At 54.4% G+C, this 47394-nt stretch carries 48 protein-coding genes (1 of these 48 cut by a window edge); 1 reads left to right on the plus strand and 47 read right to left on the minus strand.

The genetic code is table 11. The features are described from left to right. The 42 genes from atpA to BM322_RS06910 all read right to left on the minus strand — a co-directional run. Nucleotides 1-58 carry the 5' end (the start) of a F0F1 ATP synthase subunit alpha gene (gene atpA / locus BM322_RS06705; RefSeq protein WP_075429128.1) on the minus strand. The gene continues 1460 nt to the left of window position 1, outside the view, so the window shows 58 of its 1518 coding nt (coding positions 1-58); the start codon lies at nucleotides 56-58; the stop codon falls past the left edge of the window. 24 nt (nucleotides 59-82) lie between these two features. Continuing rightward, a complete protein-coding gene (locus BM322_RS06710; protein ID WP_075429129.1) occupies nucleotides 83-625 on the minus strand; it encodes a F0F1 ATP synthase subunit delta in 543 nt (180 codons plus the stop codon). Continuing rightward, a complete protein-coding gene (gene atpF / locus BM322_RS06715; RefSeq protein WP_075429130.1) occupies nucleotides 619-1122 on the minus strand; it encodes a F0F1 ATP synthase subunit B in 504 nt (167 codons plus the stop codon). The genes BM322_RS06710 and atpF overlap by 7 nt, the downstream gene beginning before the upstream one ends. A gap of 40 nt (nucleotides 1123-1162) precedes the next feature. Further along, nucleotides 1163-1414 (minus strand): F0F1 ATP synthase subunit C, encoded by a 252-nt coding sequence (gene atpE / locus BM322_RS06720; RefSeq protein ID WP_075429131.1) that lies wholly within the window; start codon nucleotides 1412-1414, stop codon nucleotides 1163-1165. Between the two features lie 45 nt (nucleotides 1415-1459). Further along, nucleotides 1460-2140 (minus strand): F0F1 ATP synthase subunit A, encoded by a 681-nt coding sequence (atpB, locus tag BM322_RS06725; RefSeq protein ID WP_075429132.1) that lies wholly within the window; start codon nucleotides 2138-2140, stop codon nucleotides 1460-1462. Nucleotides 2141-2173: 33 nt separating this feature from the next. After that, nucleotides 2174-2548 (minus strand): hypothetical protein, encoded by a 375-nt coding sequence (locus tag BM322_RS06730; RefSeq protein ID WP_075429133.1) that lies wholly within the window; start codon nucleotides 2546-2548, stop codon nucleotides 2174-2176. A gap of 323 nt (nucleotides 2549-2871) precedes the next feature. Then, nucleotides 2872-3126 (minus strand): AtpZ/AtpI family protein, encoded by a 255-nt coding sequence (locus BM322_RS06735; protein WP_075429134.1) that lies wholly within the window; start codon nucleotides 3124-3126, stop codon nucleotides 2872-2874. A 52-nt stretch (nucleotides 3127-3178) separates the two neighbouring features. Next, a complete protein-coding gene (wecB, locus tag BM322_RS06740) occupies nucleotides 3179-4342 on the minus strand; it encodes a non-hydrolyzing UDP-N-acetylglucosamine 2-epimerase (protein ID WP_075429135.1) in 1164 nt (387 codons plus the stop codon). Between the two features lie 77 nt (nucleotides 4343-4419). Then, the gene (locus BM322_RS06745; protein ID WP_075429136.1) at nucleotides 4420-5472 is read right to left on the minus strand and encodes an MraY family glycosyltransferase; all 1053 of its coding nucleotides are present in this window, start codon (nucleotides 5470-5472) and stop codon (nucleotides 4420-4422) included. Between the two features lie 112 nt (nucleotides 5473-5584). Further along, the gene (locus BM322_RS06750; RefSeq protein WP_075429137.1) at nucleotides 5585-6049 is read right to left on the minus strand and encodes a dCMP deaminase family protein; all 465 of its coding nucleotides are present in this window, start codon (nucleotides 6047-6049) and stop codon (nucleotides 5585-5587) included. Further along, entirely contained in the window at nucleotides 6039-6455 is a 417-nt protein-coding gene (locus tag BM322_RS06755; protein ID WP_075429138.1) for a resolvase, read from the minus strand. Before BM322_RS06755 ends, BM322_RS06750 begins: the two co-directional genes overlap by 11 nt. Nucleotides 6456-6507: 52 nt before the next feature. After that, nucleotides 6508-7731, minus strand: coding sequence for a DUF3084 domain-containing protein (locus BM322_RS06760; protein WP_075429139.1), 1224 nt, complete (start codon nucleotides 7729-7731; stop codon nucleotides 6508-6510). A 38-nt stretch (nucleotides 7732-7769) separates the two neighbouring features. Then, on the minus strand, nucleotides 7770-8870 hold the full coding sequence (locus tag BM322_RS06765; protein WP_075429140.1) for an LptF/LptG family permease: 1101 nt from the start codon (nucleotides 8868-8870) through the stop codon (nucleotides 7770-7772). Between the two features lie 14 nt (nucleotides 8871-8884). After that, a complete protein-coding gene (lptB, locus tag BM322_RS06770) occupies nucleotides 8885-9604 on the minus strand; it encodes an LPS export ABC transporter ATP-binding protein (protein WP_075429141.1) in 720 nt (239 codons plus the stop codon). Nucleotides 9605-9644: 40 nt separating this feature from the next. Continuing rightward, nucleotides 9645-10325 carry an LptA/OstA family protein gene (locus BM322_RS06775; RefSeq protein WP_075429142.1) on the minus strand — a complete coding sequence of 227 codons (681 nt, stop codon included), beginning with the start codon at nucleotides 10323-10325 and terminating at the stop codon, nucleotides 9645-9647. Next, on the minus strand, nucleotides 10322-10873 hold the full coding sequence (lptC, locus tag BM322_RS06780) for an LPS export ABC transporter periplasmic protein LptC (RefSeq protein ID WP_075429143.1): 552 nt from the start codon (nucleotides 10871-10873) through the stop codon (nucleotides 10322-10324). The genes BM322_RS06775 and lptC overlap by 4 nt, the downstream gene beginning before the upstream one ends. Continuing rightward, the gene (locus BM322_RS06785) at nucleotides 10873-11784 is read right to left on the minus strand and encodes a lysophospholipid acyltransferase family protein (protein WP_075429144.1); all 912 of its coding nucleotides are present in this window, start codon (nucleotides 11782-11784) and stop codon (nucleotides 10873-10875) included. Before BM322_RS06785 ends, lptC begins: the two co-directional genes overlap by 1 nt. Before the next feature lie 33 nt (nucleotides 11785-11817). Further along, nucleotides 11818-12378: an HAD family hydrolase gene (locus tag BM322_RS06790; RefSeq protein ID WP_075429145.1), complete on the minus strand. Its 561-nt coding sequence runs from the start codon at nucleotides 12376-12378 to the stop codon at nucleotides 11818-11820. 1 nt (nucleotide 12379) lies between these two features. Further along, nucleotides 12380-13351 carry an SIS domain-containing protein gene (locus tag BM322_RS06795; RefSeq protein WP_075429146.1) on the minus strand — a complete coding sequence of 324 codons (972 nt, stop codon included), beginning with the start codon at nucleotides 13349-13351 and terminating at the stop codon, nucleotides 12380-12382. Between the two features lie 49 nt (nucleotides 13352-13400). Then, nucleotides 13401-14228: a 3-deoxy-8-phosphooctulonate synthase gene (kdsA, locus tag BM322_RS06800; protein ID WP_075429147.1), complete on the minus strand. Its 828-nt coding sequence runs from the start codon at nucleotides 14226-14228 to the stop codon at nucleotides 13401-13403. Between the two features lie 35 nt (nucleotides 14229-14263). Then, entirely contained in the window at nucleotides 14264-14995 is a 732-nt protein-coding gene (gene kdsB, locus BM322_RS06805) for a 3-deoxy-manno-octulosonate cytidylyltransferase (protein ID WP_075429148.1), read from the minus strand. Nucleotides 14996-15035: 40 nt separating this feature from the next. After that, nucleotides 15036-17534, minus strand: a complete 2499-nt coding sequence (gene lpxK / locus BM322_RS06810) for a tetraacyldisaccharide 4'-kinase (RefSeq protein ID WP_075429149.1) — start codon at nucleotides 17532-17534, stop codon at nucleotides 15036-15038. An 18-nt stretch (nucleotides 17535-17552) separates the two neighbouring features. Next, on the minus strand, nucleotides 17553-19283 hold the full coding sequence (gene msbA, locus BM322_RS06815; protein ID WP_075429150.1) for a lipid A export permease/ATP-binding protein MsbA: 1731 nt from the start codon (nucleotides 19281-19283) through the stop codon (nucleotides 17553-17555). 16 nt (nucleotides 19284-19299) lie between these two features. Then, nucleotides 19300-20445 carry a lipid-A-disaccharide synthase gene (gene lpxB, locus BM322_RS06820; protein ID WP_075429151.1) on the minus strand — a complete coding sequence of 382 codons (1146 nt, stop codon included), beginning with the start codon at nucleotides 20443-20445 and terminating at the stop codon, nucleotides 19300-19302. Between the two features lie 100 nt (nucleotides 20446-20545). Next, the gene (locus BM322_RS06825) at nucleotides 20546-21352 is read right to left on the minus strand and encodes an LpxI family protein (protein WP_075429152.1); all 807 of its coding nucleotides are present in this window, start codon (nucleotides 21350-21352) and stop codon (nucleotides 20546-20548) included. Nucleotides 21353-21375: 23 nt separating this feature from the next. Then, nucleotides 21376-22191 carry an acyl-ACP--UDP-N-acetylglucosamine O-acyltransferase gene (gene lpxA, locus BM322_RS06830; protein WP_075429153.1) on the minus strand — a complete coding sequence of 272 codons (816 nt, stop codon included), beginning with the start codon at nucleotides 22189-22191 and terminating at the stop codon, nucleotides 21376-21378. Nucleotides 22192-22383: 192 nt separating this feature from the next. Next, a complete protein-coding gene (gene fabZ / locus BM322_RS06835; RefSeq protein WP_075429154.1) occupies nucleotides 22384-22824 on the minus strand; it encodes a 3-hydroxyacyl-ACP dehydratase FabZ in 441 nt (146 codons plus the stop codon). Nucleotides 22825-22858: 34 nt separating this feature from the next. After that, nucleotides 22859-23692 (minus strand): UDP-3-O-acyl-N-acetylglucosamine deacetylase, encoded by an 834-nt coding sequence (lpxC, locus tag BM322_RS06840; protein WP_082334411.1) that lies wholly within the window; start codon nucleotides 23690-23692, stop codon nucleotides 22859-22861. A gap of 88 nt (nucleotides 23693-23780) precedes the next feature. Next, nucleotides 23781-24641: a lysophospholipid acyltransferase family protein gene (locus tag BM322_RS06845; protein WP_075429156.1), complete on the minus strand. Its 861-nt coding sequence runs from the start codon at nucleotides 24639-24641 to the stop codon at nucleotides 23781-23783. Nucleotides 24642-24716: 75 nt separating this feature from the next. Then, nucleotides 24717-25736, minus strand: coding sequence for a UDP-3-O-(3-hydroxymyristoyl)glucosamine N-acyltransferase (gene lpxD, locus BM322_RS06850; protein ID WP_075429157.1), 1020 nt, complete (start codon nucleotides 25734-25736; stop codon nucleotides 24717-24719). A 21-nt stretch (nucleotides 25737-25757) separates the two neighbouring features. Next, nucleotides 25758-26207, minus strand: coding sequence for an OmpH family outer membrane protein (locus tag BM322_RS06855; protein WP_082334412.1), 450 nt, complete (start codon nucleotides 26205-26207; stop codon nucleotides 25758-25760). Nucleotides 26208-26227: 20 nt separating this feature from the next. Beyond that, nucleotides 26228-27364: a hypothetical protein gene (locus tag BM322_RS06860; RefSeq protein ID WP_075429158.1), complete on the minus strand. Its 1137-nt coding sequence runs from the start codon at nucleotides 27362-27364 to the stop codon at nucleotides 26228-26230. 72 nt (nucleotides 27365-27436) lie between these two features. Continuing rightward, entirely contained in the window at nucleotides 27437-27901 is a 465-nt protein-coding gene (locus BM322_RS06865; protein ID WP_075429159.1) for an OmpH family outer membrane protein, read from the minus strand. 145 nt (nucleotides 27902-28046) lie between these two features. Continuing rightward, the gene (locus BM322_RS06870; RefSeq protein ID WP_075429180.1) at nucleotides 28047-29348 is read right to left on the minus strand and encodes an acylphosphatase; all 1302 of its coding nucleotides are present in this window, start codon (nucleotides 29346-29348) and stop codon (nucleotides 28047-28049) included. 30 nt (nucleotides 29349-29378) lie between these two features. Then, complete coding sequence (locus BM322_RS06875) at nucleotides 29379-31358, minus strand: outer membrane protein assembly factor (protein WP_075429160.1); 1980 nt, start codon at nucleotides 31356-31358, stop codon at nucleotides 29379-29381. A gap of 33 nt (nucleotides 31359-31391) precedes the next feature. Then, a complete protein-coding gene (locus tag BM322_RS06880; protein WP_082334413.1) occupies nucleotides 31392-31913 on the minus strand; it encodes a hypothetical protein in 522 nt (173 codons plus the stop codon). A 154-nt stretch (nucleotides 31914-32067) separates the two neighbouring features. Further along, on the minus strand, nucleotides 32068-32700 hold the full coding sequence (locus BM322_RS06885; protein WP_075429162.1) for a sigma-70 family RNA polymerase sigma factor: 633 nt from the start codon (nucleotides 32698-32700) through the stop codon (nucleotides 32068-32070). Nucleotides 32701-32731: 31 nt separating this feature from the next. Further along, nucleotides 32732-37075 carry a translocation/assembly module TamB domain-containing protein gene (locus tag BM322_RS06890; RefSeq protein WP_075429163.1) on the minus strand — a complete coding sequence of 1448 codons (4344 nt, stop codon included), beginning with the start codon at nucleotides 37073-37075 and terminating at the stop codon, nucleotides 32732-32734. 50 nt (nucleotides 37076-37125) lie between these two features. Beyond that, the gene (locus tag BM322_RS06895; RefSeq protein ID WP_318254560.1) at nucleotides 37126-38715 is read right to left on the minus strand and encodes a TolC family protein; all 1590 of its coding nucleotides are present in this window, start codon (nucleotides 38713-38715) and stop codon (nucleotides 37126-37128) included. Nucleotides 38716-38785: 70 nt separating this feature from the next. Then, nucleotides 38786-40075 (minus strand): MlaD family protein, encoded by a 1290-nt coding sequence (locus BM322_RS06900; RefSeq protein WP_318254561.1) that lies wholly within the window; start codon nucleotides 40073-40075, stop codon nucleotides 38786-38788. Then, a complete protein-coding gene (locus BM322_RS06905) occupies nucleotides 40072-40818 on the minus strand; it encodes an ABC transporter ATP-binding protein (RefSeq protein ID WP_075429165.1) in 747 nt (248 codons plus the stop codon). Before BM322_RS06905 ends, BM322_RS06900 begins: the two co-directional genes overlap by 4 nt. A gap of 32 nt (nucleotides 40819-40850) precedes the next feature. Next, nucleotides 40851-41618, minus strand: a complete 768-nt coding sequence (locus BM322_RS06910) for an ABC transporter permease (RefSeq protein ID WP_075429182.1) — start codon at nucleotides 41616-41618, stop codon at nucleotides 40851-40853. Nucleotides 41619-41802: 184 nt separating this feature from the next. Here BM322_RS06910 and rnhA point away from each other — a divergent pair, with 184 nt between their 5' ends. Beyond that, nucleotides 41803-42498 carry a ribonuclease HI gene (gene rnhA / locus BM322_RS06915; protein ID WP_075429166.1) on the plus strand — a complete coding sequence of 232 codons (696 nt, stop codon included), beginning with the start codon at nucleotides 41803-41805 and terminating at the stop codon, nucleotides 42496-42498. 44 nt (nucleotides 42499-42542) lie between these two features. Here the strand turns inward: rnhA and BM322_RS06920 are convergent, their stop codons facing one another. From BM322_RS06920 to BM322_RS06940, 5 genes are all read right to left on the minus strand, one after another. Continuing rightward, on the minus strand, nucleotides 42543-42989 hold the full coding sequence (locus BM322_RS06920; RefSeq protein ID WP_075429167.1) for a MarR family winged helix-turn-helix transcriptional regulator: 447 nt from the start codon (nucleotides 42987-42989) through the stop codon (nucleotides 42543-42545). 41 nt (nucleotides 42990-43030) lie between these two features. After that, complete coding sequence (locus BM322_RS06925) at nucleotides 43031-44221, minus strand: MFS transporter (protein WP_318254562.1); 1191 nt, start codon at nucleotides 44219-44221, stop codon at nucleotides 43031-43033. Between the two features lie 134 nt (nucleotides 44222-44355). Beyond that, entirely contained in the window at nucleotides 44356-44907 is a 552-nt protein-coding gene (locus BM322_RS06930) for a UbiX family flavin prenyltransferase (RefSeq protein ID WP_075429168.1), read from the minus strand. Nucleotides 44908-44967: 60 nt separating this feature from the next. Continuing rightward, a complete protein-coding gene (gene serS, locus BM322_RS06935) occupies nucleotides 44968-46251 on the minus strand; it encodes a serine--tRNA ligase (RefSeq protein WP_075429169.1) in 1284 nt (427 codons plus the stop codon). A gap of 99 nt (nucleotides 46252-46350) precedes the next feature. Next, a complete protein-coding gene (locus tag BM322_RS06940; protein ID WP_075429170.1) occupies nucleotides 46351-47214 on the minus strand; it encodes a hypothetical protein in 864 nt (287 codons plus the stop codon). Nucleotides 47215-47394: the final 180 nt, after the last annotated feature.

A 47394-nucleotide genomic window follows, 5' to 3' on the forward strand; every position in this document is an offset into this window, starting at 1 on the left:
TATAGTTCTTAATCTGGTCTTTGATGATGGCTGTTATTTCTTCCGGATTCATTTTCATAACTTCGCTGTCACCCCAGTTTCATCACTTGTTCGCCAGTAATTCTTTTCTCAGCGTTTCGAGGCGGCCGGCAACACTGCCATCGATGCGGCGATCGCCAATCTTTACGATCACGCCACCGATGATGTCTTTGTTCTCGTGGAGGCGCAGCTCCACTTTCTTGCCTGTAACCTGCGCCAGTTTCGTCTTGATAGACTCCTGCTGTGCAGAACTAGCCGGCTCTGCTGTCGTAACATCCGCAATCAGGATGCCTCTGGCCTCATTGGAAAGCGCACGGTACTCATCCTCGATGGCAGACAGCAGCGCAATGCGGCGCTTGTCAATCAGCAGCATCAGGAAATTGTACACGTTTGCCGAAAGCTCACCCTCAAACATCTTGCCGAGAATCTCTTTCTTCGCCTTCGTCTCGACCTGCGGATTGGAAAGGAAAGCTGCAGCCTCTGGTACCGAGTCCAGCCCGGTGCGCACATCGGCCAGCTCCTTGCCATACTCCACAAGCTTATCTTCCTCCTGGGCAATCTCGAAGATGGCCCGGGAATATTTACGTGCAAGCTGTAAGTTTAGCATGGCAAATCACCAATCTTGTCTTTGTCGAGCTTATCGACGAATTCCGTGATAAGCTGTTCATTCTCAGCTTTATCGATATTTTTCGAGATGATCTTACCGGCAGCAGCCATGGACAGAGCCACAACCTCAGCACGGAGCTGGGCTACAGCCCGCTCACGGTCACGCTGGATTTCCGCTGCAGCGGCTTTCTTCATCTGCTCGATTTCGCGTTTCGTCTCAGCACGTGCTGCCTCGCGATCTTCGCTGGCACGCTTTTCCGCGTTGCGGATAATCTCCTCAGCCTTGATGTTGGCAGCAGCCAGCTTCTTCTTGTAATCAGCCAGCAGCTGGTCAGCTTCCGCTGCATCAGCATCTGCTTTGTCGAGGCTTTCCTTTATCTTATCCTCGCGGGCTTTGAGCATGTTGACGACCGGCTTATAAGCCACAGCGCGCAGTAATACGACCAGGATTACGAAGTTGAGGATCTGCGCGAAAAATGTCATATTTAACTCGATCAATTACTATGCCCCCCTTGCTATGTTCTTCATCAAAAAGAAATTATTTGATGAGCGGGTTAGCATAGAGCATGATCAGGGCAACAACCGTTGCGATGATTGCCATTGCCTCGATCAGACCAACGGAAATCAGCGTATTGGTGAACAGCGTGTTCTTTGCTTCCGGCTGACGCGTGATACCTTCGATGAAACGGCTCGTTACCATACCATCACCGAGGCCGGCGCCGACTGCGGCGAGACCCATGCAGAGACCTGCACCGATTAAAGCTGCTGCTACCATAATTGCATTTTCCATGAAAAAATCCTCCTTAACAATGTAAAAACTTCTCAGATAGTAGAGTTATGATTCCTCTTCCTCATGCTTGACCGCATTGGCAAGATATGCCATCGACAGCATCGTGAAGATGACGGCCTGAACTCCGCCGATAAAGATACTGAACGCCAGCCAGGCAACGGCTGGAATCGGCATCCAGATTGGCATGAGTTTCAGCAGGACGACGATGAGAATCTCGCCTGCCAGAATGTTACCAAATAGACGAAATGCCAGCGTAATCGGCTTGGCAATTTCCTCAATCGCATTGATGATCACAAATACCGGCGTCGGCTTGAAGAAATGCGCCACATAGTGGCCCCCCTTCATGAAAAGCCCCAGTACATGTACCATGACAATGACCAGGAGTGCTAATGCCAGTGTAGTGTTCAGATCATTGGTCGGTGATGCCATCTTCGGTATCAAGCCCAGCCAGTTGGAAACCAACAGGAACATGAACAGGGATACGATAAATGGCGCCAGGAACCGGCCCCGCTGTCCCATCATCGCATCAAGCTGCTCATGCAGCCACAGAACAATGATTTCCACCACATTCTGCCAGCCGCTCGGAATGATTTTCAGATTGCGGGTAGCCAGGAATGCGATCAACAGGACAATTGCCATCGCAATCCAGGTCATGTACAGCGTTTCCATGTTAAAGGAAAAGCCCATGATCTGCTCTGTTCCGCGATGAACGACCTCTTCGCCCATACACTCAACCTCCTTCCCATAAGAAAACCTCAGTTAGCCTTTACCGTAATTCATATGGATCAGCAGGAACATCGCCATTCCATAGCAGATAAGGAACCCCAGCACGGTCACCCCGAACACTTGCGCAGAAATATTTACGGCTGTCAGCAGGATCAACAGCAGAACCATCATCCGCAAGACCAGCCCCCAAAGCATCTGCTTCTTTGCGCCGCCAGCAGGAACCGCAGCGATTCTCCACAATCGCCAGGCCATATTCCAGACAAACACCAGCGCTGCCAGATACCCAAGCAGCAGTGCACCGATGAGATGTGCCTCGCCTCTTGCAAGCAAGAGACTGCCAACCATCAATGCCGCCACCGCCAAGCCAACTGCCAGGCGCTTTATGAATACCGATAAAACTTCTTTCATATTCCTCCTCCAACGGCAGCCAAAGCCGTCGTCTTCGTTGAATACTTACGACGATAGTATACATCCCTGTGGGACACCATCTGCCTAACAGTCATATTTCGACATCGATGGTTTAAATCCCTTTTGTTTTCTAGAAATCTAAAGAAAAATTACGATTTATTTTTCCTATATAGTCATAAAAAACATTTATTTATACTACCATAAATCAATAAAATTGATTTATCCACGTTGGTCGCAATGTTTATTATATGCGATTGATTAATGAATAGCAAGCATTTTTTCAACAAAAGCTAAAATATCGACAATTCAACCAATACCGCCATTCAAAGCACATTTCCCTGCTTGAGCTGGCGGTACAGCGTATAGATAGCACCAGGGAAACCCACGATGATTCCGATCAATTTGCCGGCATAGTCAAGTCCTAGATTCTCATCAGCCAAATTGCCTAAAAACACGCAGATGCCGACAAAAACCACCAGATAAATGCCGATGCCGCCCAGCACCGAAAAAGCCTTGACAGCCTGCCGCAAGCCTTCATGTTTCTGCACTTCCTGCTCTGTCTGTACCTTCTTGTCCATATCTCGTTCTCCCTGTAAAAAAAGCCTTCCCTGACGGGAAGGCTTGCTTTGCTTATTTACCGTCAAACACATCTGGACGGTTGGCAGCCATGCCATAATGGTAGAGGATTGCCTGAATGATACGCTCCGATGCCTTGCCATCACCATAAGGATTGACCGACTCCGCCATGCGGCCATACTCCGCCGGATCTTCGAGCAGCGTCTTAGCTTCCTGATACACGCGCTCACGGTCAGTGCCGATGAGCTTGACCGTGCCAGCTGCAACAGCCTCCGGGCGCTCCGTCGTGTCGCGCAGGACAAGAACGGGTTTTCCCAATGCCGGTGCCTCCTCCTGTACACCGCCCGAATCCGTCAGGATCAGGTGTGCACGGCTCATGAGGTTGGCAAAAGGCTCGTAATCGAGCGGATCAATCAGATGGACCTTGGCAAGGCCGCCGAGTTCCTCACGGACAACCTCGCGTACCTTCGGATTCTTATGCACGGGGAAGACGACCTCTACGTCCTCAAACTCCTCAGTCAGCTGACGCAGTGCCTTGTAGACATGACGCATCGGCTCGCCGAGATTCTCGCGGCGATGGGTCGTGACGAGGATGATGCGCTTGTTGTCAAAATCGATATTCTGCAGCATCTCGTCCTCGAACTCGAAGTCTGCCCGTACCGTATGATGGAGCGCATCGATGACCGTATTGCCCGTGACGAAGATGCTGTCTTTGGCAACATTTTCAGCCAGCAGGTTCTGCTCGCTCGTCGCGGTCGGTGCAAAGTTGAGATCGGAAATACAGCCCGTGAGCTTGCGGTTCATCTCCTCCGGGAACGGCGAGTACTTGTTATGGGTACGCAGGCCTGCCTCCACATGACCGACAGTCGTCTGATGATAGTAGGCAGCCAAAGCGCCGGCAAAGGTCGTCGTCGTATCGCCATGGACGAGCACGATGTCCGGCTTCTCTTCCGACAGCACCGCATCGAGGCCCTTCATGGCTTTCGTCGTGATGTCAAAGAGCGTCTGTCCCTGCGCCATGATATCAAGGTCGTGGTCCGGCGTGATATGGAAAAGGTTCAGTACCTGATCGAGCATCTCGCGGTGCTGTGCCGTTACCGCTACCACTGGCGTAATCTTATCCGCGTGTTTCTGAAGCTCCAGCACGATTGGTGCCATCTTGATTGCCTCAGGACGCGTCCCAAAGACCGTCATCACCTTGATTTTCTTCTTATCCATCAAAAATCCCCTTTCTATAAAGAAAGGCAGGTCTCACACCTGCCTTCTGGGTTCCCACTCTGTATGTTCCCGCGGGCTTAATGCTGATGCGCGGAATCGTTCAAACGGAAAATGCCAATCTTCTTCGCCCCGAAAAGCACTGCCACCACGACCGCGCCGACGATGAGAATGGCAATCTGCGTGCTGACCTCGGTGAGCGCCACAGCACTGAGACCTAACAAGGCGCTGATCACATACATCAAGAGGACTGCCTGACGCTGGCTGAATCCCAGGTCGAGCAGACGATGATGAAGATGCCCCTTATCCGGTTTGAAGATCGGCACGCCACCACGATAGCGGCGAACAATCGCAAACGTCGTATCAAGGATCGGCAAACCAAGTGCCAGGATCGGCACGATCAGCGCAATCGTCGCTGCGCTCTTGACCGCACCGATGACCGAGATACCTGCCAGCATATAGCCAAGGAACATGCTGCCCGAGTCTCCCATGAAGATGCGGGCAGGATTGAAATTGTAATAAAGGAAGCCGATGGCAGCACCTGCCAGAGCTGCCGTGAGCACAGCAACGAGCACGATGCCCTGCTGCAACGCCACAAGGAATATCGTAATGGCCGCAATCGTCGATACGCCAGCAGCCAGGCCATCGAGGCCGTCAATCAAGTTGACGGTATTTGTCAGGCCGACAATCCAGAAAATCGTAGCCGGGATGGCAAACCATTCCGTATAGATATAATCGCCAAATGGATCCGTAATGAAGTCGATGCGCACATCAAAGGCAACAACAAGTACGGCTGCTGCCAGGATCTGTCCCACGAGCTTGACCTTGGCCGGCAGGTTCTTATAGTCATCGATGATACCAACCAATACGATCAGCGAACCGCCGACCATAAGACCGATAAGCTCGTTCATGACTTCCTCTGACATCGGCACCGCAATCATGATGCTGAACATCGCCACCATGAACGCTGCATAGATCCCCAATCCGCCGATACGCGGAATCGGTTTTTTATGTACTTTTCTCGCATCAGGAGCATCCATGGCTCCTGTCTTGGCCGCCAAAAAGATCACGCCTGGCGTAATGAGCAATGCCACACCGGCAGCAATAACAAACGCCATCATATAATCTGGCATACAAGTAGCACCTCTTTTTCCCTTTGCATTCAAATTTTTATAGCAAGCCTATTTTACCGCAGCGGTTCGCCAGTGTCAATGAAAATAAGCTGAATGCGCCGTTTGATTCCAGTCAGTCATGAATCTCATCAGGTCGGCAGGTTACGATGCTGCCATCGGTTTCGTAGTAGACGACCTTTGCCAGCTTGGCATTTCGAAGCATACGGCGGCAAAGCAGGCAAGGCTTGCCGGAGGCCAGGCTGCCGTCAGCATTGATACCGACGATATAGATGGTCGCACCCTCCATGACCGCAGGATCGGCATTGATGATGGCATTCTGTTCCGCATGAACCGCTACGCAGAGTTCATAATTCTGCCCCTTGGGCACATGCAGGCGTTCACGCTCGCAGACGCCGGTATCGATGCAGTTGGACTCGCCGCGCGGCGCACCATTGTAGCCCGTGCTGATGATGATCTTATCCTTGACGATGATGGCACCATAGCGGCGGCGCAGACAGGTGGCACGACGGCCAACAGCCTTGGCGATATCCAGGAAATACTCTGTCCAGTCCGGGCGCTGCTGTTTCTCACGATTCATGATTCTCTTCCTCTCTCTTCTGTAAATAACGATGCCCCAGAATCACAGCGACAAAATCATCCACTGGCTCTGGCGGCACCTGCATGGTCACCGGTAGCAGCCGGCGCCACCCCTTCGGTGGATGGGCCTTCCAGTACTCGCCCTTGGCCATCTCTGTCGTCCGGTATTCATCTACCACGACCACAGGCAAATCCGGCAGAGCTGTCTCAATACGCTCCCTGGCCTGCTGGCTCGTAGTACCATTACCCTCAACCAGCCGGTCAAAACCGAACCGCTGCCGTGCAGCAATAAGTTCGTCTTCCAGCCTGGCCGTTTCGATGACCTGCTGCCAGAGCACCGTTCCATCCCCAGCCAACACAGCAAAGCCGCATTTATCCCGTCCAGGATCTAGCGCTGCAATGTTCATGTCTTCCTCCTATAAAAGAGCCTTCCCCGCAGGGAAGGCTTGCTTTGCCGCATCAGCGTACGGCACTGTCTGTCTGAAACTCGGTCCGGATTGTCAAGCGCAGCGGCCCCAACGCATCCGTACTGCCATTGGCATAAGCGGACAATACCACCGCTCCACGCCGGCCGCGCAAGGAATTGACAACCTCATAGAACTGTGCGCCTTCCATGACGCCCACCGAGCCGCGCAGCGGATCAGGCAGGATTCCCTTCGTCGTGGCTGCCAGATTGACATCCTTGAGGAAGTTCATCACCGTCTGCTCCGCCTCGCCATCAGAACCACCACTTAGCATATACGGCTTGGCAATGATGAATTCCTTATCCCGGTAGATCACGCTGTTCTTGTAGAGTGCCAGCGTCGTGCGCACGGCCTCGCCGCGCAGCAGGTTGCCCGCTGCGACGATACGCACAACCATATCCTGCTTGCTTGCCGCAATCGTATGTACAGCCGCCTCATACTCTGGCTGATAAATCCATATATCCTGATCCGAATTGTCCTTGCCAAGCTTATTGGAAATATTGCGGTTTGCCAGCTGCGCCAGCGCCTGCATATCACGATCCACATCAGCCTCCGGACGATTGCCGCGAACGACACCACTGGCAATGACTTCCCCTGCCTGAAACGCGATATCGCCTTCACGAATCGTGATCAGGCCATCGCGCAGATCAGCCGCGCGTTTTTCCAGTACCGTATTGTCCCGGGTCAGCTTCGCATTATTATCTGTCAGATTGGCATTCTGATTGCTCAGCTGGCTGTTCTGGCTGCTCAAGGAATCATTACGCGAGGTGAGCTCCTGCTTGGCCGCCTCGAGAAGACGATTTCCCTCTTGCAGGCGAGCCGATTCAGCCTCCAGTTCCGTCTGCTGCTGACGCAACTTTTCAACATCTTCTTTTGACTGCAGCAGTTCCTCATTGGTACGCTGTTGCTCCGACTGGGCAGTAGCAAGATCTGCCTGTGCCTCGTTCAGGCTTGTCTGGGTTGCCCGCATCGTCTGATTCAGGCGCTCCATGCCAAAAAGAGCCGTGCGCACATTTTCCGAGGCGGCCGCCATGACGCCAAAGGTCAAAGTCGTAATACAGATTCCCGTGAAGATAGTGATGATGATTGATGTATGCCGCGGCCGCAGGCCAAAGATTGATAACCGTTTCTTGCCAATTTTCGTTCCGAGCCGGTCACCGATAAACGCAATGGCGCCGCCAGTAACTATCAGCACTGCAATCAAAAGGATTCCGTACATCCTTCATCATTCCACCTTCCTGCAAAAATCTGGCATCCTTACCGCGATGCCCGCCGTATCAAGATAAAACCTACCACCATACCAACGATATTCGGGATCCATACTGCCAGCAGCGGTGGCAGTATGCCGCCACGGGCCAGTGCATTGCCCAAAGTCATCAGTGCATAATAACAGAAAATGATGATGATGCTCATCGCAAAACCAGCAGATGACGAATTGCGCGTGGGCTGCAAGCCCAAGGGCACGCCGACCAGCGCAAAGATCAAGCTGGCCAGCGGCACGGTCACACGCTGATAAAGCTCAGCCTCCAGCGTCTTCGTATCCACATACTGCGTCTTCATGATCTCAATCTGTTCACGCAGCTCCTTCATCGTCATCTCCTCGAGCTCTTTCTGCTCGCGGACGATCTGCTTAGGGTTGGCCTGGATGGGCAGCACCTGCTTGTTGAAACGCATCGTATGCTCGCTCTGGCCATCCTCCTGGGCAATATCATAGATCATGCCGTTATGCATGATCCACTCATCGCCATTCCACTCCGCATATTCGGCGTTCTCGACATGGCTCACTTTGCTGTCAGCATTGAACTCCTGCAGGGTTATGCTCTGCAGCGTCTGCGTATCGGCATCATAAGCCCGCGCATAGACAAGCCGCTTGATCTTGTCATGGTCGAGTTCTTTGAGGATGATATGTTCCTGCGACTTCATGCCGCTCTTGCCCTGAATCTCATAGTAGAGAACATTGTGATAAGCCGTGTTGGCCCAAGGCACCACATACTCATTGAAGGCAATCGCGCCAATACTGACCACAAACCCCATGATCACAGCCGGTGCCGCAATACGCGTAAAGCTGATGCCGCAGGACTTCATGGCCGTGATCTCGCTCGAGCTCGACAGCTTGCCAAAGGTCAGCAGGCTCGCCAGCACCATGGACATCGGGAATGTCCACATGATGACCCCCGGCAGTCCCAGTACGAATATCTTCACCACCGACTGCAGTGAGGCACCGTATTCCGTGATGTATCTCGCGATGCTGAACAGGGTTCCCGAACCGACAAAGACAGCCGTAAAGGCCGCGATGCCGAACAGGAATGTCAGGAATACCTCCCGGAATATATATTTATCTAAGATTCTTAAATGCATCGTTCCTTCTCCAATCAAAGCGTGAAATTCTCACCGAGGTAGAATTTCTTCGCAATCGGGCTACTGGCTATAGTCTGGCTGTCGCCCTCCAGCAGGATCTTTCCCTCACTGAGGATGTAGGCACGGTCAACGATATGCAAGGTCTCGCGCACATTGTGATCCGTGATCAGGATGCCCATGCCCCGCTGGCGCAGGTACTGGATGATTTCCTGGATATCCGCCACAGCCAGCGGATCGACACCGGCAAAGGGCTCATCGAGCAGGATAAACTGCGGCTCCAAGGCCAAACAGCGCGCAATCTCTACGCGGCGGCGCTCACCACCCGAAAGCTCCGTACCTTTGCGCTCCTGAACATGACCGATATGGAATTCCTCGATCAGTTCATTGTACTTATTGATCTGCTCGGCCTTGGAAAGCTTGGTCGTCTCAAGGATGGCCATGATATTCTCGCGAACGGTCAGCTTGCGGAATATCGAGGCCTCCTGTGTCAGATAGCTGATGCCCAGCTCCGCACGACGGTACATTGGCAGATTCGTGATATCGATATCCGACAGATACACTTCACCAGACGTGGGATGCTCCAAGCCTACGATCATATAGAAGGAGGTCGTCTTGCCAGCACCATTCGGCCCCAGCAGGCCGACGATCTCGCCTTTTTCCACCCGCAGGGACACTCGGTCAACAGCTGTCCTCTCCTTGAATTTCTTTACCAGATTCTTCGCTTCGATATGCAAAGCTCATGCCCTCCAAAAAATTTGCTGATTGCCTATCCTTTTATTTTACCTTAGCCTGTCCGTCCTGTGCAAGATAGAGCGTCAGGCGATTGCTCTTGAGCGTGTTGTTATCCTGGATTGCCCAGGCATTGCCCGTAACGACGACAACCCCCTGCTCCTTGCCCTGATAATCCATCTGATCGCCACCGGCTTCCATATTGCGCGACGTGCTCACGACATGAGCATTGCCCGTGCCGATGTAGTGCTCAGCATCCAGCCATCCTTCGATGCGATTAGCCGTAAACGTGCTGTCAGCACTGGTCAGCGTTCCACCCGACGGCATCAGCACATACTTGCCCTGCTCCGGATAGTAATCGACCTGTTCCCCAGCAAAGCTCTTGTCGCCCTGCACGCCTTGCACACTGCCAACCGCCATGATATGCCCCTGGCCATCGGAGACGACTTTCGCGCAGGTCATCCGCATATCATCACGGGTAGCGATGACATTGCCCTCGACCGTTGCCTCCTGGGTCTTGGAGTTGTACGTAGCCGTTGCGCCCGAAACGCGGGCCGTGCCCCGTTTCATCAGCACATCACCCGTCGCGGTCGCGACCCCGGTGCTCATATCATAAGTGACCGTATCGGCATCGAGCTCTGCCGGCTCGCCGGCAGCACTCATGCTGCTCATCGGCAGGACCACACTTACAGCCAATGCCAACAGTGTCTTCTTCATCTTGCTCATATGCTGTCTCCTCCCTTGACAAGGTGTGCCTTGCCGATAATCTTGATCTTATTGAATCCGTCCGTACTCTCGATACGGTCACCGGTAACCTTCATATCATCTTTGACTGCTACAGCGTCACCTATTGCTGCCAGCATCTCCTCTTTGGCCTGCCAGCGCAGTTCCTGCCCCTTGAGGCTCGCCCCGTCACTGGTATGGATATCCACATTGCCTTTGACCGAGATATCCTTGGTCTCATTGGCAAACTCACCCTGATCCGCTTTGATCTCAACCGTGCGGCCATCTTCCGCGTAGAAATGCCCAGTGATATTCACGAGTTTGACATCCTGGGTCTCCACATCGACCTCGATGCGCTCAGCCGTAAGCTCCCACAGCTTGCGGCCATCTTTTTCTTCGCTGAGGGTATTGCCCTCATAGGTCATGGTCTTCGGTGCCTCAACCTTCGTCTGATCCTGCGGCACTTCGGGGATCGTTGCCACCGTCCAAACCACCAGAGCCACAAACACTGCCAAGCCACCAGCCAGCAGCCACTTTGTCCTTTTGCTCATCATTCAGCCTCCCGTGCCTTGACGGTATGATGCTTGCCCGTCTTCTGCATATCTGGCGTCGTATTCCAGCGCTTCTGGAACCACAGCCACTGCGTCGGATTCTCACGGATTACCTGTTCCACGACCTTCGTCATGCGCACTGTGAAATCGAACAGGTCCTTATCCGTATCCCCCGTATCTTCATAGCGCATGGCCTCGCCCACGATCACCTTGTGCTTGCCATTGGGCTGGCGCAGGATAAAAGCGGGAATGACCGGCGAATTGAATTTGCGGGAAAAGACCGCAGCGCCCATCGGCGTCGATGCGACCTTGCCCAAAAACGGGATAAACGCGCCGCCGGGGCCGCCATCCTGATCGGCCAGGAAGCCGAGGATCTTGCCCTGTTTCAGCGCCCGGGCCGCAGCGATAAGCTCGCTGGTGCCACGCGAGAAGATCTCCACATGAATGGTCTTGCGCAGATCATCGAGAGCCTGGGTATACTGGATATTCGGCTGCGGCTTGGCAATGGCCGTTACCGGCATGCCGTTCAGCGAAAATGCAGCCGACAGCCACTCCCAAGTACCGATATGGCCAGTCAGGACGACAACGCCCTTATTTTCAGCCAGCGCAGCGCGCATGCGCTCTAAGTGCTCAACCTCAATGTACTCGGTGAAGTTCTGTTCATTGAGTCGCGGCATGTAGAGGATCTCCAATACATTGCGCGCCAGGTTCACGAACGAAGCCCGTACCACCTTGCGGGCCTCAGCCTCAGACAGGCCCAGAGCCGGCATCATCTGCGCCACAGCGCGTTCACGCTCCTTCTTGATCAGGAGATAGTAGAGATTGCCCATCACGCGGCCAACTGCCATAAGCAGTGCATATGGCGTATGGCATACGAGCCAGCTCATGAACATCACGAATTTATAATGCATGGATTACGTTCCCCCACAAAAATCTTTCTAATATCACTGCGCCAAGCCACGGGCAGCGTCAGGCGCAGTGAAGTCCTGCAGCAAAACCTGCCACTTGCCCTGCGCCTTCAAGACAAACTCCAATAACTCCCGTACAGCCCCATGACCGCCAGCAAAGCCAGATGTCAGCAGCGCCTGCTGGCGAACCTCCGGCACAGCGTCAGCTACAGCCATGGGCAAGCCAACCTGGCTCATGATTGGCAGATCGATGAGATCGTCGCCAATATAGCCGATTTCCTCGTCGCATAGCTCGAGTTTCTCCTTCAAGGTACGGTAAGCCGCCCGCTTATCAAGGCTGCCCTGGAATACCTCCGAGATATGCAGCTCGCCAGCACGGAAAGCCACCTGGGCAGACCGCCGCCCCGTGATGATGGCCGTCTTGAGTCCGGCCTTATGGGCCAGCGTGATGCCAAGACCGTCGCGGCAGAAAAACGGCTTGTAGAGCTCACCGCTCTCGCCAATGTATATGCCGCCATCAGTCAGTACACCATCTACGTCAAAGATGATGAGTTTCACGGCCTGCGCCCGTTCAAGCGCACCACTCTTCTGCTCCATATCAGACAACCCCCTGACGCAGGAGATCCGTCAGATGGACGATGCCCACCGGCGTATTCTCAGCATCAATGACCGGCAGTACCGTAACTGGCCGCGGCTTGTGTTTCTCCATGACCGACAGCGCAGCTGCTGCCAGCTCATCCTGGGCAATGGTCAGCGGCTGCTCGAACATGATGTTCTTGACCGACTCGTCGAGGAATTTGTAGTCCTTAGCCAGTGCACGGCGGATGATGCCATCGGTGATAAGACCGACAAACTTGCCATTGTCATCGACAACGGATGCCGCACCCAGGCCCTTATCCGTCATGATGAAGAGGGCATCCTTGGCCGTCTTATCCTGGGATACGATCGGGTTTTCTTCGCCCGAATGCATGACATCGGCAACCTTGAGCAGCAGCCGGCGGCCCAGGGCTCCGCCCGGATGATAGAGGGCAAAATCCTGACTTGTGAAGTGGCGCACTGACATCAATGCCATCGCCATCGCATCGCCCATGGCCAGCGTTGCCGTCGTGCTGGCCGTCGGGGCCAGGCCCAGCGGGCAGGCCTCACGCTCAACGCCGATATCGACAAAATAGTCACAGGCCTTGCCGAGCTGCGAATCGCGGCGGCCGCACATGGCAATGATCGTCGCGCCAATGCGGCTGATGATTGGCAGGATGTTGACAACCTCCGACGACTCACCGCTGTTGCTGATTGCGATGACCACATCGCGTTCCGTGACCATGCCGAGATCGCCATGGAAGGCCTCGGCCGGATGCATGAAGAACGCCGGAGTGCCTGTGCTCGCCAGCGTCGCCGCAATCTTGCGGCCCACGTGGCCGGATTTGCCCATGCCGGTCACGATGACGCGTGCCTGGCAGTCCAGGATGCACTGCACTGCCGCTATGAACTCATCATCGATGCGATCCTTGAGTTTCAGTACGGCCTCCGCCTCGATATCTAATGTCTCAATTGCCTTTTCTCTTATCTTCATCACAAGTCTTTTCCCCTTATGCCCTTAGCTGAATCAAATTACCATCCGCTCAGTTCTTTTTCTTGCGGACGATTTCATGGATGGCAACAGCATCCTTGAGCAGATCCTCGAGCTTGTCGAGGTAAACCATGTTGGCACCATCAGACAGAGCCTCTTCCGGATTGTCATGAACCTCCAGGAACAGCGCATCGATGCCAGCACCGACAGCAGCACGGACGAGGTACTCAACATACTCGCGATTGCCAGCAGAAGTCGTGCCATTGCCGCCCGGCAGCTGAACGCTGTGCGTGCCATCCATGACCACCGGATAACCGAAGGAGCGCATGATTGGCAGCGAACGCATATCAACGACGAGATTGTGATAACCAAAGGAAGCACCGCGCTCCGTCAGCATGATCTGGTTGCAGCCGCTCTCATGCAGCTTGTCCACGACATTGCGCATGTCCTCCGGTGCCAGGAACTGGCCTTTCTTGACATTGACGACCCTGCCAGTCTGCGCGGCAGCATGCAGGAGGTCCGTCTGACGGCACAGGAATGCCGGAATCTGCAGGATATCGGCTACCTTGGCCACCGGCTCAGCCTGATACGTCTCATGAATGTCCGTAACCACCGGTACCTGCAGCTCGTCTTTGATCTGCTGCAGCATCTCGATGCCTTTCTCCATGCCCGGTCCACGGAAGCTATGGAAGGAGGAACGATTAGCCTTGTCAAAGGAGGCCTTGAATACGTAATTGATATCCAGACGTGCGCAGATTTCCTTGATCGTGCGGCCAATCAGCAGGCAGCGATCCATTCCCTCCAGCACACAGGGCCCTGCCAGCAACGTCAGTTTCTCGCCGCCACCGATTTCGAAGTTTCCCACTTTTACCTTATTCATACTCGCCTCTCCTTTATAGAAATTTTCAACTCTTATCATAAACCCATTTTCTGATAGATCTCATTGACCTTCTGCAGGTCTTCGGCTGTATCGACACCAACAAATTTCGCCTTTGTCTCCACGACCTTGATGCGGTAGCCATTTTCCAGTGCCCGCAGCTGCTCAAGGGATTCGGCCGCCTCCAGTGGCGTCGAGCCCATCTTCGCATACTGCAGCAGGAAGTCACGCTTATAGGCATAGATGCCGATATGCTTGTAGACCGGGCAGCCTTCATTGCGCGGATATGGTATAAGTGAACGCGAGAAGTAGAGCGCATAGCCATTCTTATCGGTTACGACCTTTACATTATTCGGATTTTCCTGCTCGGCCCGATCGATCATTTCCGTCTTTACCGTGGCCATCTTGAGATTGCTATCCGCCTCAAACACCGCAGCCAGTTCATCGATAAGCGACGGCTCAATCAGCGGCTCATCGCCCTGCACATTGATGATGAGCTCCGCCTCAGGAAAAGCTGCCGCCACCTCGGCCAGACGGTCGGTGCCCGTCGGATGGTCCTTGCGCGTCATCATGGCCTCGCCACCATTGGCTTTTACCGCCTGCAAGATGCGCTCATCATCGGTTGCCACCAGCGTCTTGCTGACTTTTCCTGCCTGAGATGCCCTTTCATAAACGCGGCAGACCATCGGCTTGCCAGCGATATCCTTGAGCGGTTTGCCCGGCAGGCGCGTCGATGCGTAGCGAGCAGGTATGACACATAAAACATTCATGGATTTTACCATCCTTTCCTGAGACTTTTCTTGGAAAACCTTATCTGATTTCACGGGAGCCAAGCCGTTCTGCCAAACGCTCTTTGAGCATGCCGCAGAATGCCTCCTGCCCTTGTTGGAACGTAACCTCGACACAAATGACATAGACCGGAATATCCCAGCCAGCCTGGATAACCTCGGCCGGAACCTTGACCGCATCCTTCTCCGTGATGACGATAGCCTCAGCCCCCATATTCTTGGCCTGCTGCAGGATATCGGCCATCTCCGTCATCGTATAATCGTGATGATCTGGGTAACGCAGGCTTTCAATGATTGCCGTGCCGAGATCCGACAGAGTCTGTTCAAAGGAGGCCGGATTGCCGATGGCCGAAACCGCCATGATCTTCTTGCCTCGCATCTGGCTTACATCGATACCATCACCAGCGATATCGACATACCAGTCAGCCAGTGGCACGAAGCAGCGCGGCTGATGGATGCTTTCGACCACCGCAGCGCCAGGATTATACCGCTTGACCGTCTCATGGATGTATTCACAGGAGCCAGTCGCCGCCTGATCGACCTTTGTCATCAAGCAGACATCGGCGCGGCTGATATGGGATACCGGCTCACGCAGCGTGCCACGCGGCAGGATGTAGCCATTGCCGAAGACATTGACCGCATCGATAAGCAGGATATCCAGATCGCGCTCAAGCTGCCAATGCTGATAGCCGTCGTCAAGGATTGCGACTTCGGCACCAAAATGGTCGATGGCATATTGCCCCGTTACAGCACGCTCAGCACCGATAAGCACCGGCACATTGGGCAGATGCTTGGCCAGCATGAAGGCCTCATCACCGGCCTCAGCGGCGCTCATATGCAGACGCTGGCCATCAGAGACGATGCCGACTTCGCCATGCCATTTGGCCCGGTACCCGCGGTTCAAGATGACGACACGATACCCCATATCACGGATATCCATAGCCAGCCGCTGGGCCGTCGGCGTCTTGCCCGTACCACCAACGGTCACATTGCCGAGGCTGATGACATAACAGCCAAGACGGCGGTGCTTGAAGAGGCCGATCCGGTAGCCGGCCAATTTAAGGTTGACCAGACCGACATAGATCTGCGAGAACACGTATAAAACCGCCATGATGATATGCGCGCAAAAACCGTTGACTTCCTTGCTGTGCACCAGGTCGATGAAATACGTCTGGAAATTGTCGACCTTTTGCGTCGAACGCGCCAGCTGGCGGTTCTCGGGATCGCTCTCATACTCTTCGAGAGTCTCACGCAGGATTATGGCCGACTTGCGCGATGCGCCCTTGTTCTCATTGACGATAGCCAGGGTTTCCGCCTCCATGCGATGGCGATGGTCCGGATCATCAAAGAGACGGACGGTCTCCTGCGCCAGCTCTTTCTCATTATTTACCGTGATGCAGGCATCGCGGTTCTTGAACAAGGCATGAGTATCCTTGAAGTTGAACATATGCTGGCCGACAATGATGGCCTTGCCATGAGCTGCCGGCTCCAGGATGTTGTGGCCGCCATGAGGTATCAGGCTGCCGCCCACATAAACCACATCGCCGACGCTGTATACCTTCCCCAGTTCGCCAATCGTATCAAGGATGACGATATCTGCAGCGGCAGGGCCCTGCTTTTGCAACTTAGTCCGCGTCGTAACGGTAAAGCCAGCCTTCTTGCAAAGGTGGATGATTTCCTGAGTGCGCAGCAGTTCGCGCGGCGCTATGACCAGGCGAGCCCGCGGATGTTTCTCCCGCACTGCCCGGAAAGCACTCAAGACATGATCTTCCTCGCCGCGATGCGTCGAACCAGCCAGGAAAATCCCTTCGTTATCTGACAGACCCATTTCCGCTATGATCCTTGCCTTTTCCTCGGCGCTCACATCGGTATATGTCTGATCGAATTTCGTGTTGCCCGTGACGGTAACGAGCTCTGGTGGTGCGCCCAGGCGCATGATATAATCCGCATCGATCTGCGACTGCATGGCAAATTTCTTCACCGTGCCGATCATATCAGTCAGGATGCTGTGCAGATGCTTGTACTGCTTGACACTGCGATCACTGATGCGCCCGTTGACCATCATGACTGGAATGTGCATCTGCCGGGCCGTCTTCAAGAAGTTCGGCCAAAGCTCCGTCTCCACCGGCAGGAATACGCGCGGATGGATGCGGCGCAATACGCTGCCAGCCAAGAACGGCAGATCCAGCGGGAAATAGATGATGGCATCCGCATCCTTGATGATGCGGTTAGCCATTTCGTAGCCGCTCGTCGTAACCACCGACACGAGGATCGGCGTCTTCGGGAATTCACGGCGGAATTCCTTGATAAGCGGACTCGTAGCAACAATCTCGCCAACTGAAGCCGCATGTACCCAAATACAGTGTTTCTTGGCCACCTTGTCGAGCGCATGATCGGGAAAGAACCCGAGGCTCTGCCGAATCCGTTCGATAAAGCCCTTCTCACGGACCGATCGGACCATGAACACAGGGATGATCAATATGACGACAAGTATCGCCGCTATATTGTAGAGAAATTGCATATCCCTTACCCTTCCTCCTTAGACATTCTGCTTGTTGAACTGGATATTGTACAGATAACTGTACAAGCCATTATGTTTCAACAGCTCCTCATGGGTTCCATGCTCCTTGACCCTGCCGCCATCAATGACGAAAATCTGGTCGGCATTGAAAATGGTCGACAAGCGATGGGCAATGACAAACGAGGTACGGCCAACCATCAGCTTGTCAAGAGCTGCCTGCACGATCTTCTCACTTTCCGTATCGAGCGCCGATGTTGCCTCGTCAAGGATCAAGATGCGCGGGTTCTTTAGGATAGCCCGCGCGATAGCCATACGCTGGCGCTGGCCGCCCGACAGATTCATGCCGCGCTCGCCGATTTTCGTATCGTACCCCTGCGGCAGATTCTGGATAAACTCATCGGCATTAGCTGCCTTAGCCGCAGCCTCCACCTCTTCATCCGTCGCATCCAGACGACCGTAGCGGATATTCTCGCGCACCGTCGTTGAGAACAGTACCGTCTCCTGCGGCACGATGCCGATCTGCTCACGCAGGGACGATACCGTGACGTCGCGGATATCCTGGCCATCAATCGAGATAGCACCCTCCGTGATCTCATAAAAGCGCGGAATCAAGTTGGCAATCGTCGATTTACCAGCACCACTGGGGCCCACAAAGGCAATCATCTGGCCTGGCTTGGCCTCCAGCGACACATCGCTGAGAGCCGGCACGCCCTTCTTATATTCAAACGTAACCTTGTCCAGCTTTACTTCGCCAGTGATTTCCGGCAGCGGCTTGGCATCAGGCTTATCATGGATGGGCTCCTCAAGGTCGATGACCGCAAAGACACGGTCAACAGCAGCCATCGCCCGCTGCAGGTTGCCATAGACACGGGACAGGCGCTTGACCGGATTGGCCAGGTTGACCGCATAGGTCAGGAAGGCCACGAGAGCACCAGCCGTCATCTCGTTGTTGACGACCTCATAGCCGCCAAACCAGACGATAAACGTGACCGAGACAGCGGCCAGGAACTCCACCGTCGGCGTCAGCAGGCTCGTGAGCTGCACATTCTTCATAGCCGCCTGGAAATTCAGTTGATTCTGGCGCTGGAAGCGATCCGTCTCGTATTTCTCACGCACGAAGGATTTGACCACGCGAATAGCCGAAATGCTCTCCTGCAAAAGCGAAGTGATATCAGCCATGCGCTCCTGGATGACCGTACCATTGCGCTTGATCTTGCGGCCAAAGATCTTCATGGCCTGCCCAACCAGCGGAATGACTACCAGCGTCAACAAAGAGAGTTTCCAGTCCAGATAGATCATCATCGCAATCGAGCCGATAAGTATCGAGCCTTCCGTTACCATCTCGATAAGCTGATCGACAAGCGCCGACTGGATAGCTGCCACATCATTGGTGATGAAGCTCATGGTCTCGCCAGTCTGATGCTTGTCGAAATAGGCCATAGGCATGCGCTGGAACTTGCGGAACATGACCTCACGCACGTCGATGATGACCTTCTGACCAATATATGACACAAGATATGACTGCCCATAATAGAAGATGCCACGAATCAGGAATACAACCACGATGCCCACGCAGATCACATTGAGCATCATCATATCCTTCTCGGCCAGCACCTTATCGATCATATCCTTGATGATCCAAGGCAGGTACAAATTGCAGCCAGCCGCTACGATGATGCAGACGATTGCCAAGAACAGCTGCTTGAGATAAGGCCGCATGTATTGAAGCAGCCGTTTATAATTCTTCATATATATCCCCCGATAATCATTTTGCTGCTGCCAGGCGGCGCGCCGCCGCCAGGATCTTTTCCGCCACGCGGAAAGAAGCGCCTGGGCCGCCAAGTCTCGCACAGGCCGCCTTGAGTTTTTCAGCCACCAACGCGCGATGCGGCTGGCCCGGATAGAGCTTGGCAAGCTCACTGGCAATATTTTCCGGCGTCACTTCATCCTGCAGCAGCTCACGTTCAAACTGCTCACCAAGCAGGATATTGGGCAAGCTGAAATTATCCACATGGACGAGCAGCTTGCCGATTGCATACGATATCGGTGACAGCCGGTAAAGGACAACACACGGGAGGTTCATCAGCGCCGCCTCCATAATGACCGTACCAGAGGTAGCCACGGCCGCATCGGCCGCCCCCATCAGCGAGTAGCGATTATCATGAGTAAGAGCAACCTCCACGCCCGCAGCATCGATAAGCTGCCGGATACGGCTTTCATCAATGCCATCAGCCACCGGCAGCAATAGCATAGTATCCGGCTCACGCTCCAGCAATAGCTTGGCCCCTGCCAGCATCGACGGCAGCAATAGTTCGATTTCCTGCTTGCGGCTGCCCGGCATCAACAGAACGGCCGTCTTATCGGCAGGAATGCGGAAATGACGCCGCGCCGCCTCGCGCGGCATCTGCGCCCGGACCTTGTCCACGAGGGGATTGCCCACAAACGAGATATTCGCACCAGCCGCCTCATAGACTGGCAGCTCATGCGGAAAGATTGCCACGAACTCGTCCGCAAGTTTCGCACAGTCCTTTGCCCGGCCCTTACGCCAGGCCCAGGCCGATGGCGGGATATATGAAAACACCGGGATGCCGAGTTTCTTCGCCTTTTTCGCCAATCGCCAGTTGAAATCCGGATAATCGATGAGCACCAAAAGATCCGGTTTCTCCTCGCGCATGAACTCCGTGAGCCCGTCCAATAATTTCAGGATGCGCCGCAGATTCTTGAGCACTTCCCAGACGCCCATGACATTGTAATCGGCAAAATTCTCATAAAGCCGTACCCCTGCCTGTTCCATCTGCGCACCGCCAAAGCCGATGAGCTCCAACGACGGGTCCATGCGCAAAAGCGACATGGCCAGCTGCTCGCCATGCACATCGCCGGACGCTTCGCCGGCGGAAAACATGATCTTCATGCGAATCACCTCCTGCACTTTCTCATAATAGTCCACTCTCTATTATACACAAAAAAACGCAGGTGGACACATATTTTTTCGTATCCACTGCGTCTCTAAGTCACATCGCTACAATGGTAATATCGTGTTCGTCTGCCAGCTGCAAGACCTTTTCCCGCTCTACCAGCAACGTCTCGCCAGCTTCGATGACCAAAGCCTTGGCCCCAACCTCAACCATGGTCTTGATGGTCGTAAGGCCCACAGCCGGCACATCAAAACGCTTATCCTGCTGCGGCTTGGCCACCTTGGCCACCACCGCACCGCCACGGGCCAACTGCCCGCCACGGCGGATGCAGGCATCAGTCCCTTCGATGGCTTCCAAAGCCATGACCGCCAGATCCTTGACGACAACCGTCTGCCCCACATCCATACGGCCGATTTCCTTAGCCATCTTGAAGCCGAACTCCATGTCCTTCTTCTCCTCAGCGGTGGGTTCACGGCGCGTGAGCGTGCCAGCCGCCGGCATCAGCGAGCGGATCAGGGCCGTCTGATCGACAACCTTGGCCCCCGTGTTCTTTTCCAATACCTCTACCAATGCCTCCATGACCGTATCATCTTTACGGTTCTTGAGACTCATGAGGATCTGCATCGTCTTGAAGTCCGGCATCGTCTTATGAGCATACAAGAGTTCCTTCGTGACCTTGCCGATCATTGTCACCTGGGTGACCTCTTTCTCACGCAGATACTTGAGGATCTTGCCCACCTTGAATACGCCGATCTCCTGATAGTCCGTCGCATATTCCTGCAGGCATTTCTCGGTTTCCGGCAGCAGGGCCACGACATAGACCTCATAGCCCTGTGCCCTGGCTGCCTTGGCACACTCCACTGGCAGGAATCCGATACCTGCCAGCAGTCCAATCTTCTCCATGCGGATAACTCCTTAACTAATCGTTATTCAGCATCGCGGCGCTCACGGCAGATACCGCGTTCGGCATTGCGCAGGAAACGCAGCAGATGATCGACTTCCTCGCAGGAATCGACCTCCTGCTCGATGACAGCCACAGCCTGCTGCATGCGCAGCCCCGAGCGATAGAGAATCTTATAGGCCTGCTTGAGACTGCGGCGAGCCTCGAGCTTGATGCCCGCACGCGATATCCCCACACTGTTGAGGCCCACCACCTTAGCCGGCTGACCGTTGACTATCGTGTACGGTACGACATCCTGCGTCAGTCGAGACATGCCACCAACCATTGCATTGCGACCAATCTTGACGAACTGATGCACACCGGTCATACCGCCAATCACAGCACGGTCTTCGACGACAGCATGACCAGCCAGGCTGGCCAGATTCGACATGATGACGCGATTGCCGATCACACAGTTATGGGCAACATGCGTCAACGCCATGAGCAGGCAGTCACAGCCAATGCGCGTCTCTTCGCCTTCGCCAGTAGCGCGGTGAACCGTAGCACCCTCGCGGATTGTCGTGCGATCGCCAATATAGGTGTAACTCTTTTCCCCTTTGAATTTGAGATCCTGCGGGTCCTCGCCAATCGATGCCCCCTGGAAGATATGGCAGTCCTTGCCGATCTCTGTCCAGCCGGTGATGACGACGTGCGGACCGATTACCGTACCCTCACCAATCTCAACATTCTCGCCGATGACCGAATACGGTCCGATCTCAACATTCGGTGCAATCTTGGCACCCGGCTTGATGATGGCCGTTTCATGTATATGCTTCATGATACTGTTATTCTCAGTATTCATCTGCTCCAACTCCTTCAACTATCCTAAACTGCCATTCCGCATTTACGCAGAATGGCAGCTCTCTTTGCTCTGTCCTTTTATATATATTCCCCTGTAAACTTCAAATTTTCACATCGCATTTGACAGCAAATCCAGGCGTTTATCGAGTTGAACAAAGATTATCTCTCTCTCTCTGGCAAAAACCAGTCAAAATCACAGCTTATCGCCGTCTCTCATGGCAAACTTGAAATCAGCCGAAGCTGCCAGCTGGCCATCCACATAGCCATCGCAATGAAGTACACCAAAATCACCGCGCACACGGACGATATGCGACTTCGTTACCAGCTGATCGCCAGGAACGACCTGGCGCTTGAACTTGACATTCTCCATGCCACCGAACAGCGCGAGCTTGCCACGGTTTTCCTCCGGGTACAGCATCATGACGCCGCCAACCTGTGCCATAGCTTCGAGGATCAATACCCCCGGCATGATTGGATGCCCTGGGAAATGGCCGCGGAAAAAGTCCTCCATCATCGTGACATTCTTGATTCCCGTAGCCGACTTCATCGGATCGATCTCAATGATGCGGTCAACAAGCAGCATCGGCGGACGATGCGGCAGGATTTTCTGGATCTCGTTGATATCTAATACCATGGTTATTCCTTCTTCCTTTTTAAATCCAATCAATTCAGCGGCCAAGCTCAGCGACGATCTTCTTTGCCAGCTGAGTATTCATCGCATGTCCCGAGGCCACGGCAACAACATGCCCGCGGACTATGCCGGCAAGCCGCAAGTCACCAATGACATCAAGGATCTTGTGGCGCACCAGCTCATCTTCGAAGTGCAGCGGATTCAGCCAGCCCTCATCGTTATAGACGATAACGCTGTCCAGTGTTCCACCGAGGCCGAGCCCCATCTTCTGCAGCGCCTCGATTTCCTTTTCATAGGCAATCGTACGAGCTGGCGCTATCTCATTATGATAGATTTCCGGCGTGATCTCAAAGTTCTCATACTGCACACCGATAAGCTTATGGGGATTCAGTGACGTAAAGCTCACACGGAACCCATCATAGGGCAGGACCATGACAAAACGGTTATGCTCCTCATCATCGACACGGTATACCTTATCAATGACCACCTCATGCCGCGGCTTGTCCTGCTCTTTGCGGCCAGCCTGCTGCATGAGTTCAAAGAAGGCCAGCGATGAGCCATCGGCTACCGGCGGTTCCTCCGAATCCATCTCCACATAGCAGTTATCGATGCCCTGCGCATGGAAGGCACTCATCAGATGCTCGATCGTAAAGACTTTATGTCCATTTTCCTCTACAGTCGTCGCACGCAATGTCGACGTGACATTCTCAGCCACCGCATGGATCTGCGGACGCTCCGGTAGGTCCGTACGCACAAAGACAATGCCAGTATCTGCTGGAGCCGGTTTCAGCACCATGTGGACATCGCGTCCCGAATGCAGCCCGACACCAGTGTAGGCAGCTTCAGCCGCCAATGTAATCTGGTTCTGCAAAACAACTCCTCCTGACAGTCAATTACCTTTTTCTATTTTAACGGACAAAACACAGTTGTGCAAGTAGCCTGGCACAACCTATACTTTCTTAACGAATAGACTTCCAACGATCATGCAGCCAGAACCATTCCTCCGGATACTTGCGCACATGTTTCTCGATCTCATGTGTGAGGAACTGCGTCATCTGCCGGACGTCCTCGCGCTTATCTTTGGTCTTCTCCACATGGAACGGCCCCTCGACAAACAAGGTATGCTTTCCCTGCCCATCATAATGCATAAACGACGTGAAGATCGGCACATCCTGGAAGCGCGCCATCGATGCCGCTCCCGGCGTGCAATTGGTGGGCTGCCCGAAGAAATCAATCACGACACCATCATGGCGGTTCGTATCCTGGTCCATGATCAGACCGATGGCCCAGCCTTTTTTCAGCATATCAAACATCTCACGCACGCCCGTCTTATAAGTGATATGCATGCCGATCATGGTACGGTATTCATTGATGAAGCGGTCTGACCCTGATGATCTCTGTTTCATCGCCACCCCCACCAGCGGGATGCCCGCCAAGGCAAAGGCTCCGCCCATGAGTTCCCAGTTGCCGCTATGGGCTGAGGCAATCACCGCCCCTTTGCCTTCAGCGATGCCCTGCTGCAGCTTTTCGAGCCCCTCAATACGGACGTATTGCTGCGGGCATTTCTTTATCACCGGAAACCGCAGGACCTCAAACAACATAGGGCCAAAACGAACCACACTGGCCTTGGCAATCCGCTGAGCCTCACGATCAGCCACACCCAGGCATTTGACGATCTGATCATGTGCCAGCCGTTTGCGTTTCTGGGGAATGACGAGCCAGGCAAAGTTCCCGATCCCTCGCCCCAAGAGCTCCGCAAGTCCGCGCGGAAGCAGACAGACAACGGCACTTACTGCCTTGAGCAGATAATACGACATCATGTTCTTTCCTCCTCATGGCCTTGACAGCCACAGCAAAAGACCTCCTCGAAATGAGGAGGCCTGCAGCCCACAAGATCAAGCTTTCTCGTACTTGGCAAGCTTCTTCTCGAGCTGTTTGAGTTTCTTGTGCATCTCCGGCAAACGCTTCATTGCCGCCTGCATGCGCAGCCACTCGGCATGCGGCTGTACCGGGAAACCTGCGCAGAAAACACCCTCGGGCATGTTGCCGATGATTCCGGAACGCGCAGCATAAACCGAGTTGGCACCGATATTGATATGTCCGACCGTACCGACCTGGCCGCCGAAGGTGACATTATGGCCCACCGTCGTCGAACCGGAAATACCTGTCTGGGCAACAATCAGGCAGTTCGGCCCAATCTTGCAGTTATGGCCGATATGGACGAGATTATCGATCTTCGTGCCATGGCCGATGACCGTCGAGCCCATTGCAGCACGGTCAATGCCATCATGAGCACCGATCTCGACATCATCTTCAAGCACGACATTGCCAACCTGCGGCACCTTCGTATGGACACCATCCTTGGTCGTAAAGCCAAAACCATCCGACCCGATGACCGCCGAGCTATGGATCACGCAGCGCTTGCCGACACGGCAATGCTCACGGACCGTCGCATTAGAGTAGACAACACTGTCTTCATCAATCTCTGCATACTGACCGATGTAGGTATGCGGATAGAGCGTGACGCGATCGCCAATCACCGCATGATCATCAACCACAGCAAACGGCATGATGACAACATCTTTGCCGAGCTTCACATCTTTGCCGATATGGGCCTCATTGCTGACTCCCTGCGGGAACTCAAGCTTTGGCGTGAAAAGTTCCAACAGCTTGGCAAAGGCAGCCCGCGGCTCCTCAACATAAAGGGCCGTCTTCGGGAAGTCCCCGGCGCCTTCCGGCAGCATGACCGCAGCTGCTTGACAGGTCTTCGCTTCCTCGATATGCGGCTCCACAGCAAAGGTCAAATCCTGGGCACCGGCACCTTCGATATTGTCCAGCCCGTGGATCTCAACAGCCCCATCGCCTACCACGCGGCCGCCAAGGAAATCAGCGATTTCCTGCAACGTTTTCTTCATGATTCCTCTCCCATCTAATCCTTACTGCAATTCCTTGATGACTTCATCCGTCACATCCGTAGCCCCAGAAATGGCAATCGGCTGCTCCTGGGAATTATTGACGACTGCATCCAGTTTCTTTTCCTTGGTCACTTTCGCCAAGGCAGCATCGACTTTCTGACGCAGCTGCAAAGCGTAAGACTGATTGAGCCCCTGCAGCTTGCGCTGCGTATCCATCTGCAGTTTCTGCGCTTCTTCCTGGCTCATATTCGGATTTTCCTGCATTTTCTTCTGCAAATCCTCTTCTGCCTGCTTCTGTGCATCCTGCAGTTTCTGATTGCCTTCCTCAACCAGCGAGGCAATCTGCGGTGCTTCTTTCGTCACCCGCTCGCCATCGATATAACCGATTTTTGCCTTGCCGCAGCCACTCATGAGCATCATGGCGGCCAAAGCCGCCGTCAACAGGATCATTGATTTCTTGCGTAATTTCATCTGTAATTCGCTTCTTTCTATTAACCTTTAGTTTTGTCCGTATCCACCGCCTGACTGCCACTATCTGATGGCAGCGCTTGCACTTCCTGCACCAGCTCGTCCGTCACATCCACAGTCGTTATGCCGATTGCCCGGCTGTAACTGCGATGAAGCGGGTCGACCTGCTCCATATCTGGCGCAAAGCTTGAGAGCACACGGGGATGATCTACCAATATCAAGGTGAGATGATGCAGGATGGCAACCTTTGCTGCCCGCCCCGCCACATCATTCAAGATATGCGTCTCCAGAGCCTGCAGCTGGGCCTGCTTAGCGGCTAGTTCCTGTCGCTTTGCCAGCCGCTGCTGGACTTTCTGCGCAATCTCCATCTGCTTCTGCATGGCTTCAGCATTCCGCTTGTCCGCCTCCGACTGCTTAGCCGAGGCAGCAGCTTGCTGCTGCGCCCGCTGCTCCGGCAGATTTGCCTGCCAGGCCGCAAGCTCCGGGCCTAAGACCCGCTGCACATGAGCAGCCACCTGCTGTTCGTATTCACGCCGCAGCTCAGCCTGACGACGTCCGCGTTCCTGCTGGAGCTGCTCGCGTTCCTGCAGCCAGACGGACCGTTCTTCTTCCCGCTGCTGCTGTGAGTCCAACGGATTGTGCATGGCATCCTGATTATCAAGCTTGATATTGATATTCAGGATATCATTGAGGTATTCTTCATCGAGCGCGCGAATACGCGCCTGATAATCAGCATCTGTCTGCTTGCGGTATTCAGCGGCAATCCGCTTGCTTTTGCGCTCAAGCTCAGCCCGCTGGCCAATGACATCCAAGGCATCCTTAGCCCATACCGAATCCGTAAAGGGCTTAGGATCCTGCTCTGGCGGCTTGACCGCGAAGAGATCCTCGACGATTGCTGTCTCCTGCTCCAATATCTTGCACGTCTCACGCAGGTCCTTGAGCCGCGCATAATCAGGATGAGCTTCGATGACTTCCTGCCAGTCAATCACCCCGACATCAGCCATTGCCGCTGCATCCTGGGGCACTGTCACAGTTGGGCTGATCAGACGATGGAAGATTCCTGCCCCCGCTGCCAGCAGACAGATAGCAGCCACCGCACCAACCACGATATTACGGCGCCGTTTCCCAGCACCCTCCTCCGAGGCTTTCTTCTCAGCCATGCCTGTCTCACCCCTTTAAAAGAAGTACCGAGCGCAACAAGTGGCTCGGTATTTCCAGGTCTATATCCCGTTTTATTTGCTTACCTGTTTTACGACATCCTGGGTGATGTCCGTGCCGCCATAAACGACTGCACTCTTCTCGAGAACAACGGAAAGGCCCTTCTGCTCTGCAACCTTCTTGACGGATTCCTCGACACTCTTCGTGATTGGCTCCATCAGTTCCTGGTTCTTCTGCTGCAGGCGCTGCTGGGTCTGCTGATAGTAATCGCGTTTCTCCTGATCGTTCATGTTGGCCGACTTGGTCTCGAACTCTTTCTGCGCATCCTGGACAGCCTGCTGCATCTCCGTGCTTGCTGCCTGTACCTGCGGATGCTGGCTCATGATCTGGTTGTAATCCACCACGCCGACATTCGAGCTGGCAGCACTGGCAATGCCCGAACCCGACTGCGTCAGGGCCAAAGCTACAACAGAACCGATAAATACGATTGCAATCAGTACACTGATGATCTTAACCTGTTTTTTCTCTAATTTAACCATTTTTCTTTCTCCTTTTCCCTTGCGGGTTTGTTTAAGAGTTATGATTCCAATATGGACGAAACACCGCGCCATATACGTCCTTCATTATAGCAAACTCTTATTCCTTATTCAAGCAAATTCGCGCCAAGGACGCGGCTGCACCACATTAGAAATTACCTATAAAACGCAGCCAATTCTGATGGCAATCCAGCAGATATTCAAGACTCAGGAAATCATGCAGTTTATAGCGGACTGCCACCTCACCGTTTTCATCAGCCCGACGGTATTCATAACGGAGCAGCCAGCGTGGCGCCAGTTGCTGCGCCGCGGCAAACACAAGATTCCCCGCCGGGAAATCATAGCGGACCTGGCCATGCGTATAAGGCCCCAGCTTGCGGTCATACCCAGCGGCCCAGCCCCACCGCACTGCCTGCGGTGCAAAATCCACCAGCAGGAATAGCTCATCCTGCTGGGATAACATGCTGCCGGCATGCAGGCGAAACAATAGATTTTCATCCGCGTCCTTGCTATTGAGAGTTTTTCTGCCAACATCCATCCAGCCACTAAGACGCAGCCTGTACCTGCTCGTATCCGAGCGGCTCATAAGCTGCAACTGCTCCGCCACAGTCATTGTCATCTGTGTCTTCATATGCACAGCCTGGAAATCCGGCTGACAGTCAAGGTCCTGTGCAAATTGACGCGCAAGTTCCTGCTGATGACGGGCCACAAACGCTACCGGAACACCAACAAGCTCATCAGCCATCTCCTGAACAAGCCGACGATGGTTGAGCAAGGTAAAATTCGGCACCGTATCCGAACGCATCGAAAGATCCACGGTGCGGACAACCGGCAATCGTGGATAAAGCACCAGCTTCACCTTCGCAGCCTTTTCCGGATCCAACTCGAAGTCAGCCCGGAACTCTGGCAGATGATCAGCCAGATATGCATTCAGATGATGCTTGAGCACACCATTTGTCCAATCAGACGCCGCTGTCGGCAAGCCTGTCAGCGCCGCTTGAAAGACCTTTTCAACCCCGGCAATATCCTGTCGGGCCAATTTCTCGATACGCGGCGACATTCCCTCGATCTGTGTCTCCACCTGCACCTGCTGGATCGTTTCCGCCCACGGCAGGAGTTCCACCATAACCTTGGCTTTCACCTCAGGCTCGATATGCACCCGCCTGACCGTATAGCCGACAAGCACCTTGTCAAAAACCTCCTGGATAAGCTGCTCATCCTGCTGCCGCCCAGCCGCCACGCCAGCAACAGTCTTGCCCTCAAGCAGCTGGCCAGCAATCGCACCCACGCTCTGTTCCATGCGCTCCTGCACGAGGGGCGGCAGAGCGCCGCCCTCCGCTGCCACATGCGCAGCCACCTGTTCCACACGCGGTCCCGACGTTGCCATAGCCATACGGCTGTCAACCAGCAGGCAGCAGAGCAGCATCACCATGGCCGCCACATATCTCATGCAGCCCGGCACTTCCTTTCTCTCCTATTATCAGAACGAACCGCCGACCGTGAAGTGAACGCGGCCGCCATTGCTGCCCCGGCCATAGTCAAGGCGCAACGGTCCCAGCGGCGTGTTCAGGGACAAGCCGACACCAATACTGCCCTTGAGATCCTTCGGCGTCAAGCCATCACTCCAGGCAGCACCCCAATCGGTGAACAAGGCACCCTGTACCTTGGAGGCAATCGGGAAACGGTATTCGAGCGTCGCCAGCATCATGCGCGTTCCACGGAACTGATCATCACGATAGCCGCGCAGCGAATCCTGACCGCCAAGCTTATACTGGTTGAAGTATGAGATGTGTCCACGGCCAACACCATACTGACCACGCAGCGCAACGACCTGTGCATGACCGACCTTGATATAGCGCTGATCCTCAATCGTCACTTTCTGGAAATCGAAATCACCGCCGAGACCAGCCACCTCGCCCATCAGGCTCACACGACCGCCCGTAGTCGGATTATATACGTTGTCCCGGGTATCCGTGACATGCTCGAGCGTCACGCTGCGCGTCGTGCCGAAATTGTCCTTTTCCCAAGCCGTACCTGCACGGCCCTTCGGAAACTTCGATCCTCCTGTGTGACGGACATATTTGTCATCACGATTGCGGAATGTGATATAGTTGGTCGAATACTCGCTGACCGGACGGCCAAACGTGAGCTCACCACCTGCATACTTGCGCATATACGACTCAGTCAGGCTCCCTTCCGTATCGTAATCATCATACTCATACGTACGGTTGTAGAGACGCAACGTACCCACAGTCTCCTTGGAATCAAGCCACGGCTTGCGGTAAGAGAACGTATAGCCCTGAGCATCGGTGGAACCGCCGCTCTTCTGATAGGTGAGGCTGATTGCATCACCAGTACCGAAGAAGTTCGTATCGCCAATGCTGACCATGCCGAGGATGCCGTCCTGGCTGCTATAGCCGGCACCAATACCAAAGGTACCCGTGCGTTTTTCCTTGACATCGAGTTCCATGACCACGGCATTGGGTTCAACACCTGGATTCATCTTGATGTTGACATCCTCAAAGAAACCGAGATTGTAGACACGCTGCATGCTGCGGCGAGCCTTCTTGGAATTGAACGGCTCACCCGTCTTCTGGCGCATCTCACGCAAGATGACACGGTCTTTGGTCTTCGTATTGCCCTTGACCTTATACCCCTCAAGCACACCCTCGTTGACCTTGAGCTGCAAACCTCCCTCACGGTCGATATTCATATCCGTGATCTTTGCCAGGATATAGCCATCCTTGCGGTACTGGTCCTGAATAGCCTGCACGCTTTCCTGAAGCGTGCGGCTGTTGAGGATTTCGCCTTTCTTGACCTTTACCAGGCCATAAAGCACTTCATCCGTCTCTACTGTATTGCCCGTAATCTTGATATCGTTCAAGACAGGATTCTCAAGCACATGGTAGGTAATGACCACACCTTCCGGTACCACCTCAAAGGATGGATACAGGTCATAGAAATAGCCCGTATTATAGATAGCCTCCCGGTCCTTGTTGAGACCAGCCGCCGTAAACATATCGCCTGTATGCATATTGATGGCAGCTTTTGCCGTCCCCTCAGTAAGGCTTGTCGTCCCTTCAAACACAGTATCAACGATTGTCTTGCCCTCATACTGGCTCAACATATCCGTGATGGCCTTTTCCTGCGGACGCTGTTTTGACCACTCAGCTGTCCGTGCATCAACAGCACTCTCTGTCTTTTTTTCAGCAGCGGACTGGGTTTCATCCGTCTGCTTCTCGTCAGCTGCTGCCTTATCGGCCTGCTGTTCAGGAGCAGCCTGCGTCTCTGCTGGCACTGCAACTGTTGCTGTATCAGCCGCAGCATCACTAGCCGCAGCATCACTAGCTGCAGTCGTCGGGGCTGCAACCTCAGCAGCATACGCTGCCCCGGGGAATACGGAAAAACTGGTAGCCAATGCAACCGCATAGGCAAGGAATCGTTCATTCTTTCTATTCAACAGACAAACCTCCTAAGGTTGATGTTTCTATCTTCATTGCTGCCGCAGGATCTTACCTGCCGACTGCATGAGTCGCTGTTTCTGTGGATCCGGCAGCTCCCGCTTCGGCCGCTCAGGTGCTTCCTGCTGAGGCAGAGGATCTGGCACGGACGGTGCTTCTGCCTCGCGAGCAGCCGGATCAGCCGTTATCGGCTGTACCGTATTATCCGGTAATTGCTGCGCGGGAGCAGTCGGCATTGGATCAGCTGTTGGTTCAGTAATCTCTGCTGCCACTGGACCTTCCGGAACCGGCTCCTCAGACGAACTCCTTGTCCAAGCAAGGATACCGATTCCCGCCAGCAACACGGCAACTACCGGCGGCAGCAATCTTTTCCCCCAACACTTTATCCGTGCACAACACGGACTGTCCTGTACCTGTGACAGTTCTGCCCGCGCCAGCATCAGCTTGAGATCTCCCTGGATATCATTCTCATGCTCCAGCGAATGCTCCGCCTCGCCCAGCCAATCACGGGCTGCCCGGATATGATTCTTCTGCATATTGCGCCGGTCCGCCATCACAAAACCTCCTGTGACCAAAACACTCTATAGTTATAATCCACTTGACCATATAGAGCGTGACCTGCAATATAACGCTATAACGGATAAACAATGGCATTTATGTTTGATTTCAGGCTGAATCGTGCCTGATTCCACTGATTTTCATCCATTTTCACCAATTCTGCATAAAACGTGACAGCATGCCACGCACACGGCGAATGCCATTTTTCTGCAACCTATAGATATGCGACTTGCTGACCTGCAGCCCTGCGGCCACATCGCCAGCCTCCTCGCTTTGCATATACATGCCCTCCAACACAGCACGCTCCCGATCTGGGAGACGCGCCATAGCCTGCCGAAGCCGGCAGGCAAGCTCATTGGATTCAGCTTGCTCAGTAACGGAAGGACTCATATCCATGAGGTTTTCCTTGATCGTCATTCCGCCATCAGCAGGCCTGGCATCCATACAAGCCACATCCACCCGGCCTTCCTTTTGCAGGAAATTCAGCATGCGCCCACGGATGCGATGCACCGCGAATAGACTGAACGCCACACCGCGCTGTGGCTCGTAGCTTTCCACGGCCTCGATGAGGCCAATGGTTCCTTCCTGCACAACATCCATGATGTTCTGCAAGCTACGATAAGGCAACGCCTGCTTGAATACCAATGGCTGATAGGATTCAATGAGCAGGCGGCGTGCCTCCCGGCTGCCCTCGCTCTTATACGACTGCCAAAGCTGCCGCTCCTGCTCCGGCTCCAGCTTTTTCACCTGTTTCAGCGCAGCAACATATTGTTCGAATTGCATCCTGCTCACCTCCCTTCGCGGTGATGCCTCATCAGAACGATGTCCTGGCTTCAAAGCCTACAATGTAATCATTGCCCTCGCGTTCCAGCGTCATGCCCAGCCGGTCGTTGAAATCATACTGGATACCATAGCGATTGACGTTCGTACTGCCGCCAAGACTGCGGGTATATTTCAGCATGACTTTGTCCGAGATATATTTTCCCATCTGAACATTAAAATCGTATTTGTTTCTGTCATTTTCTTTTTCCCGATGATCGAAGGCCGAGCCACTGCCACGGGAAATCGCAAACTGATCCAGGTAGAGGAAATCGCGCATGGCCCCCTCAACCTCCGACAAGAAGCTCATCTGCAGACCTACGGTCAGCAGATCCCCAGCAGTCATATTAGCCTGGCCATTCTTATACGCATCACGCAGCGTAAGGAGCTGGATGATCTGGGTCTGGCTCATCGGCGGACTTGAGGACAGCTTGATCTGCATATTGCCCAGCGGCCCCTTAGCCGCCAGGAATACCCGTGTCCGCGTCAGTTTCGTATCTGCAAAGAAATCGATGCTCGGCAGGAACGATGCCACCTGATCGAAGGTTGCCCGTCCTTCACGGATGGCAAACTCCGTCTTGAGATAATTGATCGTACCGCCGCGCTTGACCTCGAGACTGCCCGACATTTTCGGATGACTGACAATCCCTCCCGCATGTACCTGACCAGTCAGGTACATATCATAAAGATACGGACTGTAGAAATGCACTTTCCTGCCGACGTTGACCTGCACATCAAGCACAGCCTCCGGCATAGCGCCATCGCTGTCTGGAATAGCTGGAACCGAGATAAGGCAGTTATCGAAATCAATCTGCCCATAGATCTTGGGCAGCGTATGCCCGTAAAAATCCGTATCAAACACACGGAACTCGCCCGTAAGCGGCCCCGTAAACACACCGCTCTGTATATCCAGCTTATTGAATTTCAAAGCCAGATCATATTTCTTCGGTGTAACGCCATCAAACTGTATATTACCAGTCAATGTATACGTACCATCGCCCATTTTACCAGAAAATTCCCGAACTGTCATCTGGCTGCCATCAAATACGATCTGCGCATTCATATCTGTCACCGGTGTGGCAATCGCCTTGAACTTGACCGCCCCATCGGCTACACCTAGCGTACCATCAACCCTCGGATGGGCCAACGTACCACGGATCTTCAAGCTGCCCGTCGTCGCACCAACAGCCCAGTCTATTTCCTTCGACAGAGTCGGCAAAAGCGACAGATCAGCCTGATCCAGGCCCACTGTCATCTGGATCTGCTCAATATCATCAAGCTGTTCATCCTTATGGGCAAAAACAGCCCGCAGCGGAACGATACCTTGGGCACTGGCCTGATAAGTCCGCTCCCCCGCTGTTTTCTTTACATTCAGCGTATCCACTTGGACAAGGCCGTTTTTCAGATGCAGCTGGCCGTCCAAACTGTCAAAGGTCGACCCCTGCACGCCACCGTTACGTCCCTTGATGGTCACATCAGCAGATGGATTTGTCAGAACGCCGCCAAACACGGCCTCGATATCAGCTGTGCCGATGACCTCCGTCTGGATACCTGCCATCTGCGCAAACATTCCCATCGAAAGATTCGTGGCCGATAGCCGCGCAGCCAGCGGTCCACCATCCAGGCCCGCACTGCCCGACAAGGTCAAAAGACCGGTATCTCCCTGACAAGCCGCAAACTTATCGACATACAGCACTTTATCCAGCAGACGAAGGTCAAAAGCCGCATCATGGACGTCGTAATCGCCCACTGTTCCCTTAGCCATTGCCCCTGTCAACTTGACCTGCGGATTGCTGATTGTCCCTTTCACTTCGGCTGTACAATCAAGCCTTCCCTGTACAAGATCATTCTTGAGATTGCAAAGGGCTGACAGCGCATTGATATCAGCATTGGCAATGGTTACATTGCCCGTCAAGGCCTCTGTCTCGGTATTGACTGATGCCGTCACATCATAAGTGCCGCCATTCTGCTCAAAGCGGAACTTATCAAGATCTGCGATGCCACGCCGATACTTGACCAGACCATGCAGATTGGTGATTTCCTGCTCATTGAGGATAAGGCTGGCAGCCTCAAGCGTACCATAAAATTCCGGACTGCTGATGCGCCCACGGATGAGTCCCTTGAACGTACCATGCCCACTGACCTCATAGGGCAGCTTATGTTCCACACGTTTGAGGTCGATATCCCTGGCCGCCACCTCCATATTGAGGTTCTGGTTTCGGTCAATGGTACCATTGAGCACCATATCGATCATCGGCGAGTATGCATGGAAATCCTGCAGGCGGATAATGCCGTTTTCCAGGAAATAGTCGCCATCCATACCGGAAAGCAGTACCCCATGGTAACTGCCGCGATAGAAATGGATATAGCCAACGCCCTTCGGATTGTCGAGCGTCCCGGTAAAGGTGATGATATTATCGACATTACCGGTAATCGGCTGATCTGGTGCCACCAGCGCCGCAATATCCTCCATGCGAGCGCCCATCGTATCGATCTGCAGGTTCAACCGGCGCTCCCCGGTAAAGCCGACAGAACCAGCCACCCGCCAGACCTCCTTGCCATTCTTCTCCATCAGGAAGTCATCGATATGGATGCCATCAAGGCTGCCGCTGGCCATGAGTTTCAAGCTGTCAAACGGTTGCTTGAACAACGTGCCGTTAAGGCCGGAAAATTTGAGCTCAACCTGCGGATTTGCTGCCGGCCCCTGCACCGTGCCCTTGAAATCACTGATGCCCGTAAGGTCAGCCTGCGGCTCCAGCTTGCTCAGCAAGGCCAGATCGAAATGCGCCCCATAGAATGCCAGATCAAGCTGCGGTGCCGTGAGCACATCGGTCACTGTGCCCTCAATCCCCAGCCGGCTCTTGCCCGGCAGGTTCATGCTGACAAAGTCGATGGCCAGATCGTCACCAGCCAGATAGAACGAACCGTTGAGATTCTCGATTGGCAGGGCCTTATAGGTGCCATCCTGCAGTTTGGCATTGCCATACGCCTGCATGTTCTCCCAATCCGTTCCCTTGCCGCTCACCCCGATGTCGCCCGACACCCGTCCCGTGACAGCACTGACTGCCGGAATGAATGCGGCAGCTTTGACCATGTCCAGCCCCTTTGCCTGCACATGTGCCGTATAGCTTAGGTCCAGAGTCGACAAAGCCGCCTCGCCCTCGATATGACCACCCAGCAGATCTGCCCGCAAATCCTGGGCAAACAGATGCCCATCCTGATAGCGGACCTTCGCGGAAAGGTTCTGGAATGGTACCGACAGCGCCGTTCCTGCCTCTACCTTTACTTCTCCATCAACCAATGGATTCTGGAACGTCCCCTTGAGCTTGGCCTTGAAGGCTGCCGCCCCCTGATAGGGGATATTCGTCAGCACTTTGCCCGGGTCGAATGCCTCCGACGCAACATCAAGATCCATATAGGGTTTGCCCGTATCCAAACGGATCTTGCCATGAGCACTGGCCTGCTGCCCACCAGCCTCAGCCTCAACAGATAGCAGCACCTCAGCATCCGTAAAGGCCGTATGCCCTTTGATGCCCGTGATGTCTGTATCCATGACGCGCAGCGCACCATCGGTAAGATCTGCCTCGCCGCTAAACGACAGCTGGCTGCCATCGCGAAATACGTGCAGCTCCGACTGGCTGATCCTGCCACCCGCAATCGTTACTTCCTCGGGCAGCGTCCCTGCCGGCAGCCAGCCAAGATAATCCTTGATATCCACATTCTTGATGGCCACGTTGAAAATCTGCCGTGCATCATCAAAGGTTCCCTTACCCTCAATAGCCGCACCTTTATGGACTGCCGCCACCTCCGCTTTCATAGCCGGATAATCAGCAAAATCCAGCGAGCCTTTGACATTCGTCAGTACGATTTCCTGCCCCTGCAGCCGGCCAGTCACCTGACCATCTTCCACCCGGACGATTCCATGGAACTGCTGGCTGCTCGGCTGCGCGCTTGCCACATCCTCATAGTTCCAGCTGCCATCATCACGCTGCTCGACAACAGCTGTCACATGGGAAAGAGTAACTTCCTTTACCGCATCAGCCGGTGCTGAAAGCGCAGAAAGCAGGCGGTAAGTCACCTGGGCTTTATCTGCCCGTGCGATGACCTCCGCCTGCTTATCGTAGATTGCCAAATCGTGCAGCTCGAGGGTGCGCAGAGACTTTACCTCTATCGCCCCCACATCGACCTGCACGCCAAGGACCTCCGTTGCCACCGAGGATACCTTCTGGCCCGCGGACTCCATAAAGGCACTGGTCTTCACATAATACCAAAAGCCTGTCGCCCCCAGTATGATTATGCTAAAGACAACTGCCAGTATTTTCAATGATTTCCGCTTCATGATATACCTCTCTACAAGGCCTGTCCCTGGCTATATTTATCCTGGCAAACTTATTTTGCCATTTCCTCTGCTACGGCAGCCGTATCCTGAGCTGCATCTGCTTTCTCGGCAACTGGCTTGACCTCTGCCTCACCAGCTGCTTTTTTCTCTTCTACCTGCTTAGACTTAGCTGCCTGGCGCACCTCACGCTCAACCTGACGGCCAGCTTTGGCCTCCTCTTTCGAAGCTTTCTTTGCCTCTTTCGTCACTTCAAGCACAGCATTGTCGTTGAGCTTGGCATCCTCGCGAACCTTTTTGACGCGATTGCCTGCCTGTTGCGACTCGCGGTACTTCACGACGTCGATGTCCACCGGCAGGCCCATGGCCTTATCCAGTGCGGCCTTGCTCGTATTGTAATCATACAGCGCCGTATAGTAGTTCGTGCGAGCCGCCGTCAACTTCTCGTTGGCATCCATGACATCAAGATTCGTGCCCACACCTGCGCTGTAGCGAACCTGAGCAATCTTGTAGTCTTCTTCCGCCTGGGTCACAGCGACTTGCGTTGTCTGGATGTTCTTTTCTGCCGCCTGCAGACTCAGATAAGCCGTGCGCACCTCAAGCTGGATTGCTTCGTCTTTCTGATGCGCAGCCTCCTGTTTCTGGAGCAGGCCAGCCTCAGCTGCCTCGACGTTAGCCGCCGTCACACCATTGTCAAAGATATTCCAGGAGGCTTCAGCACCAGCCACCCAAGTCTCCGTATGATTGTCCTTGAACCCGCTGTCGCCAGCAATCGTCTTGCTGGCTACTGCCTTGACCGACGGATAGTAGCCGGAACGAGCCGTATTGATGCCCGCCTCAGCCTGCTTGACCGCATAGTAGGCTGCAGCACCATCGGCGCGGTTAGCCAGGGCATACTTCGTGCAGTCATCCAGTGACAGGTCGTATTTCGTGTATTTGAGCTGGTCGCGGATATCGAGTACCGTGTCCGTCGGCAGACCCACGACATTGTTGAGGGTAGCAATGGCAACGTCATAATTGTTCTGTGCCGTTACCAAAGCCTGCTGTGCATTGGCCAGCTGTACCTGGGAGGCCAGCACATCGGATTTCGCTACCGTGCCGACACGGTACTGGGCATTGACATTGTCAAGATGCTCCTGCAGCGTGTTGACAGCATCCTGCTGGACACTGATGAGATTGCGGCACTGCAGGATCTTATAGTAATCTGCCGTAGCCTCATAACGGATGCTCTGTTTCGTATTCTCCAGCGTCACATCTGCCTCGTTGAGTCCATAGCCTGACTGGTCGATAGCTGCGCGCAGCGAGCCATCATAGAGCGGCATTGCTGCCTGCCAGGTATTGCCGAACTGTGAACCATCGATACCCTGCAGCTCATACGTACGACCGCCAATGCGCTCAGCCGTAGCGGCCCACGAGAACGTCACGCCTGTCTTGCGGCGATAGGCCGACAGGTTCCACTTGGCACTCTCGACTCCGGCCAAGGCCCCCTTGATATTACGGTTGTTCTCCAGTGCCATCTGCACGCTGTCCTTGAGATCCAGCTGCACCGTATCGGCAGCCAGTGCTGTACCAGACACCATCATCATAAGTCCGCCCATAACAAGAGCCGTCAGTTTTTTATGAAAAGCTTTATTCGTCTTCACGATTGTATCCTCCCCTGAAATCATGTATTTTATATAGATGCCAGCCTATGCCGGCAGAGATTATCGAAAATCAGAACGACTGCCTGATACCCACAAAGGTCGCACGATGGTCGCTGTCATTGACATCGTTCATCTGGCCCAGCAGCCAGGTATCGCTATTTCCGAGACGGTACTGCGCCCGCAGGCGTACTGATGGATCATGGACATCGTAGACATCCGCCGAAAACTTGAACTTATCGCCTGCATACGCATCGACACCGACGCCAGCCTCGCCATAGATCACGCCGCCCCGCGCACCGAAATTGCCGAAACGCGTGCCTGCCTGGAAATTGCCGCGGCCGGAACTGCCGATATTATCCATACCAAAGGACAGGAAAGGACCTTCAGCCGCCCCCACATTGACATTGAAGTCCGTGCTCCACTTGTCCTTGGCGCCGCTGTACAGCACATCGACCTCAGGCGTCACCTTGATAGATTCGAGCTGCTGCTTCATTTTTCCTGCCTTTTCGGTCAGTTCACGCGTATTGTGGATGATAGCCTTTGTATCCTCGATGGTCTTCTCGTCACCAGCCACTTTCGCGAGGCCCTCGGCGATGACGCGGATCTTATCACTGGCCTCAGCGATATTGTTAAGCGTCAGCCGCAGGTTCTCAGCAGTCTGCGGGTCGGCCCCCACCGTTGCCAGATTCGTCATCATGGCCTCGACAGTATTGGCCGTCCGGTTGAGGCTGGACGTCATCGCATTCATGTTGCCGAGCATCTGGTTGATGTTGCCTTGATTAGCCTGGGCCATGTTCTCAAAAGCCGCCATCATGCCGTTGATATGCGCTGTCGTGTCGCGCATGTTCACGGCCATCATGACAATCGACTGCTGGAAGTCCGGATTGCCAAGAATATTATGCATATCGGCAATAAGCCCCTGAGCCTGGTCGACCAGCTTGGCCAGATTGCCAAACATCGCGTCCATGCCTTCTTCCTCCTGGCCAATCAGATAATCGCCATCTTCCACCCAGCCTTTGGAGGTATCCATCGGCACGATGTTGATGAACTTCTCACCCATGACGCCGGCCGAACCCACCGTCACCTGCGAGCCCTTGGGGATTTTCGCATCCCCATTGATATGCATCGTCACCGTGACCCCCCGGCCATCGTTCTTGATATCCTTGACCTCGCCGACCGGCACCCCCGAGAGACGTACCGTCGACTGGGGCTGCACGCCAATGACCTGCCGGAAACCAGCATAGAGCGTATAGCCCTTATCGCCGCCGAGCTTGAAGCCGCTGAGCATGATGAGAACCCCTGCAAAAAGTGCCAACCCCACTAACGTAAATGCGCCTACCTTTGCCTCTGTTGTCATCATCCCTGTGCCTCCCTATCTATCGCTACCGTGCGGAAAAAAGCCTGTACCCTCGGATCCTTGCTCTGCTTGATATTTTCCACCGTATCAAGAGCAATGATATCACCTTCATGAACCATCGCAATGCGGTCGGCAATGTGGCAGGCACTGACCATGTCATGAGTGACCACCACCGATGTCACGTCCAGTGTCTGTTGGGTATGCATGATGAGTTCATCGATTTTTGCCGTCATCAGCGGGTCAAGCCCCGAGCTCGGTTCATCGTAGAAGATGATATCGGGGCCAAAGGCAATGGCCCTCGCCAGGCTCACACGCTTCTTCATGCCGCCCGACAGCTCACTGGGCATGCGTGCAGCAGCATTGTCAAGGCCCACAAGATGAAGTTTCTCCTCAACGATGCGCTGGATTTCTTCCTCGGAATGATCCGTATGCTCGCGCAGGCCAAAGGCCACATTGTCGCCGACAGTCATCGAATCGAACAATGCCGAATACTGGAACACCATGCCCATATGCAGACGGACCTTGTCGAGCTCCTTCTCGGACATCTGCGAGATTTCCTTGTCGCCAATCCAGATCTCACCTGCCGTCGGCCGTATCAGGCCGATAAGCAGCCGCAGCAGTGTACTCTTGCCTGAGCCTGAGCCCCCGATGATGGCAAGCGTCTCCCCGTCTTCAATTGTCAGATTGATATGGTGCAGGACTTCTTTTCCACTGAAGCTCTTGCACACATCTACCAGTCGAATCATGATTCCTCACATTTTAACAGCAGTATCTGCAATCAATACAGGATAAAAGTCAATACGGCGTTCAAGATGAAGATGACGATAATCGACGAAACCACCGTCTTGGTGGTCGCCTTGCCGACGCCCTCAGCGCCATCGGGACTGTGCAGGCCGTAATAGCAGCCCAGCACAGCAATGACATTGCCGAAGAACACCGCCTTGATGACACCGCCCGTGAGATCAAATACCTCGGTAAAGCGATGGATCGAGTCCAGGAACAGATAAGAGCTGATGCCATTATAATAGACCGCCACGAACCAGCCGCCCACAACGCCAATGACATCGCCGAACACCGTAAGTATCGGGACAACGATCATGCAGGCAATCATGCGCGGCACAATGAGATAATTGACCGGACTCACAGCCATGACGCGCAAGGCATCGATCTGCTCGGTGACCTTCATCGTCGAGATCTCGGCCGTGATGGCCGCTCCCACGCGGCCTGCACAGACGACACCGACCAGCACTGGGCCAAGCTCGCGGCCAATGGCAATCGAGATGATGCCACCAATCGTTCCCTGCGCACCAAAGCGGATCAGGATGTCTGCCGTCTGCAATGTCATTACCACGCCGGTGAACAACAGCGTCAGACTCACGATAAGCAGGGAATCCACCCCAAGATGTGACATCTGGGCCAGGATATGGCGAAAACGCGGCTTGTGGCCAAGCTCACGCATCGTATCGCGGTAAAGCAGCACAATCGTGCCAAACTCCTCAAACCGGCGCAGTACAAACGCACCGACGAGTTCCAGCAATCTCAGCAGCTTCACCATCTCCCTTTTCCCTTCTACAGAGAATACTCCTATCCTATACTACCTTTCGATTTTAGCAGAGATAACCGAAATAGTAAAGATTAGTTTACTATTTTTACCGGAAATTTCAACTTCTTTTTCCCGCAAAATCCCGCTATAATAAGAGAGATTCTACTGCGTGAATTAGGAGGTTTCTATGCCAAAGAAAGTATACGCCGTACGCGCCGGACGCGCCTGCGGCATCTTCACGACCTGGGCCGAGTGCAAGAAACAGGTCGATGGTTTCACTGGGGCCCGCTACAAAGGATTCACCGATATCGGTGAGGCCCTGGCCTGGCTGAACGGCGGCGAGCGCACTATGCCTCAGACTGCCGCCCGGCGCACCGCCACCCCAGCCAGACGTGCAACAGCCCCGCAGCCAGCCACACCTGCCATCCCGGACAGCGAACAGGATTACGTCATCTACACCGATGGCTCATGCCTGCGCAACCCCGACGGCCCCGGCGGCTGGGCCGCCGTCATCACTGACGTGCACACTGGCGAAGTGACTGAGCTGCACGAAGGAAATCCCAGCACCACCAACAACCGCATGGAACTATCGGCTGCCATCGCCGCCATGTCATTTCCGCAGGCCCCGGCCAAGATTGCCATCTACACCGACAGCCAGTACCTCAAGAACGGCTTTACCAAGCACTGGCTTGCCGCCTGGAAACGCCGCGGCTGGAAAAAGGCCGACGGGAGTCCCGTGCTCAACCAGGATCTATGGATGAAACTCGACGAGCTCTACGCCCGTCACCAGATCACCTTCCACTGGGTAAAAGGCCATGTCGGCGTCGACCTCAACGAACGCTGCGACCAGCTGGCAAAGAGCGAGGCCATGAAATACCTGTAAAACAAAACCAGCAGCTGCGGCCAAGCCGCAAACTGCTGGTTTTCTTATTGATTGCTATGCAAGACATTCTGCTCGATACGCGCCATCAGCTGGCGCAGGTTCTCGCACTCTTCCTGGCTAAGACCAGCCAGTGCCTGCTGGCGGTGCGCTGCCACAGCCTGTTCCAAGGGCGCGCAGAGGTCCCGGGCCTTTTCCGTCAGGAACACGGCCTTGCCACGCGTTCCCTGCTGCTGTTCCCGCCGGACGATGCCCTTTTGCTCAAGCTTGGACACCGTCTTGGACACCGCCGCCGGCTCGACCCCCAACAGGTTGATGATATCGGCCTGCGCAATGCCGTCATGGCGGCGCACGAGATTGAGTATCGTCCACTCCGAGCCATAGATGCCCGTCGGCGATATACTGCTGTTGAGGGTCTTGCCAAAGGCCCGCATCGTCTGATAGAGCTGATGGATCAGCTCATCCTGCCACTTTGCCGTATCGATATGTCTCACCTCATTTTACCTATCTTAGCCTCATTATAGCAGAATCCAGCTCAATCCTCTATCTCCTCTGGCACAGCTGCCGGCTGGATGAAATGCGTAAGCAGGGCAAAGGCCAGGAACAATACCATGACGGTGGCCACATAGCGGTACATAGCGATATAGCCGATGGCATCGGCCACACCGCCCAGCACAAGGATGCCCGTACTCGTGCCGATGTCCAGCATATTGTAGAAGGTGGCACTGGCTGAACTGCGGCGGTCAGCACGCACCACATTGAGCATCCAGGTCATCAACGCCGGCAGCAGCAGCCCAGCCCCCAGGCCATAGAAAGCAGAAGCCGTCAATAACAGCGTCAGGCTATTCGCCATCAAGATGATTCCGAGCGCCACCAAGTAAAGCACTGCCCCCGGCAGCACGACAGCAAATGCGCCAAACCGGTCAAGCAGGCGGCCGCCGAACGGACGCGAGATAAAGATGAACACCGTACCGACAATGAAAAACAGACCCGAACTCGGAATGCCCGCCTCAGCCGCCATCATCGCGATAAACGTATTGACGCTGCCATAGGCCGCCCCAAAGAATATCGTCAGCACAGCCGGTATGCCTGTGCCATGTTCATAAAACCGGTTGCGGATTGACGAATGCAAGGCCGGCCGCGGCAGCTCCGACATTTTCTCCGGCGCATGGCAGATGCGCGCAGCGATAACCGCGCCAAAGGTCACGAGGCCCGATGTGGCAAACAGAGCTGCAGGGCTGAAATCCATCAGCAGCATGATGCCCAGGGCCGGTGCCATAGCCATGGCCACAGTCGATCCTAGGCCAAAATAGCCAATACCCTCACCGCGGCGCGCAGCCGGAATGACATCTGCCGCCAGGGCCGCCGCAAAGGTCGTCGTCAGTCCAAAACCGAAACCGTGGATGATGCGGGCTGCGATAAGCCCTGACACCGAATCAAACACAGAATAGCCCGCCGTCGCCAAGATCGACAGCCCTAAACCGAGATACAAGCACTTCTTCTTGCCCAGTGCCCGCACCCCCGTATCGGTAAACAAGCGGATAAAGATTGCCGAAAAGCCGAAAATGCCCGCAATCAAACCAATCTGCTGGCCGCTGGCCCCCAAGCTGGCCACATAGACTGGCAGCGTCGGCAACAGGAAATGGAACCCTGCAAACAGCAGCCCATTTGTCACCACCAAAGCAATAAAATCAATCGTCCAAAGTCTTTCCTTTTGCATATTCATGATCCTTTCCTCATTTTATATTAACTAGTTAATTTAACTAGTCAATTGTATGGCAATTATAATAAAAACAGCTTTGCTTGTCAAACAAAGTCATAAATTTCCTTTATCTGACAAACAAAGCTCATCCATATCTTTTATTGCCAACGCGCAAACAGATCATGCTCTACGCCGAGCTGGTCGCAGATCTTGCCAACCAGCATGTTGACGAGATCGTCCAGCGTCTGCGGCCGATGATAGAAACCTGGGCTCGCTGGAATGATGCGGGCTCCCGTCTGGGAAAGTTTCAGCAGATTCTCCAGATGGATCGCATGCATCGGCGTCTCCCGCGGCACGATAAGCAGCGGACGGTACTCCTTGAGGGCTACGTCAGCTGCCCGCGTCAGCAGGTTGTCCGATACGGCATGGGCGATACTGCCGGCCGTCTTCATCGAGCACGGCACGATGACCATCGCATCCATGCGAAACGACCCGCTCGCAATGGCCGCACCGATATCGCTATTGTCGTAGAGCACATCGACACGCTGGGCAAAGGCCTCCCGACTCACGCCGCACTCATAGTCCAGCACCCGCCAGCCGCTGTCCGTGACAACAGCATGCACCTCATGGCCAGCCTGCCGCAGCGTATCGATGAGCCGCAAGCCATAGATGCTGCCACTGGCTCCGGTAATTCCCACAACAATCTTCATAGCTCTCCCCTTCTTTCAGCAAAAGAGCCTCCCAGCAGGGAGGCTCTAAATCGTTCTGTCTTAAAGTTCAGCTTTCTTGATGACTTCAACGCCGCCCATATACGGTACGAGTACCTTCGGGACGATGACGCTGCCATCTTCCTGCTGATAGTTCTCGAGGATGGCGGCAACCGTACGGCCAACAGCCAGGCCCGAACCGTTGAGCGTATGCACGAACTCCGGCTTGCTCTTGGCATCGCGGCGGAACTTGATGTTCGCGCGGCGTGCCTGATAATCCGTGCAGTTCGAGCAGGACGAAATCTCACGGTACTTGTTCTGAGACGGGAACCAGACCTCGATATCGTAGGTCGTAGCCGACGTGAAGCTCATATCACCCGTGCAGAGCTTGACCACATGATACGGGATTTCGAGCAGGCGCAGGACATCTTCCGCATTGTCAACCATCTTGTCGAGCTCTTCCCAGCTGGTCTCCGGCGTGCAGAACTTGATCATCTCGACCTTGTTGAACTGGTGCTGACGGATAAGACCACGGGTATCGCGGCCAGCGCTGCCAGCCTCAGCACGGAAGCAGGCCGTATAGCAGCTGAAGTACTGCGGCAGCATCTTGGCATCGAGGATCTCATCGCGGTAGTAGTTCGTCGTCGGAACCTCAGCCGTCGGTACGAGATAGTAGTCAAGGCCTTCGAGCTTGAACATATCCTCGGCAAATTTCGGCAGCTGACCCGTTCCCGTCATGCTGTCCTTATTGGCCATGTACGGAGCGAGCATCTCGGTATAACCATGCTTATCGGCATGGAGATCCATCATGAAGTTGATGCAGGCACGCTCAAGGCGTGCGCCCATGCCCTTATAGAAGGTGAACCGAGCGCCCGTGACCTTGGCTGCGCGGTCAGCATCGAGGATATCGAGGTCCGTGCCGATATCCCAGTGAGCCTTCGGCTCAAACGTGAATTCACGCGGCGTGCCCCATTTGCGGACTTCCGGATTTTCCGTGTCATCCTTGCCGATGGGAACATCTTCACGCGGCATGTTCGGAATATGAAGCAGGATATCGCGAAGTTTCTCCTCAACCTCTTTGAGCTCGCCATCGAGTTCTGCGATCTTCTGGCCCACCTCACGCATCTCCTTGATGCGCTCGTCCGCATTCTCCTTGTTCTTCTTCATCGCGCTGATTTCCTTGGAAACCGCATTGCGCTGGCTCTTGAGCGTCTCCGTCTCCTGCAGCAGCTCACGGCGGCGTTTCTCGATGCCCTCGAAGTCATCAAGATTCAGCGGATTACAACGATTCTTGAGCATCTGACGGACTTCGTCAAGATGTTCACGGACAAACTTCATGTCTAACAAAATACTCACTCTCCATATCTCAATACAATCGAACGGATCATATTATTTCCTGTCATTCCATTTCTCTATTATATCGTCTAAAAGAACCTCGGTCAATATTCAGACACTTATCTCAAAATGCTCCTTCTCATCGGGGCTTGCTGGCGGTTTCCGGACGATCTTCTTGGGCTTTGCCTTGACCTCTGGCGGCATGGCCGTCACCTGCTCGCGATATTGCTGCGCTGCCTGCTTAGGTGCCGCGGCAGCCGACTCGCCACGCGAGGGCCGCACTGGCACAGCGCGGCTGGCTTTTGCCGCTGCCAGGCGCTGTTTCGCCTCAGCACGAGCCTTGCGCAGCTCGGCCTCAGCATCAAGCTGCTCCTGCTCCTCAAGCTGCCGCAAGGCCTCATCAGGAGTAAGACCACGCAGATTCATCGCCGTCTCATCTTCCACCGGCGTCATGGCCTGCCGGATGTCCTCAGCCGAGAGTTCCCCCTTGCCGCCGCGGCGCTTTTTCATGGCGACACGGAAAAACACAAAGGCCAGGATTGCCACCGACACAAATGTAAAGGCCCAGTAGCCCACTCCCTGCGTCGTCAATGGCGATGGCTGCTGAGCTGCCGCGGTCTGTGCTGTCTGTGACTTCTGAGCAGCAGACTGATCCTGCTGCGTGGCGTCCTGCATGGCCGCAGCCGCCTGCGGGTCAGTCTGCACCACAGTATTGCCACCGCCCTGCTGGTTACCGTTTTCCTTCTGCCCCTGCGCCGCATTCTTGGCCTCCGGCCGTTCCTGGGTCGTCTTCGAGAGCGCGCCATCCCCGCGCGCCACAGCCTGACGGGCCTCAGTCTCCTGCCGCTCAGCGTCGGTCTGATGGCCGCTCTGGGGCACCGTCGACTCCGTCACACTGCCACCGCCCCCAATCGTCACCTTCGGAACCGAAGGCGGCGTCGGCGGTGTCGGCGCCACCGGTGGTGTCACTGCCATACCATTCCCTCCCCATCATTCATTATCTTCATTATACCCCATCCCGCCCGAAATATACACTGCCCTTTACCTCTATGTCTATACGTCAAATTGCAGTTTGTCTGTCAGTGCGTGCGGAACGGAATCCCGATAGTACGCAGCTCGGGGTTCACGGGGTAGTACTTTTTCTGTTTCCGCTGA

The organism is Selenomonas sp. GACV-9 (assembly GCA_900116485.1).
GTDB lineage: Bacteria > Bacillota > Negativicutes > Selenomonadales > Selenomonadaceae > Selenomonas_A > Selenomonas_A ruminantium_G.

Excerpts from the sequence above, each read along its gene's own strand:
- lpxA (WP_075429153.1), bottom strand. The coding sequence starts at position 22,191 with ATGAATACTGAGAATAACAGTATCATGAAGCATATACATGAAACGGCC.
- BM322_RS06940 (WP_075429170.1), bottom strand. The coding sequence starts at position 47,214 with ATGGCAGTGACACCACCGGTGGCGCCGACACCGCCGACGCCGCCTTCG.
- BM322_RS06710 (WP_075429129.1), bottom strand. The coding sequence starts at position 625 with ATGCTAAACTTACAGCTTGCACGTAAATATTCCCGGGCCATCTTCGAG.
- BM322_RS06905 (WP_075429165.1), bottom strand. The coding sequence starts at position 40,818 with ATGATTCGACTGGTAGATGTGTGCAAGAGCTTCAGTGGAAAAGAAGTC.
- kdsB (WP_075429148.1), bottom strand. The coding sequence starts at position 14,995 with ATGAATGTTTTATGTGTCATACCTGCTCGCTACGCATCGACGCGCCTG.
- rnhA (WP_075429166.1), top strand. The coding sequence starts at position 41,803 with ATGCCAAAGAAAGTATACGCCGTACGCGCCGGACGCGCCTGCGGCATC.
- atpE (WP_075429131.1), bottom strand. The coding sequence starts at position 1,414 with ATGGAAAATGCAATTATGGTAGCAGCAGCTTTAATCGGTGCAGGTCTC.
- lpxD (WP_075429157.1), bottom strand. The coding sequence starts at position 25,736 with ATGAAGAAAACGTTGCAGGAAATCGCTGATTTCCTTGGCGGCCGCGTG.
- BM322_RS06855 (WP_082334412.1), bottom strand. The coding sequence starts at position 26,207 with ATGAAATTACGCAAGAAATCAATGATCCTGTTGACGGCGGCTTTGGCC.
- lpxK (WP_075429149.1), bottom strand. The coding sequence starts at position 17,534 with ATGCAATTTCTCTACAATATAGCGGCGATACTTGTCGTCATATTGATC.
- BM322_RS06860 (WP_075429158.1), bottom strand. The coding sequence starts at position 27,364 with ATGGCTGAGAAGAAAGCCTCGGAGGAGGGTGCTGGGAAACGGCGCCGT.
- BM322_RS06790 (WP_075429145.1), bottom strand. The coding sequence starts at position 12,378 with ATGGAGCAGAAGAGTGGTGCGCTTGAACGGGCGCAGGCCGTGAAACTC.
- BM322_RS06930 (WP_075429168.1), bottom strand. The coding sequence starts at position 44,907 with ATGAAGATTGTTGTGGGAATTACCGGAGCCAGTGGCAGCATCTATGGC.
- BM322_RS06755 (WP_075429138.1), bottom strand. The coding sequence starts at position 6,455 with ATGAACATTGCAGCGCTAGATCCTGGACGGGATAAATGCGGCTTTGCT.
- BM322_RS06760 (WP_075429139.1), bottom strand. The coding sequence starts at position 7,731 with ATGTACGGAATCCTTTTGATTGCAGTGCTGATAGTTACTGGCGGCGCC.
- BM322_RS06795 (WP_075429146.1), bottom strand. The coding sequence starts at position 13,351 with ATGAAGATAAGAGAAAAGGCAATTGAGACATTAGATATCGAGGCGGAG.
- BM322_RS06925 (WP_318254562.1), bottom strand. The coding sequence starts at position 44,221 with ATGAATATGCAAAAGGAAAGACTTTGGACGATTGATTTTATTGCTTTG.
- BM322_RS06775 (WP_075429142.1), bottom strand. The coding sequence starts at position 10,325 with ATGAGCAAGATGAAGAAGACACTGTTGGCATTGGCTGTAAGTGTGGTC.
- fabZ (WP_075429154.1), bottom strand. The coding sequence starts at position 22,824 with ATGGTATTAGATATCAACGAGATCCAGAAAATCCTGCCGCATCGTCCG.
- kdsA (WP_075429147.1), bottom strand. The coding sequence starts at position 14,228 with ATGAATAAGGTAAAAGTGGGAAACTTCGAAATCGGTGGCGGCGAGAAA.
- BM322_RS06825 (WP_075429152.1), bottom strand. The coding sequence starts at position 21,352 with ATGGAGAAGATTGGACTGCTGGCAGGTATCGGATTCCTGCCAGTGGAG.
- BM322_RS06890 (WP_075429163.1), bottom strand. The coding sequence starts at position 37,075 with ATGAAGCGGAAATCATTGAAAATACTGGCAGTTGTCTTTAGCATAATC.
- BM322_RS06845 (WP_075429156.1), bottom strand. The coding sequence starts at position 24,641 with ATGATGTCGTATTATCTGCTCAAGGCAGTAAGTGCCGTTGTCTGTCTG.
- BM322_RS06750 (WP_075429137.1), bottom strand. The coding sequence starts at position 6,049 with ATGAATCGTGAGAAACAGCAGCGCCCGGACTGGACAGAGTATTTCCTG.
- BM322_RS06880 (WP_082334413.1), bottom strand. The coding sequence starts at position 31,913 with ATGGCGGACCGGCGCAATATGCAGAAGAATCATATCCGGGCAGCCCGT.
- BM322_RS06865 (WP_075429159.1), bottom strand. The coding sequence starts at position 27,901 with ATGGTTAAATTAGAGAAAAAACAGGTTAAGATCATCAGTGTACTGATT.
- lpxB (WP_075429151.1), bottom strand. The coding sequence starts at position 20,445 with ATGAAGATCATGTTTTCCGCCGGCGAAGCGTCCGGCGATGTGCATGGC.
- BM322_RS06785 (WP_075429144.1), bottom strand. The coding sequence starts at position 11,784 with ATGCATTATAAATTCGTGATGTTCATGAGCTGGCTCGTATGCCATACG.
- BM322_RS06745 (WP_075429136.1), bottom strand. The coding sequence starts at position 5,472 with ATGCCAGATTATATGATGGCGTTTGTTATTGCTGCCGGTGTGGCATTG.
- wecB (WP_075429135.1), bottom strand. The coding sequence starts at position 4,342 with ATGGATAAGAAGAAAATCAAGGTGATGACGGTCTTTGGGACGCGTCCT.
- atpB (WP_075429132.1), bottom strand. The coding sequence starts at position 2,140 with ATGGGCGAAGAGGTCGTTCATCGCGGAACAGAGCAGATCATGGGCTTT.
- BM322_RS06730 (WP_075429133.1), bottom strand. The coding sequence starts at position 2,548 with ATGAAAGAAGTTTTATCGGTATTCATAAAGCGCCTGGCAGTTGGCTTG.
- msbA (WP_075429150.1), bottom strand. The coding sequence starts at position 19,283 with ATGAAGAATTATAAACGGCTGCTTCAATACATGCGGCCTTATCTCAAG.
- lptC (WP_075429143.1), bottom strand. The coding sequence starts at position 10,873 with ATGAGCAAAAGGACAAAGTGGCTGCTGGCTGGTGGCTTGGCAGTGTTT.
- BM322_RS06885 (WP_075429162.1), bottom strand. The coding sequence starts at position 32,700 with ATGCAATTCGAACAATATGTTGCTGCGCTGAAACAGGTGAAAAAGCTG.
- BM322_RS06870 (WP_075429180.1), bottom strand. The coding sequence starts at position 29,348 with ATGAGATATGTGGCGGCCATGGTGATGCTGCTCTGCTGCCTGCTGGTT.
- BM322_RS06735 (WP_075429134.1), bottom strand. The coding sequence starts at position 3,126 with ATGGACAAGAAGGTACAGACAGAGCAGGAAGTGCAGAAACATGAAGGC.
- BM322_RS06900 (WP_318254561.1), bottom strand. The coding sequence starts at position 40,075 with ATGATGACAACAGAGGCAAAGGTAGGCGCATTTACGTTAGTGGGGTTG.
- BM322_RS06765 (WP_075429140.1), bottom strand. The coding sequence starts at position 8,870 with ATGCATTTAAGAATCTTAGATAAATATATATTCCGGGAGGTATTCCTG.